Source organism: Noviherbaspirillum pedocola, from assembly GCF_016632335.1.
Lineage (GTDB): Bacteria > Pseudomonadota > Gammaproteobacteria > Burkholderiales > Burkholderiaceae_D > Noviherbaspirillum_A > Noviherbaspirillum_A pedocola.
The window spans coordinates 57,672-115,342 of sequence record NZ_JAEPBG010000013.1 but is presented as its reverse complement, the minus strand read 5'-3'; the positions used below and the strand labels follow the sequence as shown (position 1 = coordinate 115,342).

The window sequence follows — 57,671 nt, the reverse complement described above, 5'->3', positions numbered from 1 at the left end:
GATCCACCTTCAGGGGCCTGGCTCCCGGGATGGCCCTCATGTCCTCCACCTCCTGCGAAGCCTGCCAGAAGAACAGATAGGGACTGATCGTGGTGCCGAATACCGCGACCATCGTCGTCACGTAAGCGGGCTGCCACACCAGTTCGGGCAGCAAGGCCTTGCTCAGCATCCTGGCCCACGGAATATGCACGATGAACACCGTGGCCACATAGGCGAGCAGCGCCAGGGTAAGCCACTTCAACACGCTCACATAGCGGCTGTACGGCACGAATACCTGCAGGACCACCGACACCATCCCGAAGATCACCGCATACACATGCGCCGATCCGCCCAGCGACAGCCTGGCCGCATCGCCCATGGCGGCAATGTCGGCGGCTATGTTGATGGTATTGGCCAGCAGCAGCAGGCAGACAAGGAGATAGAGCAGCCAGGCGGGATAGTGCTTGCGGATATTCGTGGCCAGGCCGTGACCGGTTACCCGCCCTATTCTCGCGCTGACCATCTGTATGCCGACCATCAGCGGATAAGTGAACAACAGCGTCCACAGCATGCCGAAGCCGAACTGCGCTCCCGCCTGGGAATAAGTGGCGATGCCGCTCGGGTCATCGTCCGCGGCGCCGGTGATCAGACCGGGGCCGAGCTTCTTCAGCCAGGGCGTCGGCTCGCTTGCCGTCTGCTCCGCCTTTCCATTGGACCTTGGTTTTTGCATGGCATGGTGCCGCACGATGGCGTGGACTTTCAGAATTGGACCAGGAAGTGTATCTCTTGTTCCACTGAAACGACCTTCCCGGTTGCGCGAATCCACATACTGACCGACATGCTTCCTGCACGGCGCATGGAAAGCATGAAGGGCACAGCATCGACATCGACCTTGCCTGGGACAAAAAACCGGCGCAACCCGCGTCATTGCCGCAGGTTGCGCCGGCGCATACGAAGCGGGGGGGACAACGGAATGGTGATGCTCAGTTGCGCATTCCCTGCTCGCCATTCGCTACCGCGCCCGGTGCATCCCAGCCTCCGCCCAAAGCCCGAATCAAAGCGACCGTCGTGACGGCGCGCTCGCCGCGCAGCTGCACCGCATTGCGCTCCACGGTGGCCAGATTGCGTTGCGCATCGAGCAGTTCCAGATAGCTGCCGCGCCCGGCGTCATACAGCTTTTGCGCGAGGTCCGCGGAACGGCGCGCCGCTGTCTGCGCCTGCGCGATCTCGTCGCTCTGCTCGGCCAGAATGCGCAGCGATGCCAGGTCGTCCTCGACTTCGGCAAAGGCCTGCAGCACGCTCTGTCGATACGAGCCCACCGCTTCTTCCAGGGCGGCCTGGCTGCGCGTGATATTGCTGCGGATGCGGCCGCCGTCGAATAGCGGCGCCGCCAGCGCTGCACCCAGCAGCCAGGAACGGCTGCTCCACTTCAGCACATCGGCCGGACTGGTGCCGATGCCGCCGCCGGCCGTGCTGAGGGTCAGCGCCGGGAACATCGCCGAGCGCGCCACGCCGATGCGCGCATTGGCTGCCTCCATCGCTTGCTGCGCGCCGGCGATGTCGGGGCGGCGCTCCAGCAGGCTCGATGGCAGGCCGGCCGGGATCAGGGGCAAGGCCGCAAGCTCGTCCATCGGACGGGCCGGCGCGCTGTAGCTGGCAGCCGGTTTGCCCAGCAACACCGCCAGCGCATGTTCGGTCGTGGCGCGTTGCCGCTGCAGGCCGATGGCTTCGGCGCGCGTTGTTGCCAGCTCGGTCTTTGCGCGCAACACATCGAATTCGCCGATATCGCCTTCCTGGAAACGGCGGCTGGTGATGCGCAGGCTTTCCTCGCGCAGCGCCACCGTGCGCGCCACCGTGGCCAGATCGGCATCCAGCGCGCGCAGACGGAAATAGGCTTGCGCTACGTCGGCCTGCAGTGACAGCAGCACCGAGCGAAAGCTGGCTTCGGCTGTGCCGGCATCCGCGCGCGCCGCGGCCACGTTCGAAGAAACGCGGCCGAACAGATCGACTTCATAGCTGGCCGACAGGCGGGCGCTGTAGACATTCGCCGGCGCGACCGCCGTGCCCGGCGGCAGATTCAGTTCCAGCGGCGACAGCCGGGCGCGCTCGGCGCCGAGCGCCACGCCGACCTGCGGCGCACGATCGGCCTGCGCGATACCGGCAATGGCGCGCGCCTGTTTCACGCGGGCAGTAGCCACCGCCAGCGTCTGGTTGGCTGCCGTCGCTTCCGCGATCAGTGCATCCAGCGATGCGTCATGGAAGCTGCGCCACCATTCGCCGCGCGGCTGCGCTTCCGCCGGGCGCGCGGGTTTCCAGGTGGTGCCGTCGGCGGCGCGACGGACTTCATCGGCGCCGGGTGAAGCAGCGCTCGTCTGCTGCTCACGGAATGCCGTCGGAACGTCCACCTCCGGCTGCCTGAACTCGGGCGCGGCGCAGGCGGACAACAGCAGGGCCGCCAGCAATGGGGCCGCAGCCAAAGGGCTCATGGTCTTCATGTCAGTGATTTCCTTCCAATGCAGGAGCGTGCTCGCCGGTATGGGCCGGCGCTTGGCCATCGTGGCCGTGCGCGTGTTTTGGCCTCTCCAGCCACTGGGCCAGCGTGCGCAGCAGCACATAGAACAAGGGCGTGAGGAACAGGCCGAAGAAGGTCACGCCGAGCATGCCGGCGAAGACGGCCACGCCCATCGCATGACGCATCTCCGCGCCGGCGCCGTGCGAGAACACCAGCGGCACCACGCCCATGATGAAAGCGATCGACGTCATCAGGATGGGGCGCAACCGCAGACGGCAGGCTTCCAGCGCGGCGGCCACGGTGCTGCGGCCATGCCTCTCCAGCTCGGTGGCGAACTCGACGATCAAAATCGCGTTCTTCGAAGCCAGCCCGACCAGCACGAACAGCGCGATCTGCGTGAAGATGTTGTTGTCGCCGCCGCTGAGCTTCACGCCGAGCAGCGCGCACAGGATGGACATCGGCACGATCAGAATCACCGCCAGCGGCAGCGTCCAGCTTTCATACTGTGCGGCCAGCACCAGGAACACCAGCAGCACGCACAGCGGGAAGACATAGACCATGGTGTTGCCGGCCAGGATGTCCTGGTAGGTCAGATCGGTCCATTCATAGGCGATGCCCTTGGGCAGCGTCTCCTTCACGATCTCTTCCATGATGGCCTGCGCCTGGCCCGAAGACACGCCGGGCGCGGCGCCGCCATTGATCTCGGCGGCCACATAGTTGTTGTAGCGCTGCACCCGGTCAGGACCGTAGGTGTCGCGGATCTTCATGAGCGAGGACAGCGGGATCATCTCGCCGCGGTTGTTGCGCACCTTCAGCTGCGCGATCTGCTCGCGCTGCGAGCGGAACGGCGCGTCGGCCTGCACCCGCACCTGGTAGGTACGGCCGAACTGGTTGAAGTCGTTGACATAGAGCGAGCCCAGATTGATCTGCAGCGCCTGGTTGATTTCCGCCAGCGGCACGCCCAGCTGCTTGGCCCTGACGCGATCGATATCGGCGAACAGCTGCGGCACATTGATCTGGTAGCCCGAGAACACGCCCTGCAGGCGCTTGTCGGTGGCTGCCTTGGCCTGCACCGCCTGCACCGCCTTGTACAGGGCGTCGTAACCCAGGTTGCCGCGGTCTTCGAGCATCAACTTGAATCCGCCGGTGGTGCCCAGGCCGCTCACCGGCGGTGGCGGCAGCACCATCACGAAGGCATCCTCGATCGCTCCCATGCGCTTGTTGATCTCGGCCGCGATCGCTTCGGCGCTCTGCGACTTGCCGCGACGCTCGTCGAAAGGCTTGAGCGTGGTGAAGACGATGCCGGCGTTCGGCGCATTGGTGAAGCCATTGATCGACAGTCCGGGGAAAGCCACCGAAGACTCCACGCCATCGATGCCGGCGGCGATTTCGGACATCTTGCGGATCACCGCGTCGGTACGATCGAGCGAGGCGGCATCCGGCAGCTGCGCGAAACCGATCAGGTAAGCCTTGTCCTGCGACGGCACGAAGCCCGGCGGCACGGCCCGGAACACGAATACGCCGGCAATGGCGAGCAGCACATACACCGCCAGCGCCGCGCTCTTGCGCTTCAGCACGCGCTGCACGCCGCCTTCATAGCGCTGTGAGGAACGGCCGAAGAAGCGGTTGAACGCGGCGAAGAAACGGCCGAACACGGCGTCGATGGCGCGCGTCAGACGGTCCTTGGGCGCATGGTGTGGCCGCAGCAGCACGGCCGACAACGCCGGCGCCAGGGTCAGCGAGCTGAAGGCCGAGATCACGGTCGAGATCGCGATGGTCAGCGCGAACTGGCGGTAGAACTGGCCGGTCAGGCCGGAGACGAAGGCGATCGGCACGAAGACAGCGCACAACACCAGCGCGATCGCGATGATCGGGCCGCTCACTTCCTTCATTGCCTGCACCGTGGCGTCATGCGGATTCAGGCCATTGGCGATATTGCGCTCTACGTTTTCCACCACCACGATGGCGTCGTCGACGACGATGCCGATGGCCAGCACCAGCCCGAACAGCGACAGCGTATTGATGGAGAACCCGAACATCAGCATCACGGCGAAAGTGCCCACCACCGACACCGGCACGGCCAACAGCGGAATCACCGAAGCGCGCCAGGTCTGCAGGAACACGATGACCACCAGCGCCACCAGCGCGATGGCTTCGAACAGCGTGTGCACCACCGAATCGATCGACTCGCGCACGAACTGCGTCGGGTCGTACACGATCTGGTATTCGACGCCTTGCGGAAAGTCCTTCGACAGCTCGGCCATCTTTGCGCGCACGTCGGTGGACAACTGCAGCGCATTCGCATTCGGCGCCTCGAAGATCGGGATCGCCACCGCGGACTTGTTGTCCAGCAGCGAGCGCAGCGCATACGAATCCGAGCCGAGCTCGATGCGCGCCACGTCCTTGAGCAGCGTGGTGGCGCCATCGGCATTGGTCTTGACGATGATGTTGCCGAACTCCTCGACCGACTGCAGCCGGCCCTGGGTGTTCACGGTCAGCTGAAAGTCGGCGCCCTTGGCCGGACCCTGCCCGATTACGCCGGCGGCGACCTGCACGTTCTGCTCGCGGATGGCGGCAACGACATCGCCTGCGCTCAGATTGCGCGCGGCGACCTTTTGCGGATCGAGCCAGACGCGCATCGCATAGTCGCCCGAGCCGAACAATTGCACTTCGCCGACGCCATGGATGCGCGCCAGCTGGTCCTTGATGTTCAGCACCGCATAGTTGCGCAGATACAGGTCGTCATAGCGGCCGTCAGGCGAATTCAGGTGCACCACCATGGTCAGGTTCGGCGAGCTCTTCACCGTGGTCACGCCGATCTGGCGCACTTCCTCCGGCAGGCGCGGCAGGGCCCGCTGCACCCGGTTCTGCACCGCCGTCTCGGCCTGCTCGACATTGGTGCCGATCTTGAAGGTCACGGTCAGCATCAGCGCGCCATCCGAGGTGTTCTGCGAGCTCATGTACAGCATGTTCTCGACGCCGTTGATCTGCTCCTCGAGCGGCGTGGCAACGGTTTCCGCGATGACCTTCGGATTGGCGCCCGGATACTGCGCGCGCACCACCACCGAGGGCGGCACCACGTCCGGGTATTCCGAGATGGGCAGCACGAACATCGCGATCAGGCCGGCGACGAAAACGACGATGGACAGCACGGCCGCGAAGATCGGCTTGTCGACGAAAAAGCGTGAGATGTTCATGGTTTCATTCCTTGGCGTTGACGCTCGCCGCAGCCAGCTTCGCGTCCTTGTCCTGCAATGGCTGCGCGCTTGCCGTCATCGGCACGATCTGCGCCTGTACCGGCGCGCCGGGCCTGACCCGCTGCAGGCCGTTGATGATCACGTTCTCGCCCGGCTTCACGCCGGCGCGGACCACGCGCAGGCCATCGAAGACCGGTCCGAGCCTGACTTCGCGGTACTCGGCGCGCCCGCCCTCGCCGACCACGAACACGAACTTGCGGTTCTGGTCGGTGCCGATGGCGCGGTCGCTGACGAGCATGGCCTTCCTGCTGTCGCCATCGATGCGCACCCGGGCAAAGAGGCCGGGCGTCATGCTGCGGTCCGCATTGGCGAAGGCCGCGCGCATGCGCACGCTGCCGGTGCGGGTGTCGAGCTGGTTGTCGATGAATTCCAGCTTGCCTTCATGCGGGAAGCCTTCTTCGTTGACCAGGCCAACGCGCACCGGCACCGCCTGCCCGGCATGCGCGCGGCGGGAGACGCGCAGGAAGGTTTCCTCGTCGCCGTCGAAGCTGGCGTAAATGCGATCCAGCGAGACCACCGATGTCAGCACCGCGGACGCATCGACCAGGTTGCCCAGCGTGATCTCGGCCTTGGACACGCGCCCGTTGATCGGGGCGGTGACGCGGGTGTAGGACAGGTTCAAACGTGCCGCCTCGGCCTGCGCTTCAGCAGCAAGCGCGTTGGCATCCAGCTCCTTCTGGCTCGCCGCGCGCTCGTCATATTCACGCTGCGCGATGGCCTTGTCGCCCAGGAGCCGCTCGGCGCGACGCAGCTCGAGCCGGGCAAGCTCGGCCTTCGCGCGCGCCGACCGGGCGGCCGCTTCGGCGCGGTCGGCTTCGGCCTGGTAAGGACGCGGATCGATGATGAACAGCACCTCGCCCTTCTTCACTTCGGCGCCCGGCTTGAAATTCACTGCGGTGATGAAACCCGAAACCCGCGGCCGGATCTCGACGCGCTCGACCGCTTCCAGCCGGCCGGACAATTCCTGCGGCTCCGCCACGTTCTGTTCTAGCACGGTCGCGGCCGACACCGGCGGCGCACCGGGCGCAGCGCCGGCGGCGGCCTTGCCGGTGGCGTCCGAGCAGCCGGCGATGAGGGCGGCCATGCCGGCTGCGCCCAGCGCGAGCACGGCGGGCCGCAGTGTGCTTCGCAACTCTTTAATCGCATTCATGTGGTTTCTCCTTTTCTGGAATTCATCATTCATCGGGCAAAACGGGGCCCTCCCGGGCTTGCCCGGACGAGGGGTGAAAAGCGTCCGGAAAAAGCGGGTCCCGCGCGCCGCTTTCGCGACGCCTCTTTTCTTCGTTTATCGATGCTTCGCGCGGCTTTCCCGCGCCGGATCAACAGCTCTCGGGCAGCGTTTCCTCGTCGAGACCGTCGATGAAGTTCGCGATCTCGGCCAGCGCATGGCCCTGGCAGGCGCACTCATTGCGCGCATTCGGCTCCTGCAGGCGCACCGCCTGCAAACGCCGGACCGTGGTCGGCACGCCGAACGCGATCAGCTTGCTGCCGTAGGCTTCGGCCTCGTCGCGCAAGGGATCGTCCTCGACCGACAGGATCAGCGCCGGCGGCAGATTCTTCAGGCGGCTCGATTGCAGCGGCGACGCATACGGATGGCTGCGGTCGGCCGGATGCGGCAGATAGTCGCGATACGCCGCCGCGCATTCCTCGACCATGCGGGCTTCATTCCTGCAGGTTGGCATCTGGCGCATCGAGCAGGTCGACAGCGCCGGATCGAGCATCGGCATGATCAGGATCTGGCCTGCCAGTTGCGGCGCGCCACGATCGCGCGCCATCAATGCGCACACCGCCGCCAGGTTCGCGCCGGCTTCGATGCCGGCCACCAGCATGCGCTTGCCGGTCCAGCCCAGCTTGCCCTTGTTCTTCTTCGCCCACATCAGCACCGCATGCGCATCCTCGACCGCGGCCGGAAACGGCTTGACGCCCGCCAGCGTGTAGGTCGAAGACAGCACCACCGGATAGCCGCTCGCCTCGGCCAGATGGCGCAGGAAGGGATCCGCGTCTTCCAGGTTGCCCTCGACGAAGCCGCCGCCGTGGAAGAACACGATCAGCACATCGCGCCGACCGTCGGCGCTGGCCTTGTACAGCCGCCCTGCCATCGGTCCGTCGGCGCCCAGTACCTGCAGATCGCGTACCGCCAGGGTGTGGCCGTCATCGGGGGTGTGCATCATGGTCATCGTTGGCCCTCATGGAAAGCCGTCAAGGTAGCAGAAACCGCGCCGGCCGATGCCCCGGACGCAGCGTCATTGTCCATGGGCGCAAGCGCATGAAACAGCGAGTCGTAGCCGCGCGCCTCGGCGCCTGCCGCTTGAGCATAGTCGTCGCTGAGCACGGCGGCGGCGACAACCGCGGTGCCGAGCGCGACACCAAGAACAGCGCTGATTTCGTGACGATCGAGTTTCATGTTCGCTCCTTCCGTGACACCGCCGGCTTTTTCCTGCACCAAACGATGGTCCTTCCCGGCCTGCAGGCCTAGGGCGCCTGCCCCATCGGCGAATCGGATTCACCGAGCCGCAACTATAGTCTTCGCTTAGAATCCGATAAATCCTGCATTCGCGAATCCATTGTTCAGAATGCTGAACAATGACCGCAAGCAGTAGCCCTCTAGCCATCTGCCCGGCATTTCTGAGGGGAAAGGGCAAACCATGAATAAACTGCAAGCAATGGAAGTCTTCGTGCAAGTCGTCGATGCCGGCAGCTTCACGCGCGCCGCCGACATGCTGCAGCTACCAAAGGCAACGGTATCGACGCTGGTGCAATCGCTGGAAAAGGCAGTGTCGGCCAAGCTGCTGCACCGGACCACGCGCAATGTCACGGTCACCACCGACGGCGCCGCCTATTACGAGCGCTGCGTGCGCATCCTGTCGGACGTGCGCGATGCCGAGGAATCACTGTCGCGCACCCGCATGTCGCCGAGCGGTCGCATACGCGTGGATGCGCCGACCGGGCTGGCGAGCGAAATCCTGGTGCCGGCCCTGCCCGACTTCTTCCAGCGCTATCCCGACATCGTGCTTGAACTCGGCTGTTCGGACCGGCCAGTGGACCTGGTGGAAGAAGGCGTGGACTGCGCGGTGCGCGGCGGTGAATTGTGGAGCACCAGCCTGATCGCGCGGCGCATCGGCATGATGAACTTCGTCACTGCGGCCGCACCGTCCTACCTGGCGCGTCATGGCGTGCCGCAGCATCCGCGCGATCTCGAGCAGCACCGCTGCGTCAATTATTTCTCGCCGAAGAATGGCAAGACGTATGACTGGGACTTCCGGCGCGGCGACGAGCGCCTGGTGATGCCCATGCGCGGCGCGATCGCGCTCAATGATTCGACCGCCTATACCGCCGCCGGGCTGGCGGGGCTGGGCGTGGTGCAGATGGTCGATTACCTGTTGAACCAGCATGTGGAGGCCGGACGTATGGTGCAGATCCTTGCGGATTGGCGCAGCGATCCGCTGCCCATCCACGTGGTGTATCCGCAGAACCGGCATCTGTCGGCCAAGGTGCGCGCCTTCGTGGAATGGGTTGCGGAGCTTTTTGCGGCCAATCCCTACATGGGGATAGACGACAGGCCGCGGGCAAGGCAGATAGAAAGCGCGGGCGCAATATCAACGCCATCGACGGAGCAAACGACATGAACGCTGCATGGCTGAGAAGAATCGTCGGCACGCTGTGTGCCTGGGCGCTGCTGGCCGCCGGCCTTGCGCGGGCGGCCGACGGCAATGCCGACGACGAAGCGCTGTGGCGCGCGTTGCGTGACGGTGGTCAGTTAGTCCTGATGCGGCATGCATCGGCGCCGGGTGTCGGCGACCCGCCGGGTTTCCGCATCGATGACTGCGCAACTCAGCGCAACCTGTCGGAACAGGGGCGGCGCGAAGCCACCGAAGCGGGCGAGCGCTTTCACCGGCATGGCGTGACACGCGCCGATATCTATTCCAGCCTTTGGTGCCGCTGCCTGGAGACCGCGCGCCTGCTTGGGCTCGGGCCGGTCACACCCCTGCCCGCGCTGAACTCCTTTTTCGAGAACGATAAGCGCGAGGCCGAGCAGACTGCGCAGCTTCGTGCGCTGATCTCCGCGCACCCTGCACAGCGTAACCTTGTTCTGGTAACCCACCAGGTCAACATCACCGCGCTGACGGGTGTCTTTCCGGAATCGGGCGAGATGCTGGTGCTGCGGCCGCGTGGCGGGAAGCTGCAGTTACTCGGCCGGATACGCGCGGGACGTTGATGGCGCCGCGCAAGAACGCCACGGCCTAGCGGTCCCTGTCATGCCGCGCGCGGTAGGCAACACGTAGGTTGGGCTGACGAAGGAAGCCCAACAATGAAGTCCGCGGACGCTCGACGTTCCGTTGGGCTTGGCAGCCCAACCTACGATTTCCCACGCCACGCCAGCGCGCTTGGATCAAATCTGTCGCACACCCGGGAACGCGACGACATGGCGCTGTTGCGTGCCGACGCGCTGCCGCCAGACATAAAAAAGCCCGCTCGGATGAGCGGGCAGGCGCCTTGGGGAAGCGAGAAAGATGTCCCACTGTATTGCTGCCCGTCGAGCTTTCACAGGCTTATTGCAAGCGGTTACAACATTTCGCCATTGTGATGTGAGTGCATAGGCGCTCGACATACGGCGCTGTCCAGGTTCATCCATGCGCGAAACTGTGAACAAGGCTGTTGAACGCAAGTGGACTCGCGACGTTCATGCCATGCGAAGCGCCCGTGACCGTTCTCTTTTCCGCATGCTCGATCCACTCCACGAGCTTTGCGACATTGTCGCGATACATGCGCGGACTTCTTTCGCCTTCGATCAATAGCGTGCGGCACTTGATCTGTGCCGCCGCATCGCGCGTATAGGGCGGCAGCGGATCGCGGAACTGCTTCGGCAGCGTGGCGGCATTGGCGATTGCCATCGCGCGGAAAGCGGAAGTGCTTCGTTTCCAGATGCCAGGCATGCTGACCGAATCGACGAAGAGTTCGAGTCCCACTTCCACGGCCCCGCTTTCAATCAAGCCCGCGGCGCGCTCACGCAGCGCCAGCGTTGCCGGCGGCAGTGCCGCTTCCGGCACACCGTCGATGCGCAGCGGGCCACCCGGGTCGGCGAGCGTCAACGACTTCACCAGATGCGGATACTCGCGCGCCAGGTGGAAGGCCACGCAGCCGCCGCGCGAATGGCCGACCAGGTGCACCGGTCCCAGGTCCATCTCCGCAATGAATTCGGCGACCTCGGCGACATGCGCCTTCCAGCCGAACTCGGCCTGGATGCTGGCATCGTCAACGGGCCAGTAATGGCTCAGGCTGATCGCAATGCAGAGGAAATGCTGCGACAGATCGCGGGTCTGGCTGTTCCAGTAACGGTAGTCGCAAAGCGATCCATGCAGAAACAGCAGCGGTTCGCCCGTGCCGCAGGCCACATACGGCACGCTCATGCCGGATCGCAGCGTGGCGAAGCACAACTCGCGTGTGACGAATATCGATGGGTTGACTCTTGCGTTCATGACGGGCTCCTTTGGCGTTACTATGCACGACGCGCTTGTCTAAGAAAATCGCGTAATACTGAACGCAAGCATCAACTTATCTGATACCAATGAAAACACTGGACCTGGACGTGATGGCAATGATCGTGGCCGTGGCCGACACCGGCAACATCAGCCGCGCTGCGGAAGTGGTGCATCGTTCGCAGTCGGCGGTGAGCATGCAGATCAAGACGCTCGAGACTGCGCTGGGCAAGCCGCTGTTCGTGCGCAAGCCGAGAAGCGTGATCCCGACACAGGATGGCGAGGTCCTGCTGACCTATGCGCGGCGCATGCTGGTGCTGCGCGATGAGGCATGGGCCGCTGTGGTTCGGCCCGACGTCACTGGCCGTGTCGTCATTGGCGTGCCGGACGATTATGCGTCCTCGCTTTTGCCTTCCATCCTGAAGAAGTTTTCCGCCACCTACCCGAAGGTCGAGATTCAGGTAGTGGGCCTGCCAAGTCCGGCGCTGGCGCCGATGGTCAGGGATGGCTCGGTGGACCTGGTCTGCGCGACCCGGGTGAAGGGGCTGTCGGGCGAGTTCATCCGCTTCGAACCGATGGTGTGGGCCGCGGCGCCAAGCGCGCATGACATCTGGCTGGAGCGGCCTTTGCCGATCGCGGTTTTCCTGCCAGGCAGCGTCGCACGCGAAAACGCGATCCGCAGCCTGGAACGGGCGAGGATCCCGTATCGAACCTCCTACGAAAGCCCGAGCCTGATGGGATTGCTCAGCATGGTCCAGGCCGGGCTCGCGCTGGCGCCGCTGGCACGCTGCGCGGTTCCGGATCAATTCAACCTGCTCGGACAGGCGCAGGGATTGCCCGACATCCGCCCGCTGGAAGTCGTGCTTGCGCGCAGCGCCAAATCCAACCGCCCGCCATGCGACTTCCTTGCTGAAAAGATCATGTCGGAACTGCGGCGATAGGATGCCTTCAAGGCAGGCTGATAGCGACGAACGCAACACAACGCGCATCAGCAGGCTTGCGAACCCGAGCTTCAAGGCTCATGCACATGCATGCACGATCGCCAATGGCGCATTGACAATGCTTGTCGCCAGGATGTTGCATGCAGCCTGCAAATGCGCATCCATACGCCGGAAGTGCGCGCCAGACGGGGCTCTGCGCGACATAATGGCGCCTCCCTTCCTCGCCATCCGGCGGGATCCATCACGGAGTGCGCATGAACAAGCAGCCGCAACAGCAAGCAGAAGCGATTGAAGCGTCAACCATACTCGGCGGTCTTTATGGCGATGGCATCATCGCCTGCAAGGGCGCTTTCGATCGGTCATGGGTTGAACGCTTGCGGGAAGACATCGATGTGCTGTTCCAGGAAGCCTTGAACATTCCCGGCGGCGCGCTGAACCGCGGCCCGAACCGCTTCTATGTGGAAGTGCATCCGCAGCGCCTGCGTGGTTTTGTCGATCTGGCCACGCATCCCTGGGTGCACGCGGTATGCAGCAACGTGCTCGGCGCGGACTACCGGATCGTGGAAATCGGCTTCGACGTTCCGGGCCCTGGCGCGGAGAACCAGCCATGGCACCGCGATTTCCCGACGCCTGAAGCGACTTCGCGTGGACGTCGACTGAATTCGCTGGCGTTCAACATGACCACCGTCGATATCACCGACGAAATGGGGCCGCTTGAAATCGCGCCGGGCACGCAATGGGACGACCTGACCGGACACTGCGACAGCAGCGGCATGTTCCCGGATCGCTCGCTGTACCCGCGCTTTGAAGCGAAGGCGCAGCGCAAGAAGCCGGTGATGGGCGATATCTCGGCGCGCTCGGCATTGACGATACATCGCGGCACCGCAAACCGCTCGCCGTTCCAGCGGCCGGTGCTGGTACTGGGCGTGGACGCGCCGGATGCGCGCAATGCGGAACGACATGATCTGCAGGTAACCCATGCTTACTGGGATGCCCTGCCCGCTCAGGTGCGCGAGCATCTCAGCTGCCGCATTGTCGACAGGCTTGAGCCTATCGTGCAGAAGCACACGATCGAAGGATTGAAGATGGGCGCTTAACTCCGGGCTCATCCTCAGGGTTGCTGAATATCTTCAATGATCCGCAATGGACGACATTGCAAATCCCAAGTGATGCCGATGCCAGGACGAGGGCGAAAAAAAACCCGCTCGCCTTGACGGGGAGCGGGTTAATCCATCCTTGGGAGGGTGGAGGAGACAGGGCGAAAGATACGCTCTTGCCGCCAATAAACGAAATTCTCGTTTGAGATATTCGCCATTCGATTCGTGAATAACAGCAGCGTGTGAATCACAAGTCCGCACGCGGCGGGCTGGTCTGGAAAGGCTGGACGGCTACGAGTCCGGCGCGCACCTCCGGCGATGACGCGCTGAAGACGCGATGCAGCCTGCCCTTCCCGCCGCATTCGACGACTCATTCGACGCCGCGCCACGCCCGCATCCGGCGCAACAGCGACGCGCGCGCTTGTTCGGCCTGCTGGCCCATGTCTGCTTCCGCATCGATGGCGAGGGCAACCGGCGCTTCCTCGGCGTCGAGCGGCTGCATGCGCGCCAGCTGCGTCGCCAATACCGCCACGCCGGCGTCCGACGCATCCTGGTTCCGCGCGGCCCGTGCGGCAACGCGCTCACGCAGCACCGCGCCGCTGGCTTTCAGATCGAGGATGAAGAACGGAATGCGCAGCCGCGCGGCCAGCAGGCGGAACGGCTTGCGCTGGGCGCTGTCGAGAAAGGCAGCATCGACGATGGTGATGAAACCGGCGCATGCGGCCGCCGCTGCCAGCATTTCCAGGCGCGCATAGGTGGCCCGCGTAGCGGCCTCGTCATACAGATCGCCGCCGCCGGTTCTATCCGTTGAGGCCAGTCCATGCAGCCGCTTGCGCTCGACATCGGAACGCAGGCGCACCGCGCCGAGCCGCTCCAGCATCCATCCCGTCAGGGTGGACTTCCCGCTTCCGGATGGGCCGTGGGTAATCACGATCGCCGGCCGTGCGGGCGCGGCGCTGCGCTGGGCCGCCTCCAGGTAGGCACGTCCCTCGGCCAGCAAGCTTGCAGCGCCCTGCGCATTTTCTGCCAGTTGCGACGCGCGCAGCCAGGCAACCATGCAGCGGATCAGCGCGCGCAAGGTCCTGTAATAGCGCAGCACGCGCAAGCCATCGTAGTCGCCGCTGCATTCAAGGTAAGCGTTGAGCAGCCGGGCGGCGAAATCCGCCCGGCCGCGATGGCTCAAGTCCATGTACAGGAAGGCAAGGTCGTTCATCACATCGATCCAGCGCATGCTGTCGTTGAATTCGATGCAATCGAAGGCCGTTGCCCGGCCCCCGATCGTGACGACATTGCCGCAATGCAGATCACCATGGCATTCCCTGATCCGACTCGTGCTTCTGCGCCGGAGAAAGACCGGATGCAGCGCGATGGCCTGCAGGCCCAAAGTCTTGCGCAACCGCGCCACATTCTTCGCCGCGGCGCGGTCCGGCGCCATGGGCATCAGCGCATCAAAGACTTCCGCCGCGATCCGGTCCAGCGCCTCGGGCGTGCCCCAGGGATCGTCTTCGATCGCTGCCGCCGCATCGTGATGGAAGTCGGCCAGGCGCTGCGCCATGTCATCGATTTCCGTTGCGGCAAGCCGGCCGTGGCGCAGGCGTTCGCTCCACAGCGCGTCCTGGCTGAATGCGCGCATCTTCACCGCATACTCCAGGGCCGCTCCGTTGGCGTCGGCAAGAAGAGCGTCGCACGCGCCGCCGATGGCTTCGACACTGAGATAGATCTCCGGCGCCAGGCGCCGGTTCAGGCGCAGTTCTTCCTCGCAGCAGCGACGGCGCTTCTCGATCGTGGAGAAGTCGAGGAAGGGCGTATGCACCGCCTTCTTGAACTTCCATGCCTGCTCGCCCGCCACCAGCACCCGCGATATGTGCGTTTCAAATTCCCGCACCGAACCGTGCATGCGCCCGAGCTTCGCGGCAAACGCGTCGATGAGCCTGCGCTGGTCCGCAAGCGTGGGACTTGCGGGCATGCAGGATTGCCGGGTTGGGCTGTCGGCGGTGCACACGAGGAAATGAGGTCCGCGAAAGAAATCTCAGAAGGAATATCGATATTGCAGGCTCACGATGTTGACGTTGTTATCAAAGGCTCCAACCAGCGTGCCGCCCAGCGGCGGCTCGGCGCGATTGACAGCCGCATTGCCGATGAAGATATGTGCGTAGGCGAAGTCCCAGGCGCTCTGCGGCGTGGCCTGATAGCGCACGCCGAAGGCAGCGATGCGGCGCGACGCGTCCGGCACGCTCGGCGTGCGCAGGCTGGCATTCTTCACCGGCGACTGTTCATAGGAAACGCCCGCGCGCAGCAGCCAGGCGTCGTTGTAGCGGTAATGCGCGCCGATGCCGAAGCGCAGCGTGTCCTGCCATTCCTCGCGCAACACATTGTCCGGCGCGCCATTGTCGAAGCGCACCCGCAAGGCATTGAAGCGGCTCCAGTGCGTCCAGTTGATATCTGCCATCAACGCCCACCGACGGCTGATCTCGGTGTAGGCGCTCAGGTTCAGGGTGTCCGGCAGATCAAGATCGGCGGAAACGCCGGTGTCGGCGAAGCTGCGCGAAGCGGCCAAGGCCGCGGGAAGCGCGGCCGGCTTGTCGTAATGGGCCGTGCCGCCGGACAAACCGTGGTTGATCCCGGAACGATATGCCAGACCGATGCGGGTCGCCGGCGTCGGCGCATACAGCACGCCGAGGTTGAAGCCGAAGGCCCAGTCGGTGCCGTCCAGCGTGACCCGGCCGTCGGCGGCTTGCGGCAGCACGCCGGCGCGCGCGCATGGCGCCACGCCGATGCTGCCGACGCAGGCGCTGCCGAAATCGATGGCCCGCGACAGCTTGACGTCGGCATACTCGGCGCTGACGCCGGCGCCGAAGGACAGGGTGTCGCTGAACTTGTACGACAGCGCCGGATTGATGTTGTACGTCTTCAGATTCGATTCGAGCGCCTGATAGCGGCCGGTCCAGCCTTCTTCATAGGAAGTCCGCAGCCCGAAGGGCGAGTACAGCCCGATGCCCCAGCGCAGTGCCGGATTGATGTCGGCGGCATAAAACAACGCCGGCACGAACGCCCAGCCGCCCGCATCGCCGCCGGAGCCGCCCGTGAGCGGCGTGCGCGCGGCCGACGTCGACCCGGCATTGGAAAACTCGACCGACGGTTTGATGCCCGAGCCGACGGCAACGAATTGCCGCCCACTCATGCGCGCCAGGCCGGCGGGATTGTAGAAGAGCGTACTGGCATCCTCGGCCGTCGCGGCAACGCCGGCGAACGCGGTGCCGATGGCGCCGGCGCTCATCTCGTTCAGCGCGAAGCCGCCCGCGTGTGCCGTGCCGCCGGCAAGCATGATGGCGCCGAGCACGCAAGCCGCGCCCGGCGACAGGCGCGCGCATGGCATGGGTTTCATCGGTCTTGTCTCCTAAACACCCTGCATGGCCCTCAAAGGCGGATCGATGCGCCCGCTCCACATCCATTCTGTGCTGCCGCGAACGCTTTTCCCTGCGCTAAGCCAAACCTTGCACGACTCGCGCCCGGCCGGAGGGCCTGGCCGGCCTGCGTTACGCCACATACCGGCCTGTCACTGCGCACAACGGCAAAGAGGCTTGGCCTGCATCATTCCCGCGACATTCGGGCCTGTTTCCGGCATCGCAGCCGCGCCTATGATGGTTGCGAATGCCGGGCGACTTCCCGGCCGGGAGTTTCCATGCACGATTACGTGATCGCCGGCGCCGGGTCGGCCGGATGCGTGCTGGCGGGCAGGCTCAGCGCCGACCCCAACGCCAGCGTATGCCTGCTTGAAGCCGGGCCGGCGGATACGAACCCGCTCATTCGCATGCCAATCGGCCTGATGTGGCTGATGATGAGCCGGCGCCTGAACTGGCGCTACTTCACCGAGCCGCAGACGCATCTCGATCATCGCCGCCTGTTCTGGCCGCGCGGCAAAACCCTGGGCGGCAGCAGTTCCAGCAACGCGATGATCTATGTCCGCGGCCATCCATCCGACTATGACGCCTGGGCCGCGCTCGGCAACCATGGCTGGTCCCATGCCGAGGTGCTGCCCTATTTCCTGCGCGCCGAACATCATGAATCGCTCGGCGGCTCGCCCTGGCATGGCGCGCAGGGGCCGCTAAACGTGACCCGCCAGCGCTGCCCGAATGTGCTGTCGCGGGTCTTCATTGAAGCGGCGCACGAAGCGGGCTATCCGCTCAACGACGATTTCAACGGTGCGCGCCAGGAAGGCGTGGGGCTGTTCGATGTGACGCAGAAGAATGGCGAGCGCTGGAGCGCGGCGCGGGCTTATCTGCAACCGGCGCGCGAGCGCGCCAACCTCACCGTGCACACCGGCGCGCGTGCAGTACGGCTGCTGCTGGAAGGCGGTCGCGCGGTCGGCATCCGTTATGCGCAGGGAGGCGAGCTGAAGACGGTGCGGGCCAGGCGCGAAGTGATCGTCTGTTGCGGGGCGATCGGCACGCCGCAATTGCTGATGCTCTCGGGCATTGGCCCGGAAGATGAGTTGCGGCGGCATGGCATCGCGGTGGCGCACACGCTGCCCGGCGTGGGCGCGAATCTGCAGGACCATCTCGATGTACTGGTCGTGCACCGCTGCCTGCAGCCAGTGTCGCTGGGCGTGTCGCCGCGTACGCTGGCGGCGCAGTTCCGGAATCTCGCCGATTACCTGGGCTACCGCAGCGGCCCATGGACCACGAATGCCGCCGAAGCGGGAGGCTTCGTGCGCAGCGCGCCCGATCTGGACCTGCCCGACCTGCAATTCCATTTCACGCCGGCACGGCTGCATGACCATGCGCGCAACCTGCGCGCCGCCGCGAGGACCCTGTTCGGCCACGGCTATGCGCTGCATGCCTGCGTGCTGAGGCCGAAGAGCCGCGGCCGCATCGGCCTGAATGGCGCGGACTGGCGCCTGGCGCCGCGCATCGATCCGGATTACCTGTCCGCACCGGAAGACATGTCGGGCATGAAGGCGGCGCTGCGCGCGGCGCGCCGGGTGCTGGCTGCTCCCGCATTCGATCCCTACCGCGGCGAGGAAATCCGCCCCGGCGTTGCTGTGCGCGACGACGCCGCGATCGAGCGCTTCATTGCGCGCGGCGCGGAATCGATCTACCACCCGGTCGGCACCTGCCGCATGGGCAACGACGACATGGCCGTGGTCGACGATGCGCTGCGCGTGCGCGGCATCGATGGGCTGCGCATCGTCGATGCCTCGGTAATGCCGACCCTCGTCGGCGGCAACACCAATGCGCCGACGATCATGATCGCGGAAAAGGCGGCCGACCTGATCCATGCCGCTGCCGGCGCGCCGCTTGCGGGCAGCGGCATGGAAATCGCATGAGGAGAAGCGCGATGCATTACTTCGTCACCGGCGCCACCGGCTTCATCGGCAAACGCATGGTCCGCGCGCTGCTCAGCGAGCCGGGCAGCACGGTGTGGTTCCTGGTGCGCGAGGACAGCCGCGCGAAGCTTCCGGCGCTGTATGCGTGGTGGCATGCCACGCCGGAACGCGCAATCGCGCTGACCGGCGACCTGCTGGCGCCCGATCTCGGCATCGCCGCATCAGACATCGATGCGCTCACGCAGCACATCGACCATGTGTTCCACTTCGCCGCGATCTACGACATGGCGGCAAGCGCCGAAGCGCTGCACGCGGCCAATGTCGACGGCACCCGGCGCGCGGTGGCCTTTGCGCAGCGCATCGGCGCCGGTTGCTTTCATCATGTCAGTTCGATCGCGGCCGCCGGCCTGTATGAAGGGGTATTCCGCGAGGACATGTTCGAGGAAGCCGAAGGTCTGGCGCATCCGTATTTCGCCACCAAGCACGAAGCCGAGCGCATCGTGCGCAACGAGTGCAGCGTGCCGTGGCGCATCTACCGGCCCGGCATGGTGGGTGGCGATTCCGTCACTGGCGAGGCCGACAAGGCCGACGGCCCCTATTACTTCTTCAAGCCGATACAGCGGCTGCGCAGCCTGTTGCCGCCATGGATGCCTGCGCCCGGCATCGAGGGCGGGCGCATCAACATCGTGCCGGTGGATTACGTGGTGGCGGCAATGCGCTGGATCGCGCATCTGCCCGGCCTGGACGGCCGCTGCTTTCATCTGACCGATCCGGCGCCGCACCGCGTCGGCGAAGCGCTGAACATCTTCGCGCGCGCCGCGCATGCGCCGAGACTGAGCCTGCGCATCAATGCCGCATTGTTCGGCTTCATCCCGCAGGGCATCCTGCGCGCACTGGGGACGCTGGCGCCAGTGCGGCGCCTGCGCGAAGCGCTGATGCGCGACCTCGCGCTGCCCGAAGGCATCCTGCAGTTCATCAATTACCCGACGCGCTTCGACAACCGCGAAGCCGCCGCCGCGCTCGCCGACAGCGGCATCGCCTGTCCGCCGCTGGAACGCTACGCCGCCGCAATCTGGGATTACTGGGAGCGGCACCTGGACCCGGAGCTGTTCATCGACCGCAGCCTGCGCGGCGAAGTCGCCGGCAAGGTAGTGCTGGTGACCGGCGGCTCTTCCGGCATCGGCCTGGCCACTGCGCTGCGCGTGGCTGAAGCCGGCGCGCTGACGCTGATCTGCGGCCGCGACCGGGACAAGCTCGCGGCGGCACAGTCCACGGCGGCCGCGCGCGGCCTTGCGCTGCATGCCCACGCCGCCAACCTCGCCGACATGGCGGACTGCGACCGCCTGCTGGCCGAGGTGCTGGCCGAGCATGGCCGCATCGACATCCTGATCAACAATGCCGGCCGCTCGATACGGCGCACCGTGGAGGCGAGCTACGACCGCTTCCACGACCTCGAGCGCACGATGCAGCTCAACTATTTCGGCGCGATGCGCCTGGCGCTCGGCATCCTGCCGCAGATGGCGCAGCGCCGCGCCGGACAGATCATCAACATCTCCACCATAGGCGCGCTGACCTATGCGCCGCGCTTCTCGGCCTATGTCGCGTCCAAGGCAGCGCTAGACGCCTGGACGCTGTGCGCGGCGGCCGAGTACGCCGATGTCGGGGTGAAGTTCAGCATCGTCAACATGCCGCTGGTGCGCACCCCGATGATCGCGCCGACACGGGTCTACGAGCATGTGCCGGCGTTGACACCGGAAGAAGCGGCGGAGCTGGTGGTCGAAGCCATCATCAGAAAGCCGGTGCGCGTGGCGACCCGCATCGGGCTGACCGGCGCGGCGCTGCAGACGATGGCGCCGGGCGTGGCGCAGATCCTGCTCAATTCCGCCTTCCGCCTGTTCCCGGACACCGAGCCCGGCGCGCCGCCGATACCGGCGCATGAAGTCACGCCCGAGCTGCTGGCCATGCAGCAACTGTTTCGCGGCGTGCATCTGTGACGCGGCGATGAGCGAGCGCGCTTCCCTGTCTGCGCTGGATGCCGCCTGGCTGCGCATGGACCGGCCGAACAACCGCATGATCATCTGCGGCATGCTGCTCTTCGACGAGCGCGTAGCCTTCGGCGCGCTGCGCAATGTCGTCATGGAACGCATGCTGCGTTTTCATCGGCTGCGCCAGCGTGTGCGCGAAGACTTCACCGGCTGGCATTGGGAAGCTGACGATGCCTTCGATCTGGACTGGCATTTGCGCCATGTCGTGTTGCCGGCAGGACCGGGCGCGCTGGAAGCGGCGGCGGCCGAATTGATGGCTTCGCTCCTCGATGCCGCGCGGCCGATGTGGCAGCTGCACCTGTTCGATATCGAATCTGGCCACGGCGCGGGCAGCGCCCTGCTGCTGCGCATCCATCATTGCTATGGCGACGGCTTCGCGCTGCTGCATGTGGTGGCGGCCATGACCGATGCCAACCCGGCGCATGTACCCTCCGAGACGAGCGCCGAAGCGCAACCGTCGCGGCCGGCCTGGGCCACCATGCTCGGCGCACCCGGCGCGGCGCTGGCCGATGCGATGCGCGGCGGCATGGCCGCGTTCGACGCGGGCACCGCGCTGCTGCTGTCGCCATGGCAAGCGCTTGCCCGGGCGCAGCAATGGACCGGCTATGTCGAACAGGCCGGCGTCATTGCCGCGATGCGGCCCGATTCCGCCACGCGGCTGAAAGGGCCGCTCGGCGGCGTCAAGCGGCTGGCATGGGCGCCGCCGCTATCGCTGTTCGAAGTCAAGGCATTGGCCGAGGCGCTGGCCTGCACCGTCAACGATGTGCTGCTCGGCTGCGTCGCCGGCGCGCTGCGCGCCTGGCTGCTCGCATGCGGCGACACGGTTGCCGACGTGCAGCTGCGCGCGCTGATCCCGGTGAACCTGCGCACTGATGCCTCGGCCGCCGAGCTCGGCAACGGCTTTGGCATGGTGTTCCTGGAACTGCCGCTGGAGATCGCCGATCCGATCGAACGGGTGCGCGAAACGCATACGCGCATGCGCGCGCTGCGCGACGCCGGCCAGGCCGAGGTATCGGTCGCCATACTCAGCGCCATGGGCGTGGCGCCGGAATTCTTCCGCGAGCAGATGCTCGAGGCGCTGTCGGCAAACGCCAGCATCGTCATCAGCAATGTGCATGGCCCGGATGCGCCGCGCTGGCTGGCGGGCGCGCGCATCGCGCGCCAGCTGTTCTGGGTGCCGCAGGCGGGCGACATCGGCGCCGGCATCAGCCTGTTCAGCTATGCGGGTCAGGTGAGTTTCGGCATCGTCGCCGACGCGCACCGGGTCGATGAACCGGGCAGCCTCGCGGCTGCTTTCACCGACGAGTTCGAGATCCTGCTGCTCAACGCCCTGCTCGCGCCCTGGCCGCTCGCCGAAAAGCCCGCGGCCCCGGCCCCGGTGTGATGCAGGTCAAGGAACGCGCCGCGCGTGAGGCGCATCGTTGCCCCATTCCGATTTCGATAACCGCGGCGAGGACGGCCATGGAAAAGACCTGGCTGCAAAGCTATCCGAGCGGCGTGCCCGCCGAAGCCGATCTGCATGCCTTCGACACGCTGCCCGCCCTGCAGCGTGCCGTCTGCGCGCGCCACGGTGCAAAGCCGGCATTCAGCAATGAAGGCGCGACGCTGAGCTTTGCACGCATCGATGCGCTGTCGCGCGCCTTTGCCGCGCATCTGCAGACGGTTGCGGGCCTGTCCGACGGCGATCGGGTTGCGCTGATGCTGCCGAACCTGCTGCAGTATCCGGTGGCGCTGTTCGGCGCGCTGCGCGCCGGGTGCGTGGTGGTCAACATCAATCCGATGTACACCGCCCGCGAACTCGAGCGCCAGCTTGCCGACGCCGGCGCCAGCGCCATCGTGGTGCTGGAAAACTTCGCGCACACGCTGCAGGCAGCACTGCCGCGCACCATGGTGCGGCATGTGATCGTCACCCGCGTCGGCGACCTGCTGCCGTTTCCGAAGTCGCAGATCGCCAATCTTCTTGTCAGGCATGTGCGCCACCTGGTGCCCGACTGGGACATAGCCGGCGCGGTGCGCTTCGTCGACGCGCTGCACACGAACGCCAGCGCGCTGCGCGAGCCGCGACTGGCGCGCGACGATCTGGCATTCCTGCAGTACACCGGCGGCACCACCGGCACGCCGAAGGGCGCGATGCTTACCCATGGCAATCTGGTGTCCAACCTGCAGCAGACGCTGGCATGGATAGACGGCGTGTTGAAGGATGGCGAGGAATGCGCGGTCATCCCCTTGCCGCTGTATCACATCTTCGCGCTGACCTGCATGCTGGCCTTCTTCCGGATCGGCGCCCATAACGTATTGATCACCGATCCGCGCGACATGCCGCGCCTGGTGCGACGGTTGGCGCATACGCCATTTACCGCGATGATCGGCGTCAATACGCTGTTCAATGCGCTGCTCGGCGCGCCCGGCATCGCGCAGGTCAACCACGGTCATGTGAAGCTGGTCGTCGCCGGCGGCATGGCGGTGCAGCGACCCGTTGCCGAACGCTGGCATGCGGTCTTCGGCGTGCCGCTGGTCGAAGGCTACGGCCTGACCGAGACTTCGCCCATCGTCTGCGCGAACCGCCTCGACGCGACGCAATACACCGGTGCGATCGGTCTGCCGCTGCCTTCGACCGAAGTCACGATCCTGGACGACGATGGCCATGAGATGGCGCCGGGCGCGCAGGGCGAGATCTGCGTGCACGGACCGCAGGTGATGAAGGGCTACTGGCATCGTCCCGACGAGACGGAAAAAGTCTTCACCGCCGACGGCTGGCTGCGCACCGGCGACATCGGCTGCATGGATGAACACGGCTATTTCCGGCTGGTGGACCGCAAGAAGGATGTGATCGTCGTTTCCGGCTTCAAGGTGTTTCCGAACGAGGTCGAGGAAGTCGCGGCGATGCATCCGGGCGTGCTCGAGGCGGCGGCGATACCGGCCGGCGACGAGCGCTCGGAGCAGGCGGTGAAGCTGGTCGTGGTGCGGCGCGATCCGGAGCTGGATGCAGGCACGCTGCGCGAGCATTGCCGGCGGCACCTGGCGGCGTACAAGGTGCCGCGATTCATTGAATTCCAGCAGGAGCCGCTGCCGAAGTCGAATGTCGGCAAGGTGCTGCGCCGCCTGGTGCGCGAGCAGCACGGCGCGCCTGCGCGCAGGACGGGCGAACCGGCATGAGCCCGGCGTATGACGGGGTGAAGAAGAAAAGGAGCACGGACATGGACAGCGAAATGGAAAAGGCGGCGCAGCGCGAACATGCGCTGGCTGATGCGGTGACGAAGTCGGCGCGCCAGATCTGGCAGGCGGGACTGGGCGCCTATGCGAAGGCGCAGCAGGAAGGCGGCGACATGTACACCCGCCTGGTGCAGGAAGGCAGCGCGCTGCAGACGCGGCTGCAGCGCCTGACGGGCGGCCGCATCGCCGATGCTTCCGATGCGGTGTCGAAACTGGCCGGGGAAGCGAACCGGCAGGCATCGGGCTCGCTGGAGAAGCTGGAAAAGGTCTTCGAAGAGCGCGTGGCGCGCACGCTGCGCGGTCTCGGCATGCCGACTCGGGAAGATGTGCATGCGCTCAGCCGGCAGATCCAGGAACTGCATTTGGCCGTGATGCGGCTGGAATCGGGAAAGACCGGCGCGCGCAAGAGCGCGGCCAAACCGGCGGCCAAGCCGAAACCGGCGGCTGCGGCGCGTGCGGCGGCAAAGCCCGCGCCGGGCGACAAGACGAGCGCGCGGCGCAGCGCCAGCCGGGCTTGAAACCGGGGTCGGGCCGGGCGCGCACATCTCGCAATCGCGGCAAGGCAGCGAGGGGCGCATCCGGACTGCCGGCGCAACAAGCGCAGGCGCAGCAGGTGGAACAGGCGGAACCCGAAGATGACGCCACAGCATCGTCCGCCATTCCCGCGGCGGACGACGGGCAGCGTCATTTTCATGTCACGGACTGGCATGGCGTCACCAGCCTGCTGCTGGATGCGACCGAGGGCGCCATCGCCATCGCCGAGGAAGTCCATGGCGCCGTTGCCGAAACGCTGCCGCCGCTGGCGCCGGCCGGCATCACCGGCTTCGCCTGGCGCGGGGTGCGCGCCTGTATCGCCGTGGCGCGGCGCGGCAGCAAGGCATTGCCGCAGCGCGCGCGCGATGCCGCTACGCCAGAGGACGCCTTGCCGCTGCCCACGCCGCAGCGGCGCACGGCGCTCGCGGCGCTCAATGGGCTGCTCGGCGACAGGCTTGCCGCCACCAACAATCCCTTGGCGATCGAGATGGGCCTGTCCTTGGGCGGCATCGCGCTGCCGCTCGAGACCAACGCGCTGCAGGCGCTGCTCGCGCGCAGACCGCCGCAGGCCAAGGCGCGGCAGGCCGGCGAGCGCTTGCTGCTGCTGGCGCACGGCCTGTGCCAATGCGAGCTGCAATGGCACAGGCACCGGCATGACCACGGCGCGGCGCTGCAGCGCGATCTCGGCCTGACACCGCTTTACCTCAGCTACAACAGCGGGCTGCACGTCTCGGAAAACGGCCGCGCGCTGGCTGTCATGCTCGAGACGCTGCTGCGCGCCTGGCCCGCGCCGGTGCGCACGCTGACCCTGCTCGGCTACAGCATGGGCGGCCTGGTGCTGCGCAGCGCCTGCCGCCATGCCGAGCTTGCCGGCCATGACTGGATCAGCCGCGTCGACCGCCTCGTCTTTCTCGGCACGCCGCACCAGGGCACGCCGCTGGCGCGCGGCAACTGGCTCGGCGCGGTGCTCGGCCATAACCGCCTGACCGCACCCTTCATCCGCCTGGCAAGCCTGCGCAGCGACGGCATCAACGACCTGCGCCATGGCACGGTATTCGACGAAGCCGCGCTGAACGCAGGCACCGGGCAAAAGACCGATCTTGCCCACCCGGTGCCGCTGCCGGAGAACGCGCGCTGCCATGCGATTGCGGCGACCCTGGGCGTGCGCGTTGGTGATTTGCGCGACCGGCTGCTCGGCGATGGCCTGGTGCCGGTGGACAGCGCGCTAGGACGTCACGCCGATCCGGCGCGCCGGCTCGATATCCCCGACGCGCACTGCTACATCCTGCACCGCAGCCACCATCTCGATCTGCTCAGCAGCGCCCAGGTCTATCGCCGTCTGCGCGCATGGCTGGCGCGGCCTCGCGCGTGACGCCGTTCAACGGCGCGCAATCATGCGCAGGATGCGCTCGGCGCGCACGCCGTAGGGGGGATACAGCCAGGACACCGGATGAAAGCGGCGCTGCGAAAACACCGGCTTCATGTGGCTGAAGGCATCGAAGCCGGCCTTGCCGTGGTAGGCGCCCATGCCGGATGCTCCGACGCCGCCGAAAGGCAGCTGCGGCGGGCCGACATGCATGAAGGTGTCGTTCAGCGTGACGCCGCCGGCCACGGTGCGCGCCAGCACCCGCTCGATGCGGCGGCGATCCCGTTCGAACAGGTACAGCGCCAGCGGCCGCGGCGCGTTGTTGATGCGCGTGATGACCTCGTCCAGGTCATCGAAGGGCAGCACCGGCAGCACCGGGCCGAAGATTTCCTCGCGCAGCACCCGGCTCGCCTCGTTCATCCCGGTGAGCGCCACAGGCATGAACAGGCGCCGCGCTGCATCGTGCGCCGCGTCGGCCAGCGCATGCGCGGTCGCGCCCTGCGACACCGCCTCATCCACCAGAGCGCCGAGCCGCGCGTAATGCTGGTCGGTAATGATGCTGGTGTAATCCGGCGTGTCAGGCAACGCCGGATAGAAGCGCCGCACCGCACGCCTGGCACTGGCAATGAAGCGATCCTGCTTCGCGCGCGGCAGATAGACATGGTCGGGCGCGATGCAGGTCTGCCCGGCATTGAAAGTCTTGCCGATGATCAGGCGTGCCACGGCGCGCTCGAAGTCCGCATCGCTTGTGATACCGGGCCCGATGATGGCGGGCGACTTGCCGCCCAGCTCGAGCGTCACCGGCGTCAACGTTGCGCTTGCCGCGCGCATCACCTCGCGGCCGACCGCGGTGGAACCGGTGAACAGCAGGTGATCAAAAGCGAGACGGCAGAAGCGGCGCGCCACTTCGACATCGCCATTGACGATGCACAGCTCGTTCGCATCGAATTCGCGCGCGCAGCTTTCGGCCAGCAGCGCGCCGAAGCGCGGCGTCAGCTCGGACAGCTTGATCATGGTCCGGTTTCCCGCGACCAGTGCGGAAGTCGCGGGGCCCAGTGACAGATCGAGCGGGTAATTCCATGGCGTTACGATGCCCGCCACGCCCAGCGGCTGCGGCAGCAGCGCCGCCCGTCCGGGCCAGAATTTCCAGCCGACCGCGCGCGGCGCGGCGCGCATCCAGCGCTGGCCGTGAGCGAGCGCATGGTCAATACCGTCCAGCACATGGGCCACTTCCAGCAACTCGGTTTCATGGCGGGAACGCTGGCCGAAATCCATGCTGATGGCTTGCGCGTAAGCGGCGCGATTGGCGCCGATTACGCCACGCAGCCGACGCAGGCGATCGGCGCGCACCGCCCAGGAAGCCGGCTCGCCGCAACGCGAGGCATCGCGTTGCGCTTCGAACAGCCGTTCAAGATCGTCGAGGTGACCGGGGGCTGCATCCATCGATTTCTCCTTTGGGCGATGCGCCATGCTGTGCTGCGCGCGCCGGGCCAGGACATCAGCATTGCGCGTCGCACCGGCCGAAAATCCGTCTCCGGTGGATAGCCGTAGCAGTTTGTGTCGATACTGGAAATTGAACTTGTACGAAATGCCAACTTCGCGCGCAGCGGAATATTGAAAACGCTTGATATGCGCCAATCGTTTCAAAATTAATGCGCTCCAAATGAACTTCCTGGCATGGCCTGTCCTTTGCGCATTGCGCTCATCAGGCAATCCGGTCGATGAATGCCAGCAATTCCGGAACGGTTTTCAACGGGCATCAGGGCCGCAGACAGCGGGTGTCAGCGGCGTTCAGCGGAGACGGCAACGCCGTGAACAGCACAGGCACAGCACCGAAAGCCGCCATCTTCGACATGGACGGCGTGGTCACGCGCACTGCCCGGCTGCATGCGGCGGCATGGAAGGAAACGCTGGATGCCTTCCTGCGCGACCACACTCGGGAAGGCACGCCGCAGCCGCCCTTCGACGAGCATGCGGAATACCTGGCCTGCATCGATGGCAAGCCGCGCGAAGAGGGGATACGGAGTTTTCTCCTGGCGCGCGGCATGACTGCTGCGCCGGGTGAACAGGAAAGCCTCGCGCAGCGCAAGGACCTGGTCTTTACGCGCCTGCTGCGCAAGCACGGCATCGAAACCTATTCCTCCACGCTGGCGCTGATCAAAGCCATGCGCGAGCACGCAATGAAGACCGCCGTGGTGACCTCCAGCCGCCATGGCCGTGCCATCCTGCATGCGGCCGGCATCGCCGGGCTGTTCGATGCCTGTCTGGATGGCATGGACCTCGCCCAGCTTGGCCTGCCAGGCAAACCGGATGCCGCCATGTTTCTTGCCGCGGCAGACTTGCTTGGCATCGCGCCAGCGCTCGGCGTCATCATCGAAGACGCGGCGGCCGGGGTGACGGCCGGCCGCCGCGGCTGCTTCGGCCTGGTGATAGGCATCGATCGCGGCGGCAACGCGCAGGCATTGCGCCGCGCCGGCGCCGACCTGATATTGCCCGACCTCGACGGATTCGGCATCAACGCGCTGGAAGAAGCATTCCGTCAGCAGGCCGAGGCTCGGGCCTGGCGCATCGAACAGGAAGGCTTTGACGCTGGCCGCGAGCGACAGATGGAAAGCCTGTTCTCGATCGGCAATGGCTATCTCGGCGTGCGCGCGGCCTTTGATTGTCCCGCGCCCGGCTCGCAGGCGGACATGTTCATCGCCGGGGTCTATGACCGCAAGCAGGACGCCCTGCCCTATTCCGAGATCGAGTTCCTGAGCCCGAATCGCGATGCGCTGCTGCATGCGGAGCTGGTGCCGATTCCCTTTCCGTTCCGCGTCAGTGTGGCGTTGGCAAATACGGCTCTGGACCTGAGCAGCAGCGGCCGCGATCTGCGACGCGTGCTGGATCTGCATGCGGGCGTGCTGCACGCGGAAGTGGTTCATGAAACGCCGGAAGGCCGGTGCACCCTGATACGCACACGCCGCTGCGCATCGCTTGTCGATATCCATCTGCTGCTGCAGGACATCGTCGCCGCGCCGCAGAACCATGCCTTGGCGCCGTCGATATCGCCATCGCTGGAGGAGCCGGATCTGGCTGCGCATCATCCGCACCTGGTGCTCGTCGAGCGAGGCACCGCGCCGGATGCGGAATGGGTGCGTTACCGGACCCGGGCTTCGGAGATCGAGATCTGCATCGCGTCACAAAGCCGTCGCAGCGAACATGCGCTGCAGCGGCTGATCGCGGTGTACACGAGCCGCGACACGGAAGATCCGAAGGCCGCTGCGCTGGGCCATCTGCAATCGCTGGCGACATGCGACTTCGACATGCTGCTGGCGTCGCACACGAAGGCGTGGGCCGAGTTCTGGACACGCGCCGACATCCGCGTGCCAGGCCATCCCGATGTCGAGCAGGCGCTGCGCTTCCACAGTTATCACCTGCGCCTGCCGGCGGGCGACGATGGCCGCACCTCGGTCGGCGCACGCGGGCTGACCGGGCGCGCTTACGAGGGCCATGTGTTCTGGGACACGGAAATCTTCATGCTGCCGTTTCATCTGCATGTCGATCCGCCGCGTGCGCGCAGCTTACTGCTGTACCGCCACCACACGCTGGACGGCGCACGCCGCCACGCCGTCGAGCTCGGCTGCCGCGGCGCCTGTTATGCCTGGGAGTCGACCGACAACGGGCGCAATGTCACGCCGAAGTCGATCCTGCTCAGAAGCTCCGGCAAGGAAATACCGATCTTCACCGGCGAGCAGCAGATCCATGTCACCGCCGACGTGGCGTACGCGGTGTGGCGCTACTGGGAAGCCACCGGGGACGAGGAATTTCTCACCGGCGCCGGGGCCGAGATCCTGTACGAGACGGCGCGTTTCTGGCAGAGCCGCATCAGCCGCGGCGCGCGGCATTGCCATATCCGCGGCGTGGTCGGCCCGGATGAATATCACTACGGCGTCAATGACAACGCCTACACCAACTGGATGGCCCGCTTCAATCTGGAACGGGCCGCCTGGCTGGCGCGGGAACGCGGCGACAACCTGGCCGAAGCCGAAGACTGGAAGGGCATCGCGCAATCGCTGTACGTTCCCGCGCCGAACGAGGCCGGCGTGATCGAGCAGTTCGAAGGCTTCTTTGCGCTGGAAGATTACGCATTGCCGGGTGAAGATCGCTTCAAGGCGCCGCTGAGCCGATTGTTCGACTGGGACCGGATCAACCGCGTCAAGCTCATCAAGCAGGCCGATGTGCTGATGCTGCCGCTGCTGTTTCCCGATGCCTTCACCGATGCGGAAGTTGCGGCGAACTACCGGTATTACGAACCCCTCACCGATCACGGCAGCAGCCTGTCGCCGCCGGTGCATGCAGCGATCGCCGCGCGCATCGGCCTGGCCGAGGATGCGCAGCGCTACTGGCGGCAGAGCCTGTGGCTCGACCTGTCCAATGCCATGAACAACAGCATGCTCGGCATGCACCTCGGCGCCATGGGCGCGACCTGGCAGGCCCTGGTTTTTGGCCTGCTCGGCGTGCGCTTCCGTGACGCAGGCCCGACGTCGGCGCAGAACACCGCGTCGCATCTGATGCCCGGGTGGGACAGTGTTGCATTGCGCCTGTGCTGGCGCGGGCGCTGGCATGCGCTCCGGGTGCCAGGCGCCAATGAGCTGGAGTCCTGACGATGACAAGCTTCCCTTCCCTTCTGCTGCCGCTAGACGGATCCGTCGAAGCGGCCAGGGGCGTCGACTGCGCGCTGTGGCTGGCCGATGCCCTGGACGCGACACTGCATGTGCTGCACGTGCTGTCCGCAGGCGATAGCCCGACCGACAACGATGAAGCGCTTGCGCGGCTGCATGTTCCGTCGCGGCATCCGCGCGTCATCCTGCACCAGATCAAGGACGGCACCGCGGCCAGCTTGCTGCGCGCCATCGGCCTGCACCGGGTGAGACTGGTGGTGATGAGCGCCGGCGGGGCCTCGGCATCCGCCGGGCGCAGGTCGGCACTGTCGCTCGGATCGATCGCGCGCGCCGTGATCGAGGGCAGCCCGGTTCCGGTGCTGCTGATTCCGATGGCTTATCGGCAGGCGCTGCCCTGGTCGTCAATACTGGCCGCGGCAAGCGGCGAACTGGCGTCGGCCGAGGCGCTGGCCTTCGCGCTGCGTCTTGCCGGCGAGCTGCGTATCCGGGTGAGCGTGCTGCATGCGGAAGACGATCCCGGCATCGGCCGCGGCATGCCGCTTTGCGCCTATCCGGACGCGGCGTATCACGAATACCGGGAACGGCTGCGCGACATGGTCGAACGCTCTCTGGCAAGCTGCCCGCACGAACGGCGCCACTGCATCGCCGAAGCCATGCTGCGGCCCGGCGATCCGGCCGCGGTGCTGCTGGAACAGGTTGCGGCCCATGAAGCCAGTGTGCTGGCGCTCGGCTGGCATGGCGCGCTCGACCAAGGACGCGCGCTGGTGCTCAAGCGCCTGCTGCTGCAGGCCGAATGCGCGCTGCTCCTGGTGCGCGGCAAGGAAACCGTGGGTGCCACGCTGAAGGTCGGCGAGGAATTCAATGCGTGAGGCCATCGTTTGCGCCGCCATCCATGCCTGAACGCGAAGCTGCGCAAGCCATGCGCTCGACTGCCATTCTTCCGACTCAACGATGAGAGGTTTTCCGACTGTCGAGCCGCCAGTGATGAGCTAGCCTGTTCCTGCACGATGGCGCAAGCAACAGCGATTCATGGCACGGACCCGAAGTCTCGCAGCCATGCCATGGATCGCGGTGACGCTCCTGGGATGCAATCCAACACGTTGCGGAGGAATCATGAACTTCTTGTGGTTGATCGTTATTGGCCTGATCGCGGGCTGGCTCGCAGGGATGATTGCAGGCGGAGTGGGTTTCGGCATACTCGGCGACATCATCCTCGGCATCCTGGGCTCTTTCGTCGGCGGTTATCTGTTCAATGCGCTTGGCGTGTCGGCCGGCGGCGGCACGCTAGGCACCATCATCGTGGCCACGATAGGCGCGGTCGTGCTGGTGGTCCTGCTGCGGCTGATACGTCGGGTATAAGGCCGGTCTGAGCGGCGCTGCTGCGGGTATGCGATTGCGACCTTTACGGCAGCGCCGCGAGACAGCTGCAATGGCCCAGCGTCAGGCCTGTCCTCTCCTCATGCGGTAGCGCCGACGCTGCCAACGACTTCCGCATCCTCACTCCTTGCTTCCCCCCACCACTTCGGAAGCAAAGCGAAAGCCATTCCTGCCATCCAGCTTCATGCCGTACAGCGCCGCATCGGCCACGCTCAGCAATTCGGCGGTGGTCGAGCCATGTTCCGGATACACCGCGATGCCGACGCTGGCGCTGATTCCCGCATGCCGGCCGGCGATCAGGAAGGGCTCCGACAGCGAGCGCACGATCTTGGCCGCGGGAACCGCTGCTTCGCCGGGCAGCCGCACCTCGGTGAGCACCATCAGGAATTCGTCGCCGCCGAGACGCCCGACAGTGTCGGTCTGCCGCACGCAGTTGGCAAGGCGGCTGGCGACCTGCTGCAGCAGCAGGTCGCCGCCGGCATGACCAAGATGGTCGTTAACCTCCTTGAAGCGATCGAGGTCGATGTACAGCGCCGCCATGTGCCGGTCGTTGCGCCGCGCCATGAGGATCGCGTTGTCCATGCGCTCGAGCAGCATGCGCCGATTCGGCAGGCCGGTCAGCGCGTCGTGCATGGCCATGGCACGGTTTGCTTCCGCGCGCTCCATCATCTCCCGATAAAGCAATCTCACCCGCAAGGCATTGCGCACGCGCAGCGACAGCTCGCGCGGATCGTAGGGCTTGACGATCACATCCAGCGCGCCGGCCGCCAGCGCCTCGTTCTTCCTGCTGCCATAACCAGTGACGATCAGCGCCGGAAGCATTTCACCCGGACGCATGCGCCTGAGTTCTTCCATCACCGCCACGCCGTCGGCATCCGGCATGCGCAGATCCAGCAGTATCAGATCGAAGTCATGCGCCGCATGCAGCGCTGCCACCCGCGCTGCCTCGGTCTGGGTCTCGACGCGCTCGTAGCCTTCAAAGCGCAGCAGCTCGGCGACCGAGCCGGCATGGCGCGAGCAATCGTCGACGACAAGAATTCTGGCCTGGCGCCGCGCCAGGGACTCGTTCAATTCCATTCCCTTTCCCCGTGCAATGCATGCGCTGCGCTCAGGCGCGCGGCCGGGGGCCAAGGCTGCCGGCACGACATGAACTTTCGCTCAACAGGCCCGCATCCCAATAGTCGATGCGGCGTGCATGCCAATCCGAAGTTTTCGTGCAGATTTTGAATTCGCTTGTCGGTATTGGAAGGCACACGGTCTTAGGTTGCAGGCAATGCAAAAGTTCCTGCCTGCAGGCGTTGCCGTGAAAAAAAGAAGGGGTGCCGGGGAAGCTGCGCCCCGGCTCGCGGATGGGGAAACTCGGGGAACTTCAGGAAGCTCAGGCAGCGCCGGCCTTCCTGATCGAGCGCCGCGCCGCTGCGCGGGCCACGGTTTCGGCGGCACTGCCGGCATCCGGATCACGGTTGGCGACGAACAGCCGCGTCTCGCCGCCAACGACGTCGCCAGGCTGCAGCGCATCGATGTGGCTGTGCAGCGCATCGATGGCTTCCTGCTTGGCCACGACGATGCCGGGCGGATCGATGCCTTCTTCCCAGTCGTTGAACTGCGCCGGCTTCATGTTGACGGCCACGGTATGCAGATGCGGAAAGCGCGCCGACAGATCGCGCAGCGCCGCCAGCAGGCATTCGGCGCCAAGGCCGCGCTCGCTGCCCAGGCGACGTTCCCACAGCCATACCATCGCAATGTCCGAGCCCTGGATCACTTCGGGCATGTCGCCATGCTGGGCCAGCAGCGCATCGACCTGCTGCACATCGACATCGGACACCGCATCCGAGGCGCACACCATGTCGTCGACCGTCCCCAGCGGCAGTCCGGCGGCATCGCGTTCGAACACATAAGCCATGCCGTAGGCAACCGCGTCGGGCCACACCGCGTCCGCTTCCACGCGCAATTCCGCGCACCATTCATGGGCCGCGACCGGATCGCTCGCATCCTCGGTGCAGCGGGTCAGCGTCATCGATACCGTGCCTGATGGGGTGCGCACTGCGTGCGTCGGCAGCGCCATACCACTGCCCACCTTGGCCTGTGGCCACCAGGCCATGTAGCCCTGCGCATTCGGCTGCGCCATGAAGAAGGAACGCAGCGTGCGCGCGCCCCAGGCCTGCTGCAGATCGGTCATCAGGATCGTGCCGATTTCCTGCTGCGCCGTCGGCTCGTACAGTTGGTGGCGCAGTTCATCGATGGAATGCGCGGCCTCGGCATGCACCGGCAGCGCCGCGCCGATCAATTCCTCGGCGCTGCAGGTGATGAAAAGCTCTTCCAGCAGCATGGCCACGCGGTGCCGGCAGAACTGGGAAAACACCACCGCGCCCAGCCGCATGGTCTTGCCATCGCGCTGCACATACGGCAGCTGCATCAGCTCATGCAGCGTCATGCCGAGATTGTTCAGCGGCGGCAGGCGCAGGCCTTCGGGATTGGAGGGATTGGCGGCGAGCCGGCACAGATCGCGCAACAGGCCGCGCATCGAGCCATACATCGCCGTGTTGACTTCCTCATCGGCGCAGCTGCTTTCGAAGTCGTCGAACTTCAGGCAGCCGGCATAGATGCGGCGGATCTTGCTGAGCACATGGGACGAGATCATGGTGGACCCTTTCTTCATGAGGATGGCGCAGCGCCGCAGGTCCGGCGGCATTCCTTGGCGCACCGCCGGCAAAAGAGGCGAAACTCTTTTACCGGGCACGCTCCTACAGAGTAACGTTTCTCGCGGCGAGGGCAAAGCAATTTACGCGTCACGGCGAGCGCGGCATCGATTGCCGCAAGCGCTGGAGCGGATGCATTTCCGGCGACGAGGCCGGCACGCTCGCTTCAGGGCTGCCGCTGCAGGACTGCAGCATCGCCGAGAATTTCCCTGGCCCGCTGCGCGATCGGCGACAGGTAGCCCGATCGCATCACGATGCCGACGCGCCGGTCAAGCCGATCGGGCGCGGTCGGCCGGATCAGTACGTTCGGTGGAATGCTGCCGGCGCGCACGCTGCCCACATTAATCATGCTCAGCAAGCGCGTGCGCGACACGATCAGTGTCAATGCATCGAGGGTATCGGCTTCCACCACCACCGGCGGCGGCGTCAGGCCGCGCGCGCGGAAAGCCCGCTCCAGCTGACTGCGGGTGTATTCATGCTTGCGGGTCGCGGCCCAGGCATGGGCGGCGAGGTCTTCGATACCGATGTCGGCCTTGGCGGCAAGCGGATGGTCCGCCGCCATCATCAGGCTGCACGGGTCGTCGTAAAGCGCTTCGGCCACGAGCGCGGGATCGAGGTTGTCGGGTATCGGGCAGATTGCCAGTTCCACGTCGCGCCGGCTGAGCGCGTCCATCAGGCCGCCGGCGAAGGCGGTAGTGAAAGCCAGGCGCGCGGCCGGGCGCTCATCCGTCAGCGTCGGCAGCAGCGCGCGCAGCGTGAAATCGGTCGTGGCCGGCGTGACGCCAATGCGCAGCAGGCCGGCATGGCCGCCGCCCAGGTCGCGCGCCTGCTGCACCGCTTCATCCATGTCGCGCGACACCGCCAGCAGCCGCTGATGCAGCGCGCGCCCGGCCTCAGTCAGCTCGGCGCCACGCGGCGTGCGGATGATGAGTTTGGCGCCGACCTGGCGCTCGAGCCTCTGCACCGCCTTGCTCAGTGCCGGCTGCGAAATCCCGAGCCGTTCCGCGGTGCTGGTGAAGGTGCCGGTGGCGGCGAGCGCGAGAAAGTATTCGAGAGTATCGCCGAGCATGCCATTCCCTGAAGTTATGGGTTGCGCAATGGCGGTTATTTTACTTTATGGCGATAGTGACCGATAGTCGGCATTCAATTTGTAGCCGTGCGCGGTCCGCGCGCCCAACGATAACGAGGAGACAGCATGACCACCACCATCACCCGCCGCCGCTTTCTGCAGGCCAGCGCCGCGCTTGCCGTCGGCGCCGGCCTGCCGCTGGCCGATGACGCCTTTGCTGCCGACGGCTGGGATGCCGGCGAAGTCGCGCACCTGCTGCCGGCGGCAAGCCATGAGCGCGTGCTGCTGAAGGCCTCCTTCCGCCGTCCTCTGGCTAGCCCGCCGCAACTGCGCATCGGCCAGCGCCGCGTGGCAGGCGTGAAGACCGACACCGCCGGCCGCTTCTGGCAATTCGATGTGCCTGACCTGAAACCCGCTACCGAATACACGCTGCAGCTCGTCGACGCGCGCGGCCATGCGCTGTGCGCGAACTGGCCGCTCTCCACCTTTCCGCGACCGGACGCCACGCCCGAGCGCCTGCGCCTGCTGGTCTACACCTGCGCCGGCGGTCATCCTGAAGCGCGCGGCCCCGGCGGCATGGAAGCCTTCCGCTCGCTGGCAATCCGCCATGCGCTGCTCGATCGGGGCCTGTCGTACCGGCCCGATGTGGTGATCGCCAACGGCGACCATGTCTACCAGGACCAGCGCACCTGGCTGGAGAGCAGCAATGCCGCGATTCGCAAAGCCGCCACCGATTTCTACAAGGACATCGGCCGCTTCGATACCGCGCAGCCGGTGCTGGGCACCGACAACGAGCGCGTGCTGACCACGGTGGTCGATCCGCAGATTGCGCACCTGTATGGCACCCGGCTGCGTTCGACGCCGGTGTTCTTCATGATGGACGACCACGACTATTACGAAAACGATGAAGCCGAGCAGAACTTCATCACCTTCCCGCCGGAGAACTTCGATCTGAATCTGGCCCGTGCCACGCAGCACATGTACTACCCGGAATTCCTGCCGGATGCGACCCGGCCGCTGATGCTCTCCGGCAGCAATGCCGGCGACCGCGCGCCGGCGCTGTCCGAATGCTTCGGCACGCTGCGCTACGGCCGGCTGCTGGAAGTGCTGATGTACGACTGTGGTCGCTACCTGTCGTTGAAGGACAGGCATGCCGGCCTGGTGCCGCCGGATGCGGAAGCCTGGCTGCTCGCGCGCACCCGCGGCACCGATGCGCGCCACCTGGTGCACATGCCATCTACGCCGTTTGGCTGGACTGCGGGCAAATGGCGCGAATGGTATCCGGACGTGGTGGTGTCCGATGAAGTCATGGCGTCCAGCGACGACACCATTTCGCAGCGCTTCGGCAGCGTGCATGGCAAGAACCTGCGCCTGTCCACCGCGAAGAGCAAGTACATGTGGCAATCGGGCTGGAATCTGCAGCATCAGCGCATCGTCAAGGCGATGCTTGATGCGCAGCGGCCGTCGGTGATGATGTCCGGCGACCTGCATGCGACCGGCTGGGACCGGGTGCTCAAAAGCGGCGATCTCGACCTGCGCAACAACCCGATGCACATCATCCTCAATGGCACGCTGGGCACGGGCCTGGCCGGCTGGCCGAGCGGGCCGCGCGGCCTTGGCCCTGGCGCGCCGACGGCGCTGCAACTGGAACGCAATCGGGCGCCGATGGAAAAGAACGGCTTTTCGATCGTGGATGTCACGCCGGATAAAATCGTCTGCAGCCTGTTCGCCTGGCGCGAGCCCGATCCCTTCGATGCGATTGCGAAGCTCGAACCTTACGACGTGCTGGAAATACCGCGCGCCTGAATCTTATCCATCACAAGGAAACGCCATGCCCATCGCCAGGAACGGCTTGATCCATGCCGCCGTCGTCATGCTCGTCGGCTGCGCCGTCAATGCCAGCGCCGGTGACATCGCCGACAAGGCGGCCGTCACGCGGCCGCAGCCCGCCGCAGCCGCAACCGTCGCGTCGAACCGCGCCTGGCTGGCGCAGCTGCCGTTTTCGGACCGGCAGGATTTCGAGGATGCGCGGCGCGGCTTCATCGCCGATCTCGACGAGCCGGCGATACGGGCCGCGGACGGCCACATCGTCTGGGACCGCGGCGCCTATGCCTTCGAGGCCGCAGATACCGCGCCGGACACGGTCAATCCCAGCCTGTGGCGACAGGCGCAGCTGGACAATGCGTCCGGCCTGTTCCGCGTTGGTGAGCGCATGTACCAGGTGCGCGGACTCGATCTGTCCAACATGACGATCGTCGAAGGCGATACCGGGCTGATCATCATCGATCCGCTGCTGTCGGCCGAGACTGCCAAAGCCGCGCTTGAGCTGTACTGGCGGCATCGGCCGAAGAAGCCGGTGACGACGGTGATCTATACCCATAGCCACGTCGACCACTTCGGCGGCGTCAAGGGCGTGATCAGCCAGGCTGATGTGGATGCCGGACGGGTGCGGGTGACCGCGCCCGAAGGCTTCATGGAAGAAGCGGTCAGCGAGAATGTCCTGGCCGGAAATGCGATGAGCCGGCGCGCGCAGTACATGTATGGCGCGCTGCTGCCCAAGAGCGCGCAGGGCCAGGTCGATGCAGGTCTGGGCAAGGGGCTGTCGCGCGGCACGGTGACGCTGATCGCGCCGACCGACAGCATCGCCAAGCCGATCGAAACGCGCCGCATCGATGGTGTCGACATCGAATTCCAGCTCACGCCGGGCACCGAAGCGCCGGCCGAGATGAATATGTATTTCCCGCAGCTGCACGCGCTGTGCATCGCCGAGAACGCAGTGCATACGCAGCACAACCTGCTGACGCTGCGCGGCGCGAAGGTGCGTGATGCGAAGCAGTGGTCGTCCTATCTCGGCGCCACGCTGGCGCGCTACGGCGACAAGACCGACGTGATGATCGGCCAGCACCATTGGCCGACCTGGGGCCGCGAGCGCGTGGGCCGCATGCTGGCCGACCAGCGCGACATGTATGCGTATCTGAATGACCAGACGCTGCGCCTGCTGAACCAGGGCTACACGCCGATGGACATCGCCGAGAAGCTCGCCCGCCTGCCCGAGCCGCTGGCGCGGCAATGGTATGCACGCGATTACTACGGCTCGATCAGCCACAATGTGCGCGCGGTTTACCAGCGCTATCTCGGCTTCTATGACGGCAATCCGGCCAACCTGAATCCGCTGGCGCCGGTGGAGACGGCGAAGAAAACCATCGCCTGGATGGGCGGCGCGGACGCGGTGCTGAAGCGCGCGCGCGAAGCTTATGCCCAAGGCGATTACCGCTGGGTCGCGCAGATCGGCAATCAACTCGTGTTCGCCGATCCCGGCAACCGCGCCGCGCGCGAGCTGCAGGCCGATGCGCTTGAACAGCTCGGCTATGCAAGCGAGAACAGCACCTGGCGCAATGCCTATCTCACCGGCGCGCAGGAGCTGCGCGGCGGCGTGGCGAGCATGCCGCGCCAGGGCACGGCATCGGCCGATATCGTCGGCGCGCTCACGGTGCCGATGTTCTTTGATTACCTGGCGGTGCGCCTGAACGCGGACCGTGCGGCGGGCAAGACCATGGCAATCAACTGGGACTTCACCGATCTGCATGAGAAGTACGCGATGACGCTGGAAAACAGCGCGCTGACCTATCTGCCGAATTCCTTTCATCCGCAGCCAAGCGCCAGCGTGACGCTCGAACGCGCCACGCTCACGCGCATCGCCGCGGGTCTGTTGAAGCCTGCCGATGCGATCAAGAGCGGCGCGCTGCGGGTCACTGGCGACCCGGCGACGCTGGGCGCGCTGTTCGGCATGCTGGACAGCTTTGCACCGTCATTCAACATCGTCACCCCGGTGGCGGCGCCATAAACCGGCCGCGCCTGCAGCCGCCAAGGTCCGCGGCCTTGCCTGCAGGCAAGGCCGCGAAATGCCGTTGCCAATAATGAATCAATGCGCCGCATTCCTGTCTATCCATGTGCACATGGCCGTCGCCGCTGATGCCACGGCCTTCTTGCCAATGAGAGGAAACGGGAGGGACATCATGGAAAGCACAGGCGTTTGCGCGGAGTGCATCGCCGCGGATGGCACGACCAAGTTGCCAAAGGCCGCCGGCGAAATTGGCCATAGCGTCACCGTCATGCAGGAAGGCGAGATCCACAAGTTCTACCAGTGCGGCAAATGCGGCTCGGTGTGGATGCAGACACGCGAGTTCGGTGGCGCTGACCATGGCAGGTCGATCTGTCGGCTGACGGCTTCGCTGTTCTAGAAGCTGTTATGGGGCTCGCGCCCACCCTACGCACGGCACATGGGCCGCGCTTGCGCCCGCCCAACCCGACGTTTCCAAGCCGATCCCGCCCTTTCCGATTCCCTCTACAATCTGAGCTTTTTTCACCGAGAGACACTCATGAGACGAGACCCGATGCTGATGGAAGCCATTCTCGGACAAATGCTGCAATCCCCTGAACCCGAACTCGGCACCGGCGGCATTGCGCAAAGGCTCAATGCCGAGGGGCCGATGATCCGCCATCATCTGCATCTGCTGGAAGACCGCGGCTGGGTCATGGAGACCGAAAACGGCGCATGGCGCCTGACCCATGCCGGCCATGATTATCTCGAAGGCACCCCCGAACAGGGCATCTCGCTGCGCTCGCTCGGCTGATCGGCGCGGCAACGCTTCGTGGATACCCGCAAACCCCTGGATGCAGGCGCTGCCGCGGCAATGGCAAGCCTGTGCCTGATCTGGGCGCTGCAGCAGATCGTGCTCAAGGCCACCGCCGCCGAATTCGCGCCGCTGCTGCAGATCGCGCTGCGCTCGGGCATTGCCGCGGCGCTGGTATGGCTCTTGATGCTGGCCCGGCGCGAACGCCCGTCCCTGGCCGACGGCAACTGGCGTGCCGGCCTCGCGGTCGGACTGCTGTTCGCGCTCGAATTCCTGCTGCTCGGCGAAGCGGTACGGCGCACCAGCGCATCGCACCTGGTAGTCCTGCTCTACACCGCGCCGATCTTCGCGGCGCTCGGCCTGCACTGGCGGCTGCCGGAGGAGCGGCTCAGGCCGGCGCAATGGCTGGGCATCCTGCTGTCCTTCAGCGGCATCGCGCTGACTTTCTTCAGCCGGACCGGCGCGTCGAGCGGCGCCTTGCGTGGCGCGGCATCGAGCATGCTGTGGGGCGATGCGCTCGCGGTGCTGGCCGGCCTGGCATGGGGAGCCACGACGGTGCTGGTGCGCTGCACCCGGCTGGCAAGGGCGCCGGCCACGCAAACCCTGCTGTATCAGCTCGCCGCAGCCTTCGTGCTGCTGCTCGCGGCGGCCATCGCACTGGGCCAGACGCGGTTCAGCGCCACGCCCCTGGCCTGGAGCGTGCTGGCTTTCCAGTCGCTGATCATTTCCTTTGCCAGCTATCTCGCCTGGTTCGGCCTGCTGCGCCGTTACCTGGCCTCGCAGCTTGGCACCTTCTCATTCATGACGCCGCTGTCCGGCATAGTGCTCGGCGCCTGGCTGCTCGGCGAAGCGATTGAGCCGGCCTTTCTCGGCGGCGCGGCGCTGGTACTGGCCGGCATTGTCCTCGTCAGCGGACATGCCTGGCTTGGGCGGCGCATCCGGGCAGTGATGACACGACCGCAGATCTAGTGTTCCGTCCCAAAAAGTTATCAAACTTCGACGCGCGCGCCAGACGGCTCGCCGCACAGCGCATCGAGGCTCGCGTGCAGCCGCGCATGTTCAGCCTCGAATCGCGGCATCACCGCGGCGATGGCGCTGCCCTCGTCTTCGCCATGAGGATGGGCGATCGCATGACAGGCGGCAGCGAATGCCCTGGCGCCGACCAGCAGATTGGCGCCGGCCATCCGGTGCGCAAGGCGCTTGGCTGCGGCGCAGTCGCCTGCCGCAAACGCCGCATGCAGCGCGGCCGCATCTTCTTCGTTGGAGGCGCGCAGCTGACGCGCCAACGCACGCCGGCCGGCGTCGTCGATGTCGCCGAATGACGCGAACACTTCGGAAGCGTCAGCATCTTCCGGAGCCGGCGTCACTGGCATCGGCACTGGCATCGCCGATGCCGATGAGACAAGCGCGGATTCTCCATCGGCCTCGGGCAGCCAGAGCTTCAGGGCATCCCGCAGATGATGCAGCTCCAGCGGCTTGCTCAGATGCGCGTCCATGCCGGCGGCAAGACTCGCCTCGACCGCGTCGGCAAAGGCATTGGCGGTGCAGGCAATGATAGGCGTGCGCCGCAGTCCCATGCTCGCCTCTTCGGCCCGGATCGCGCGCGCCAGCGCGTAGCCATCCATGGTCCCGGGCATCCAGCAGTCGGTAAAGACGATGCCGAAGCGTCCGCTTTGCCATAGCGCGAAACCATCTTCGCCATTGTCGGCGCATTCCGCCTCATAGCCGAGCTGATCGAACTGATGCAGCAGCACGATGCGATTGATCGGATGGTCGTCCACCACCAGCACCCGCGCGGCCTGGCGCATCGGCTTGTCCGAGGCCGGACTTGCATCCGCTGTCGCGCCTGCCGCAGTAGCCGGCGGCTGCGTCGAGCGCGGCAGCGTCAGTGTGATGGAAATCGTCGTGCCGACGCCGACCTCACTTTCCAGATCGATGCGCGCACCCAGCAATTGCGCATAGCGACGGCAGATGGACAAGCCCAGGCCAGTGCCATCCGGTCCGCGCGGATTCGCCAGCGCCGCCTGCATGAACGGCTCGAAGATGCGCTCATGGTCCTCGGGTGGTATGCCGATGCCGGTATCTTCCACGGCGATACGCACGGTGTCGGTAACGTCATCCTGCGCCAGCAGTTCGGCGCGTATCGTCACCACGCCATCGGCGGTAAAACGGATCGCATTGCTGAGGAAGTTGTGCAGAATCTGGCGCAGCTTTTGTCGGTCCGCCATCAGCGAGGGGCTGATGCGCGCATCGATGACGCGCTTCAGCTGTACGCCCTTGCCGGCGGCATAGCCGCTGTTGAGCAGGTACAGGTCCTCGACCTTCTGCGCGATCGACACCGGTTCGGGCCGAACTTCCATCTTGCCGGCTTCGATCTTGGAATAGTCCAGGATGTCGTTGATCAATCGCAGCAGCGATTTGCTCGACTCCCGCACGATGGACAAGGCCCGGCGCTGATTGTCGTCGAGACGGCTGCGGTCCAGCAGCTCCAGCATGCCGATCACGCCGTGCATCGGGGTTCGTATTTCATGACTCATCGCCGCAAGAAAGGAGCCCTTCGCCAGGTTCGCATTGTCAGCCGCCTCCTTGGCCTGCAGCGCCGCCTCGTTGGCTCGCTTCAGCTCGTGCTCGAGCTCGATCTGCTCGGTGTTGTCATACAGGTAGCCATGCGACAGCAGCGTTCCATTTTCCTGGCGTGTCATCGTCGCCTGGTGGTGCACCCATACCGTTGAGCCGTCGGCACGGCGCAGGCGATAGTCGTGGCGAAATATGCCGTCGGCCTGGTGAGCCCTTTCGACGGCGGCGAGATAGGCCAGCCGGTCGCGCTCGTCCATCGCATCCAGTAAATGCTCACGCCTGACCGGCGTGGAGGCATCGATTCCGAGCAGCGCATGCACGCCCGAACTGACGAACAACACCTGCCATTCCTTGCCCGGCTCAAGCAGCGCCTGGTACATCACGCCCGGAAGCGCATCGGCCATCACCCGCAGGCGGCTGTCGGCACGGTCGCGCGCCCGCTTCTGGCGCGTGGAATACAGATAACAGAACAGGATGATGACGACGCTGGTGCAGCCTATGAAGGCCAGAATGCCGAGCGCGGTGCGGTAGGAAACCGCGGCGCTCTCGGTACGTAGCGCCAGCAGCCGCAGTTCCTCGCGCTTCAGGGCGCTGCACGCATCGAGTATTTCCTGCGTCTGTTCCTGTCCCAGCGCGAAATCGGATTGATACCGGTTGCCATCTGGTCCATCCATGCGACGCAAACCTTCGACTTGTCGCATCAACGCATAGCGCCGCGAGAAGCGGTCGCGCAATTCGCGGACACGCTTCTGCTGCTGGGCATTGTCTCCGGTCAGGAACTCGACGCGATTGATTTCCGAACTGAATTGCTCCGCGCGCTGATCCCGCAGCAAGATAAATTCCTCTTTCTTCGACAGCAGGAATAGCAATTGCGCCACACCAATGCGGCTCATCAATTCGCTCAGCGAATCTATCGTATTGATGACTTCATGCGTATGGGCGACCAGTCGCGCCGAAGCCACGCGCGATTGCTCGGTCTGGTACAGCAGGGCCGCCATGAAGGCCATGGTCAGCATCGCAAGGGCAACACCAATCCGGTGGAATAGCCGTAATCCGATCATTTGAACTGCAAATGGAAAGCCTGTCGGCTGGAAACGCGCAGTTTGCCTTATCCGTCCAGCACAAGCCATTGTTTTCCAGGAGCGGCGTGGCAAGCGACTCAGGCAAAGCGAGCTTGAGCCTTTGTTTCACGGACCATGCATGGTGTCATGCATGTAACGAAATGCCGATGCCGCACCGACACCAAGGATGTCGTTTTGCCATGCAACTCTGCGCGTTCTCCATGCTGCGGAGGGCATAAAAACCCAACCGCTTGTCGGCAGGAAACGTACGTTCGCGCCATTATTGCCCCCTTGAAAGGAACCTTTCCAAAAACCATCTTGTCGATGAGCAGCAATTTCTAGAACTCAATGAAAGAAAGCAACGCTGCTCATGAAGACACATCGCCTTACCCCGACACGCCGCACCCTGCTCCTTGCCGCCATGCTGACGGCTTCGACCTTCACCGCGACGGCGGCTTTCGCCGTAACGCGCTCGGTTGGCCCGGGCAAGACCTATTCCACGCCTTGCCGCGCCTTTGCTGCAGCAGCCAATGGCGACACCATTGAGATCGATGCGGCCGGTTCCTATGGCGGCGACGTTTGCGGCATCTATCCGAGCAACCTCGTCATCCGCGGCGTCAATGGCCGCCCGAAGATCACTGCCAATGGCATGAACTCCATGGGCAAGGGCATCTGGGTCGTCGAAGGCAACAACACCACCATCCAGAACGTCGAACTCTCCGGCGCCACCGTTACTGACGGCAATGGCGCGGGCATCCGCCTCGATGGCCAGCATCTCACCGTCACCGGCAGCTATATCCATGACAACCAGGACGGCATCCTGACCAATAACGACGGCGTCTCCAACATCGTCATCGAGAATACCGAGTTCGCCTTCAACGGCGTCGGCGATGGCTATACCCACAACGTCTACGTCGGCCATGTCAACAGCCTCGTCTTTCGCGGCAACTACTCGCATGACGCCAAGGTTGGCCACCTGCTGAAGTCGCGCGCCAATACCAACACGATTCTCTACAACCGCTTCTCCAGTACCATGGGCGGCGCGCCGAGCTACGAGATCGACCTGCCCAATGCCGGAACCTCGTACGTGGTGGGCAACATCATTCACCAGCCGGCCAACAATTCGAACCCGAGCCTGCTGGCCTATGGCGAGGAAGGCGCAAGCAACAGCGGCCAGGACCTGTACGTGGTCAACAACACCTTCCTGAATGACGACAGCTCGCGCGGCACCTTCATCATGGTCGGCAGCGGCGTGTCCACGCCGGTGCTGATGCAGAACAACGTGTTCGCCGGCACCGGCACCAGCAATACCCAGGGCAATGCGATCGACAAGAACAGCTATCGCAGCCTGACGCCGGCCTTTGTCGACCGCGCCAACTGGGATCTTCGTCCGGCATCAAACTCGCCGATGATCGATGCCGGCTCGGCACCCGGCAATGCGGCATCGGGCTTTGCTCTGAATCCGACGCTGCAGTATCTGGCCACCGCACAGACGCAGTCACGCCCGGTCAATGGCACGATCGACATCGGCGCCTTTGAAGCCGCAGCGACGTCGACGACCTCGACCACGTCAACGACCTCGACCACGTCGACAACCACGCAACCGAGCCCCAGCATCCTGACCACGGTCTCGACGACGCCGACGGTGACCTGGACCACCTGCGCTTCCGAGAACGGCACCTGCAATTTCAGCGGCACGCGCCAGGTGCGTTACGGCGCCAACGGCAGCTATGCGTACAAGACCCTGACCGGTCCGGTCGCCTGCAATAACGCCACCTTCGGCGACCCGGCTCCGGGCTACGTCAAGAGCTGTGCCTATGCCGATTCGACGAGCACGACCACGACGTCGAGCACCACGTCGACCACGACCTCCGGCAGCACTTCCTGGATCAATTGCGCAAGCGAAAACGGCACCTGCAATTTCAGCGGCACGCACCAGGTGCGCTATGGCGCGAACAACAGTTATGCCTACAAGACCCTGACTGGTCCGGTCGCCTGCAACAATGCCACCTTCGGCGATCCGGCCCCTGGCTACGTCAAGAGCTGCGCCTACGCGCAGTAAGCGCTTATGCGCATGAGGACGCGGGATGGCGCCGGCTGCATGTGACGCCATCCCGCGCCCTACGACACGCTTACCTGGTTTCGATGCGCGCGTCGCCGTGCAGCATGCAGGCGCGCTGCACACTGCCGAGAAAGCGCATCGCCTCCTCGGGCGACAGCGTCGCATGGAACAGCCGCGCCAGCGACGCATCCTCGGCAAGCCTATCCACGCCATAGGCGATGGTGCGCGAGACATCGCGCGCACGGCGGCCATCGCTGTTGTACAGCGCATCATAGACACCCAGCGCTTCCCATACCGGCACGAAGCCGGAGTTGATCGTATCCTCGAAGACGATGGCGGGGATGGGCGCATCATCCTCGCGCAGCAGGCGGAACATGAAACTCACGGTGCTTCCTTTCACGCAATCCATGGCCGCATGGGGGCGGCGAAGGACGACATTATCGGGAAATCCCCCTGTCCCTGCTGAAAGCCGGCGAGAAGGCGCATGAGAGCGCTGCCTGCGCGTTCCGGGAAGTCGAACTAGAATCGGCCCTTTGCGCGCGGCATGCCGCTGCGCCATGGAAACACCGCATGAATGCATATCCATTGGACTTCAGCACGAGAAAAGACCTGCCGGTGTCCTGCGGCACGATGGTGTTGAGCAGTTGGGGCGACATCCTGCTCTGCCATGTCACCGGCCACGATTTGTGGGATCTGCCCAAAGGCATGCAGGAACCCGGCGAAGCCGCCATCGTCGCCGCGCGGCGCGAACTGTTCGAAGAGACTGGGCTGGAATTCGACGAAGCCATGTTCATCGAAGTCGGACGCTTTGATTTCCGGCCCGAGAAACGGCTGCATCTGTTCAAGGTGCACGCGCCGGCAAGCCTGAACGATATCAGCCACCTGGTCTGCACCAGCCAGTTCCTGCAGCGGGAAACCGGCGTGGCGCTGCCCGAGATGGATGGCTTTCGCTGGGCCAGCCGCGAGCATGTGAGGACGCTTTGCGGGCCCAACATGCAGCGTGTGCTGCTGGGCGTGGACTGGTGAATGCGCGCACATGAAGCGGGATGCCGTCATTGCCGCTGGCGGAACCACGCCGCCGTGGCGTCATCGGATGGGAAGAAGGATTCGATGCGCAATTCATGCAGCGTTACATCATGCGGCGTGCCCAGCGTCGCGATCGAGGTGAACAGCTTCAGCGCCACGCCGTCCTTCTCGATCTGCATCGGCAGGAATGGCAAGGCGCGGGTATCGAGATCGGCGCTGCGCATCGCCTCGCGCATGCCGGGCAGCGACGCCAGCTCGGCCAGCAGACTTGCCGCTTCACCCTGCGGCCCGTCGCCGACCGCCTCGCGCCGTATCCAGTGCAGCAGATCGGCGCAGACCGCTTCCCAGTTCAGCAGATGGCGCCTTACCAGTTGCGGATCGAGCATCAGCCTCAGCACATTGACGCCTTCCTGCGGCAAGGCCGCGCCTTTCGGCACGTCCAGCAGCCAGCGCATCATCATCTGCGCCGGGCCGTTGGCCATTACCAGGTTCCACAGCCTGTCCACCACCAGCGCCGGATACGGGGCATGCTGCGCCAGCATGAAATCGAGCGCGTGCCGGACCGAGGCCAATTCCGGGTCCGACAGGCTGCGCTCGCGATAGGCGGGCGCAAAGCCGGCGGCAAGCAGCATCGCATTGCGTTCGCGCAGCGGAATGTCGAGCATGATGCCGAGCCGGATCACCATGTCGCGGCTCGGCTGTGCGCGGCCCTGCTCGAGAAAGCTGAGATGACGCTGCGAAATGCCGCTCTGTGTGGACAGGCCAAGCTGGCTGATGCCGCGCTTGCCGCGCCAGAAGCGCAGCGCCTGGGCGAAGTTGGCAAAGCCGACATGCTCGGCGGCGCCGTGGCTTTCGACTCTCTGATCCATGTTGTCTCCATGTTGTTCGCCAGGCGCCGGGTCGCTTCAGGACGGCATCAGGACGGCATCTTGTCGAGAAAACCGGTGACGCGGGCAATGCGGCCGTCCGGCGTCATCTCGGCGATATCGGTGCCGCAGGCAATCGGCTCTGCGGCCTCGACGCCGAGCGCCCAGGAAAAGCGCAACACATCATGGTGCGCATCCTGACGCCCTGTCACTGAAAAGCGCAGACCGGCAAATTGCGCCTGCGCCGCCGCGATCATCGCGTCAAGCGCATCGTAACCGGCAGACTGCATCAGCGGATCGGTGTAGCTGGCCTGCGGCGCGAATACCCGTTCAATCAGACTGCGCCGGCGCGCGCCGTCGGTTTCGTTCCAGACTTCAACATAATTTTGGGCGATGGCAGCGGGATGCTCGATGGCGCTTGCGTTTTGCATGATGGTCTCCTTGGGGTGGGTGCGGCGGCTTCAGGCCGGTCGCATCGATCGCGACAGGCCCATTCTGCAAGGCGCGAACGGCGACGGCGATTACCCCCAAGGTAATGGCACGGCGGCATTGCCCGGCGCGACATGCTTGTCGAAATGGCCGGAACATTCGCCGCGCGCGTACGTCTGAAAGCTTCAGCGGCGTACGCCATGGCGCCGCACGGGAGCGCGAGCGGCATACCGAAGGCTCCCGGCCAACCACACAGGAGCACAGATGCCAAACCGGTCCACCAAAGTCACGAACAATCCCGCGCAACACCGCTACGAGCTGTCCGGCGACGGCACGCTGCTGGGAATCGCCCGCTACCAGCCGCAAGGCGAGAACATTCTGGTGTTCACCCACACCGAGATCGATTCGAATCAGGAAGGCCAGGGATACGGGTCCCAGCTTGCCCGCGGCGCGCTCGACGATGCCAGGCGCACGGGAAAGCGCGTCGTGGCCCGCTGCGAATTCATCGCCGCCTATATCGATTCGCATCCCGAATACCGCGAGCTGTTGGCCGAGGCCTGACCGGCGGGGCCAGGCGGCGCGGGGATGTCGATGGAATTGACATCCCCGTGAGACAAGGGAGCGGCGCAGGCGCTTTACTGCTGCGCCGGCCGGCGCAGCACGATCAGGTTCCCGACCGAGATCTGCACCGGCTGGCCATGCTGATTCAGCGTCGTCGTCCTCAGCTTGACGATGCCCTGATCGGGCCGAGACTTCGACGGCCGCACCTCGAGCACTTCGCATTCCACACGCAGCGTATCGCCAGCGCGCACCGGGGTCGGCCAGCGCAGCTCATCAAAGCCGGCGCCGACAATGCCGCCGGCCGGGCGGAATTCGCCATCGACCAGCAGCCGCATGGTTGCTGCCGCCGTATGCCAGCCGCTTGCGGCCAGGCCGCCGAAGATCGTGCCGCGCGCGGCGGCATCATCCAGATGAAACGCTTGCGGATCGAATTCCGCGGCAAAGCTTTTGATGCGCGCTTCGTCCATGCGCATCGTGCCGCTGCCGAACCGCTGACCCGCATGCAGGTCTTCGAGGTAATGCCTGTCCATGCTCGATGCTCCTTTGCGTTGCGGCGGCGCGAGCCGCCCGGTTGATTGCGATGCGTGGACAGCGCCACGCCTTCACTGGAGGCGCGTCACTTCGCGGGGCGGGTATTCACCGCCAGGCATAGCACGCCGGTCAGCAGCGCCAGCGCGACATGCGCGCCATACAGCGGGATGAAATCGGCGCGCGCCAGCTGCGCATGACCGATCAGCAGTATCGTCGCCGCCACGCCAAAGACCGAGCCCACCTGCCGCACCGCCTGATTCACCGCGGTGCCGACCGCGTAATGCTCTTTCGGCAGACCGGCCGCAGCCGCGCCCGACAACGAAGGCAGTACCATGCCCACACCGATGCCGCTCAACACCAGGCCCGGCAGCCACTGTGTCAGATAGGCCGGCTCGGTGCCCGGCATCAGCGCCAGCCACAGGCCGCTGCAGGCATAGATCAGCGAACCCAGCACCAGGCCGGGCCTGTGCCCGATCTTCGCGGCGACCCGGCCGCTGAGGATGGCGGTCGGCACTACCAGGAGCGGTCCCGGCGTGACAGCGATGCCGGCCAGCGGCAGGCTGTAGTGCCAGATGCCGGTCATGAAGGAGAAGAAGGCGAAGAACATCATGGCGAAGGCAATTGCGAAGGACAGCGTGGCGAGGTTGACCGCGCTGTAGGTACGGTTGCGGAACAGGCGCAGATCCACCAACGGATGCGCGGCCTTCGCCGCCCAGCCGACAAAGGCAACAAACAGCAACAGCGATGCGCCGAGCACTTCAGCCACGCGCATCCGGCTCCAGCCCGGCGCATCGAATTGCGTGATCGCCAGCGCGATGCCGCCGACCGACAGGATCAGCAGCACCATGCCGATCGCATCCACATGCTGCACGCGCCGGTCGCCGCGTGATTCACGCAGCACGGACATGCCCTTGAACACCGATACCGCGCCGATCGGCAGATTGATATAGAAGGCCCAGGACCAGCCTAGCGTATCGACGATGAACGAGCCCAGGCTCGGTCCGATCGCCGCCGCCAGTCCGCCGACCGCGCCCCACAAACTCACCGCCACCGCGCGCTTTTCCTGCGGGAAGGCAGCCAGGATCAGCGACAGCGAAGCCGGCGTCAGCAGGGCCGCGCCCAGCGCCTGCAGCACCCGCGCGGCAATCAGGAGGGCAACCGATGTCGCCGCGCCGCAGGCAAAGGAGGCGAAGAGGAAAATCGAAGCGCCAAGCAGGAACATGCGCTTGCGTCCATGCACATCGGCCAGGCCGCCGGCCGGGATCAGCATGGCCGCATAAGTGACGGTATAGGCATTCAGCACCCAGGACAGGCTCGCGGCCGACTCATCGGCGAACGCATGCCGCAGCGCGCCAAAGGCGGCATACAGCACCGTGGTGTCGATCGACACCAGCAAAACCGCGATGCTCGCGATCCAGAAAGTGGGCCAGGGGGAATGCCGCGTTTCAGCGGGCATTGCGGTTGCAGCGATCGGTGTGCTCATGTGGACTCCTGCTGTTGAACGGATGTGTCTGGCTCGAGCAACCTGAATGCTGTCGCCTGCGCCGCCTGCTTGCACAATAAATATGACGATCATCATATTTCTGGCGCTGAAAAACGCCGCCTTGCCGGCGACGTTCTTCCTGTCTCTAAATATTTGCCGGCGCGTCGTAACGACGCAGCAGCGTCTCGCGATTCGCTTCCAGCAAGGCCCTGCCCTCTTTCGGATCCATCGCCCGCGCCATCTGCAGCGCGCCGACCATGGTGCTGGCAATGACCGCCGCTTCCGCGGCTGGCACGCCTTCGGGCAACACTGAACGTACCCGCTCGACCAGGGCCTTGACCCGCCTGCACGACGCTTCACGCACGATCTCGGGCTGGCGCGCCATTTCCGAGCCGAGCGCAGCGACGACGCAACCGCCATCCGGAGATTGCATGTGCGCCTCGGACAGATAGGCTTCGAGCAGGGAACGCAGCGGCGACGCGCCGCGCCGCGCCAGCGTCGTCATGCGCCGCCCGATCGAATCGGTGTTCTGCGCGCCGGCATGGTCGATGGCTTCGGCCACCATCGCATCGCGCGACGGGAAATGCGCATAAAAGCCGCCATGCGTGAGTCCGGCTTCCTTCATCACTTCGGCCACGCTCGCGCCGGCATAGCCGCTGCGCCGGATCGCGCGTGCCGCGGCTTCAAGTATGCGTTCGTGGCTTGCTTCCTTGCGATTCGCCTTCTGTTCAGTGGCCATGACCATGCTGCCTTGAATATGATGAACGACATATTACGAGCATCATATTTTCCGTGTCAAGCCGCGCCTTTGCAGGTCGTGATTGCGTTTGCGCAGCTTTGCGCGCCGGCCGCCATGCCCTGCGCTGCCCATGCGGCGCTACGCAAGGCCGTTGCCAAGCTTTGCCGATAAGATGCAGCGCATACAGGAGGACTTTCACTGCATGACATCCAGCAACGACATCCGCCAAACCATCATCGGCAGCGTATTCGCGCTGTGCATCATCGTTCTCACCATCCTGGTGGTGCAGCGCTTCTTTCTGCCGCTCGCCTGGGCCGGCGTTTTCTGCATCGCCACCTGGCCGCTGTATCTCCGGGTCAAGCAGACCTTGGGCGGACGCTCCCTGGCGGCTTCGCTGCTGATGACCACGCTGATTGCCTGCCTGCTGATGATTCCGCTTCTGGTCGGCGCGGACCAGGCCGGTCGCCAGGCATCGACCCTGGCCGCATGGATCGCCACCGCGAACAATGACGGCATCGCCGCGCCCCCGGCGCTGCTGAAGATACCGCTCATCGGGACCTACCTCCATACCTGGTGGCAGGCAACTCTGGCGCAGCCGCGCGGCCTGACGCATCTGTTTTCAGGCGGATCCGCCACGCGCCTGCATTCGGCCAGCGAAGTGCTGCGGCGTTTCGGCGGCGAGCTCGCGCATCGGCTCATTGATCTCGGCTTCGCCTTCCTGTGCCTGTTCTTCCTGTACAAGAATGGCGATGCGCTGCATGCGCAGATCGAGCGCGTCGGCATGCGCGGGCTGGGCGCGCAACGCTGGCAGCGGTATGCGTCGCGCATCCCGACCGCGATCCGCGCCACCGTCAATGGCCTGGTGCTGGTGGGCATAGGCGAAGGCGTGCTGATCGGCATCGGCTACTCGATCGCCGGCTTGCCGTCGGCGGCGCTCTGGGGCGCAGCGACCGCGCTGCTGGCAATCGTGCCCTTCGGCGCGCCGCTGGTGTACCTGGCCGCGGCTGGCCTGCTTGCTGCGAACGGCGCCTCCGGAGCGGCGCTCGGCGTGGCGGCATGGGGCAGCCTGGTGCTGGTGCTGGCCGATCACCTGGTGCGGCCCAACATCATAGGCAACGCCACCCGTATGCCTTTTCTCGCGGTGTTGTTCGGCATCCTCGGCGGCGTGGAATTGTTTGGCCTCGTGGGCCTGTTTCTCGGGCCGGTGGTGATGGTGATGGCGCTGACGCTGTGGCGCGAGGCGGCGGCATGAGCGGCGGCGTCGCCGCAAGCACCGCGAAGCATCGGACGGTTGCCGAGGGCTTGCCGAGCGGGTATGGTTTCCCGGTCGCAGTTCATGGTCATCATGCCCGCGCCATGTACTGCCGGCACCCTATATCCACAAGGAGACATTCATGACCCCAGCCGCCAAGCGCCGCAAATCCGCGCTCGCTCCCATTGCCCTCGCGCTGGCTTTCGGCGCCGGCCTCGTCGCTTCGCCTATGCTGCAGCGAGCGCTGCCCGAGGCCCATGCCGACGACAGCACGCTGCAGCCGCAGATGATCGATCTGACGGCACTGAAACATGCGGACCTGCCCGAAACGCCGAATCCGGAAATGCACAATCGCCCGCTCGTCAATACGCCGAACGCAACCGTTGCGCTGCAGTCCGGCAATGTGGCCAAGCACATCCATCCGAAAACCGATGAGATTCAATACATCGTCGAAGGCAGCGGCTCGATGTGGCTGGGCAATGAAAGGAAGGAATTCAAGCCGGGCACGCTGATCATCATTCCCAAGGGAACAGCGCATGCCGGCACCATTGTCGCCGACGGTCCGGTAAAGGCAATTGCGATCAAGATACCGCCGCAGCCCAAGGACGACGTAGTGTTCCTCAAGTAAAGCGGTGGCGCTTTACCGAGATGGAATAGATCGGCGCAGGCCTGCATGCCTGCGCCGCCGCGTATCACGCGGGCAATGGGGTTCATTTACTAGGGCAGTTTCCGCGCCGGCAGCTTGAAGCACCGCCTGTGCCGCCCGCATCGATGATCTTGCGACAGGCGAAAACCAGAGCCGCTCCGAACGCACATCCACGGGTCTGCATGCGAGCTTGCGTTTTATCAGGACCAATCGGAGTGCGACTTGTAGCTTCTGCTTCATCCCATTGAACGCAGATCAGGAGGGCATCATGAAAGGCCTTGCCCATCGCGCGCTTGCCTTGCTGCTCGGATCCATGCTGGCGCTCCTTTCCACCACGGCCTTTGCCGGACCGTTCACCAGTCTGGTGGTGTTCGGCGATAGCCTGTCCGACAGCGGAAACGATGCGTTCGTGTTCGACAATGTGCTCGGGCCACCGCTGCCGGCCGGCAGCCTGCGTACTCCCGTCCCCATCCCCAGCCAGGACTTTATCCCGAACTTTCCTTACGCTTCCGGACGGTACTCCAACGGACCAGTGTGGGCCGAGCGACTGGCCTCGGGACTCGGCGTGACAGCGACGCCCTCCATGGCCGGCGGCAGCGATTTTGCCTTCGCCGGTTCCCGTAGCGGTCCTTCAGGGTCTTCCTTCCCTTACAGCCTGCAGGATCAGGCCGCGATGTTCCTGGGGCAGACCGCAGGCAAGGCGCCTTCGGACACTCTGTATGCGCTTCAGGTCGGCGGAAACGATCTGCGCGATGCCTTTGCGGCGCTGGTGGCAGGAAAAGACCCCGTGCCACTGCTGTCCTCCTCCATCAGCAATATCGACGCGGTATTCGCGCGACTTGCAGCCGCCGGTGCTGAACATTTCCTGGTGTTGAATGCGCCCGATCTTGGCGCGGCCCCGGCCATCACTGCACTCGGCCCGCAAGCGTCCGCAGCGGCGAGCGGCATCGCGGCCGAATTCAATGGGGCGCTGGAGTCATCCCTGGCGCAACTTGCCGCATCGCAGGCAAGCGATCTCCGCTTGCTGGACCTGTTTGATCTGCAGACAGAGATCTTCAGCAATCCATCACGCTATGGATTCAGCGATCTTGCGTCAGCATGCGCGTTCAGCGCTTCATGCATAGCGAACCCGTCCGCCGCCTTCTTCTGGGATGGCGTGCATCCGACAGCGACTGTCCATGCCATCGTCGCCGGGGCAGCACTCGCTCTGATTCCCTTACCGGACACCACCTTGTTGCTGGCGATCGGCCTGCCTGTCCTCGTAATCGCGAGACGCCGTCGCGTGAGTCATCTCGGAAAAAGTGAAAGGCCTGCGCCGGGCAGGACTGCTGCCGTCAAACCGTACAGCGAGTAAGGATGCCGCCGGATGGCTGCGATGCTCCGAATGGCATAGAGCAAACCAGCTTTCCGGCACGGCCATGCGACGCTCATGAAAGAGGAGCCTTTGCCATGAATGACCTGAACCGCTACATACGCTGGTTCTCCGAACTGGGCGTGGCCGATGTTGCCATCGTGGGCGGAAAGAATGCCTCCCTGGGTGAGATGTATCGGGAACTGAGCGCTCAGGACGTGCTGGTGCCCAATGGCTTCGCCATTACCGCCGAGGCCTACCGCTACACCCTTGAACAGGGAAACGCCTGGCCACGACTGCACGATGCCCTCGACGGCTTGAATCCGGGCGATGTGAATGATCTTGCCCGCCGCGCACAGGCTGCCCGTGAGATTGTCTATGGCACGCCGCTTCCGGAAGATCTCGCACAGCAGATCGTTCAGGCATACCGGCAACTGATCGAGCAATACGGCTCGCAGCTGACAGTCGCAGTGCGCAGTTCGGCAACGGCCGAAGATCTGCCGACCGCAAGCTTCGCCGGCCAGCATGAAACCTTCCTCAATATCGCCGGCGAGGCCAGGCTGCTGGACGCGGTGCGACGCTGTTTTGCCAGCCTGTTCATGGACCGCGCCATCATCTATCGGCTGGAGAATGGCTTCGACCATTACAAGGTGTTCCTGTCCGTCGGCGTGATGAAAATGGTGCGCTCCGACCTGGCGTCGAGCGGCGTGATTTTCTCGCTGGACACCGAGACCGGCTTTCGTGACGTGGTGTTCATCACCGGGGCTTATGGCCTGGGAGAGAACGTGGTGCAAGGCACGGTGGACCCGGACGAGTTCTATGTGTTCAAGCCGACCCTGCTCAATGGAAAGCGCTCTGTGCTGAGCCGCACGCTGGGCGGCAAGGAAGTCCGGATGGTGTATGCGCAGGCAGCCGGCCGCGACACCACGCGCAATGTGCCCACGCCGAGGCAGGAGCGCGAACGCTTTTGTCTCGCCGACGAGGAAGTGCTGCAGCTCGCCGACGCGGCGATGCGGATCGAAGCGCATTACAGCGCCAAGGCCGGTCACCCCATGCCGATGGACGTGGAATGGGCCAAGGATGGCATCGACGGCAAGCTGTACATGGTGCAGGCGAGACCCGAGACCGTCGCTTCACGCCGGTCGGCCGCAGTCGTCGACGAATACGCGCTGGAGCGCAAGGGCGAAGTCCTGGTGACGGGACGCGCTGTCGGCGGCAAGATCGCCAATGGCCGTGCGCATGTCATCACCGACATCAGCCAGCTGCACGCGTTCCAGCCTGGCGAGATCCTGGTGGCCGACACCACGATGCCCGATTGGGGCACGGTCATGAAGATCGCCTCGGCCATCGTCACCAACCGCGGCGGCCGCACCTGCCATGCGGCGATCGTGGCACGCGAACTGGGCATTCCGGCCATAGTCGGTTGCGACAAGGCCACCGAAGTCATCCGTAGCGGAGACGAGATCACCGTTTCCTGCGCCGAAGGCGACGTCGGCCATGCCTATGCCGGCCGCATCCCGTTCGTGAAGACCAGCACTGATCTGTCCACGCTGGCCATGCCAAGAACGCACCTCATGCTCAACATTGGCAATCCCGACAGCGCTTTCCAAACCTGTTTTCTTCCCAACGACGGCGTCGGGCTGGCGCGCATGGAATTCATTGTGGCCGAGCATATCCGGGCGCATCCGATGGCACTGATCCACCCGGAACGCATCGACGACGACAGCACGCGCGAAGCCATCAGGCAGCTGACGCGCTCCCATGCGTCGCCTGCCGACTATTTCGTGCTCCGGCTGTCCGAGGGTGTCGGCATGATCGCCGCGGCATTCTTTCCCAAGCCCGTCATCGTGCGCATGTCCGACTTCAAAACCAATGAATATGCCAGCCTGCTTGGCGGGCGCTGGTTCGAGCCGGAGGAAGCCAACCCGATGATTGGATTCCGCGGTGCGTCGCGCTACACCCATGCCGCCTATGCGGAAGGCTTCGCCCTGGAATGCCGGGCGATGCATAGGGTGCGCGAGGAGATGGGGTTGACGAACGTAAAGCTGATGATCCCCTTCTGCCGACGGGTAAGCGAAGCGGAAGACGTGCTGCGCGCGATGGCCGTGCATGGTTTGGAGCGCGGCAGTAACGGCCTGGAGATCTACGTGATGTGCGAGATCCCGAATAACGTGATCCAGATCGACGCCTTCTCGAAACTGTTCGACGGCTTCTCCATAGGCTCGAACGACCTGACCCAGCTGGTGCTGGGCGTGGACCGTGACTCGGACATCGTGTCCTTCGACTTCGACGAACGCGACCCCGGCGTGCTGGAGATGATACGGATGACCATCGAAGGCGGAAAACGCAATGGCCGCCATGTCGGCATCTGCGGCCAGGCGCCGTCCGACTATCCGGAAATGGCGAGCTACCTGGTGGAGCGAGGCATCGACTCGATCAGCCTGAATCCGGATTCGATCATCAGGACCATGCGCAATCTGGTGGAAGTGGAGCGGCGGCTGGGCATGGCGCCACGCAGCGACCCGGGGGGAAACGACGCCCGGGATCATTTCACTCCGGACCAGGTCCCGCAAGCTTCGTGAGCGATAAGCCAGGATTGCTTGAGCGGCCGCATGACAGGGAAGATCGCGGTGACAAGCAAGCGCCCCTTTCTCGCGGCGATATTCGTCGGATGGCTTAACACCATACATCCCGCGCCGCTCACCCTAGCCTTCGCGCACTGTACGCGCATGCGCTTGCCAGTCGAGCGGATTACTCCTCGTCTTACCGCATACGATGAGTTTTGCCGGTCTCATCCGGGTGACTGTGATATGACCGGATCAGCGGTAATGAACCTGAACCCTGGCTCTCTGCGGTTACTGGACAACGTCAACCGCCAAGTCAATGCCGAGATCCGT

At 65.1% G+C, this 57,671-nt stretch carries 47 protein-coding genes (2 of these 47 cut by a window edge); 27 read left to right on the top strand and 20 right to left on the bottom strand.

Going from position 1 to position 57,671, the window contains the following annotated elements; genetic code table 11:
• From JJB74_RS23765 to JJB74_RS23740, 6 genes are all read right to left on the bottom strand, one after another.
• Nucleotides 1-709: the 5' portion of an NRAMP family divalent metal transporter gene (locus JJB74_RS23765; RefSeq protein ID WP_200596115.1), read on the bottom strand. 590 nt of this gene lie to the left of the window's left edge; only the first 709 of its 1,299 coding nucleotides appear in the window; it begins with the start codon at nt 707-709; the stop codon falls past the left edge of the window.
• A gap of 253 nt (nt 710-962) precedes the next feature.
• Complete coding sequence (locus JJB74_RS23760) at nt 963-2,474, bottom strand: efflux transporter outer membrane subunit (protein WP_200596113.1); 1,512 nt, start codon at nt 2,472-2,474, stop codon at nt 963-965.
• Nucleotide 2,475: 1 nt separating this feature from the next.
• The gene (locus JJB74_RS23755; RefSeq protein ID WP_200596112.1) at nt 2,476-5,688 is read right to left on the bottom strand and encodes an efflux RND transporter permease subunit; all 3,213 of its coding nucleotides are present in this window, start codon (nt 5,686-5,688) and stop codon (nt 2,476-2,478) included.
• A 4-nt stretch (nt 5,689-5,692) separates the two neighbouring features.
• On the bottom strand, nt 5,693-6,898 hold the full coding sequence (locus JJB74_RS23750) for an efflux RND transporter periplasmic adaptor subunit (RefSeq protein ID WP_200596110.1): 1,206 nt from the start codon (nt 6,896-6,898) through the stop codon (nt 5,693-5,695).
• 169 nt (nt 6,899-7,067) lie between these two features.
• Complete coding sequence (locus JJB74_RS23745; protein WP_234484798.1) at nt 7,068-7,919, bottom strand: alpha/beta hydrolase; 852 nt, start codon at nt 7,917-7,919, stop codon at nt 7,068-7,070.
• Between the two features lie 2 nt (nt 7,920-7,921).
• Nucleotides 7,922-8,194 (bottom strand): hypothetical protein, encoded by a 273-nt coding sequence (locus JJB74_RS23740; RefSeq protein WP_200596109.1) that lies wholly within the window; start codon nt 8,192-8,194, stop codon nt 7,922-7,924.
• 199 nt (nt 8,195-8,393) lie between these two features.
• Between JJB74_RS23740 and JJB74_RS23735 the strand changes: the two genes are divergently transcribed.
• The 3 genes from JJB74_RS23735 to JJB74_RS23725 all read left to right on the top strand — a co-directional run bounded on the left by JJB74_RS23735 (nt 8,394) and on the right by JJB74_RS23725 (nt 10,333).
• Nucleotides 8,394-9,374 carry a LysR family transcriptional regulator gene (locus JJB74_RS23735; RefSeq protein WP_200596107.1) on the top strand — a complete coding sequence of 327 codons (981 nt, stop codon included), beginning with the start codon at nt 8,394-8,396 and terminating at the stop codon, nt 9,372-9,374.
• Nucleotides 9,371-9,964 (top strand): histidine phosphatase family protein, encoded by a 594-nt coding sequence (locus JJB74_RS23730; RefSeq protein ID WP_234484797.1) that lies wholly within the window; start codon nt 9,371-9,373, stop codon nt 9,962-9,964. The genes JJB74_RS23735 and JJB74_RS23730 overlap by 4 nt, the downstream gene beginning before the upstream one ends.
• A gap of 93 nt (nt 9,965-10,057) precedes the next feature.
• Complete coding sequence (locus tag JJB74_RS23725; RefSeq protein ID WP_200596105.1) at nt 10,058-10,333, top strand: hypothetical protein; 276 nt, start codon at nt 10,058-10,060, stop codon at nt 10,331-10,333.
• A gap of 40 nt (nt 10,334-10,373) precedes the next feature.
• Here JJB74_RS23725 and JJB74_RS23720 read toward each other — a convergent pair whose 3' ends face one another.
• Nucleotides 10,374-11,225, bottom strand: a complete 852-nt coding sequence (locus JJB74_RS23720; RefSeq protein WP_200596103.1) for an alpha/beta fold hydrolase — start codon at nt 11,223-11,225, stop codon at nt 10,374-10,376.
• Nucleotides 11,226-11,314: 89 nt separating this feature from the next.
• Here JJB74_RS23720 and JJB74_RS23715 point away from each other — a divergent pair, with 89 nt between their 5' ends.
• Together JJB74_RS23715 and JJB74_RS23710 are read left to right on the top strand one after the other, a co-directional pair.
• Nucleotides 11,315-12,166 carry a LysR substrate-binding domain-containing protein gene (locus JJB74_RS23715; protein ID WP_200596101.1) on the top strand — a complete coding sequence of 284 codons (852 nt, stop codon included), beginning with the start codon at nt 11,315-11,317 and terminating at the stop codon, nt 12,164-12,166.
• Between the two features lie 254 nt (nt 12,167-12,420).
• On the top strand, nt 12,421-13,263 hold the full coding sequence (locus JJB74_RS23710) for a phytanoyl-CoA dioxygenase family protein (RefSeq protein WP_200596098.1): 843 nt from the start codon (nt 12,421-12,423) through the stop codon (nt 13,261-13,263).
• A gap of 370 nt (nt 13,264-13,633) precedes the next feature.
• On the opposite strand, the gene JJB74_RS23705 is transcribed toward JJB74_RS23710, so the two are convergent.
• Together JJB74_RS23705 and JJB74_RS23700 are read right to left on the bottom strand one after the other, a co-directional pair.
• A complete protein-coding gene (locus JJB74_RS23705; RefSeq protein WP_200596097.1) occupies nt 13,634-15,229 on the bottom strand; it encodes a bifunctional aminoglycoside phosphotransferase/ATP-binding protein in 1,596 nt (531 codons plus the stop codon).
• Nucleotides 15,230-15,292: 63 nt separating this feature from the next.
• The gene (locus JJB74_RS23700) at nt 15,293-16,648 is read right to left on the bottom strand and encodes an OmpP1/FadL family transporter (protein WP_234484796.1); all 1,356 of its coding nucleotides are present in this window, start codon (nt 16,646-16,648) and stop codon (nt 15,293-15,295) included.
• Between the two features lie 297 nt (nt 16,649-16,945).
• Here JJB74_RS23700 and JJB74_RS23695 point away from each other — a divergent pair, with 297 nt between their 5' ends.
• The 6 genes from JJB74_RS23695 (at nt 16,946) to JJB74_RS23670 (ending at nt 25,753) form a co-directional block, all read left to right on the top strand.
• Nucleotides 16,946-18,589 carry a GMC family oxidoreductase gene (locus tag JJB74_RS23695; protein WP_200596095.1) on the top strand — a complete coding sequence of 548 codons (1,644 nt, stop codon included), beginning with the start codon at nt 16,946-16,948 and terminating at the stop codon, nt 18,587-18,589.
• An 11-nt stretch (nt 18,590-18,600) separates the two neighbouring features.
• Nucleotides 18,601-20,583: an SDR family oxidoreductase gene (locus JJB74_RS23690; RefSeq protein WP_200596093.1), complete on the top strand. Its 1,983-nt coding sequence runs from the start codon at nt 18,601-18,603 to the stop codon at nt 20,581-20,583.
• A gap of 7 nt (nt 20,584-20,590) precedes the next feature.
• A complete protein-coding gene (locus JJB74_RS23685) occupies nt 20,591-22,018 on the top strand; it encodes a wax ester/triacylglycerol synthase family O-acyltransferase (RefSeq protein ID WP_200596091.1) in 1,428 nt (475 codons plus the stop codon).
• Between the two features lie 77 nt (nt 22,019-22,095).
• Nucleotides 22,096-23,790 carry an AMP-binding protein gene (locus JJB74_RS23680; protein ID WP_200596089.1) on the top strand — a complete coding sequence of 565 codons (1,695 nt, stop codon included), beginning with the start codon at nt 22,096-22,098 and terminating at the stop codon, nt 23,788-23,790.
• Nucleotides 23,791-23,831: 41 nt separating this feature from the next.
• Entirely contained in the window at nt 23,832-24,365 is a 534-nt protein-coding gene (locus tag JJB74_RS23675) for a phasin family protein (RefSeq protein ID WP_200596087.1), read from the top strand.
• Between the two features lie 95 nt (nt 24,366-24,460).
• Nucleotides 24,461-25,753 (top strand): esterase/lipase family protein, encoded by a 1,293-nt coding sequence (locus JJB74_RS23670; RefSeq protein ID WP_200596085.1) that lies wholly within the window; start codon nt 24,461-24,463, stop codon nt 25,751-25,753.
• A 6-nt stretch (nt 25,754-25,759) separates the two neighbouring features.
• Here JJB74_RS23670 and JJB74_RS23665 read toward each other — a convergent pair whose 3' ends face one another.
• Nucleotides 25,760-27,190 (bottom strand): coniferyl aldehyde dehydrogenase, encoded by a 1,431-nt coding sequence (locus tag JJB74_RS23665; RefSeq protein ID WP_200596083.1) that lies wholly within the window; start codon nt 27,188-27,190, stop codon nt 25,760-25,762.
• 368 nt (nt 27,191-27,558) lie between these two features.
• Between JJB74_RS23665 and JJB74_RS23660 the strand changes: the two genes are divergently transcribed.
• The 3 genes from JJB74_RS23660 (at nt 27,559) to JJB74_RS23650 (ending at nt 31,770) form a co-directional block, all read left to right on the top strand.
• Nucleotides 27,559-30,393, top strand: coding sequence for an HAD family hydrolase (locus tag JJB74_RS23660; RefSeq protein WP_200596081.1), 2,835 nt, complete (start codon nt 27,559-27,561; stop codon nt 30,391-30,393).
• Between the two features lie 2 nt (nt 30,394-30,395).
• Nucleotides 30,396-31,280 carry a universal stress protein gene (locus tag JJB74_RS23655; protein ID WP_200596079.1) on the top strand — a complete coding sequence of 295 codons (885 nt, stop codon included), beginning with the start codon at nt 30,396-30,398 and terminating at the stop codon, nt 31,278-31,280.
• Between the two features lie 244 nt (nt 31,281-31,524).
• Complete coding sequence (locus tag JJB74_RS23650) at nt 31,525-31,770, top strand: GlsB/YeaQ/YmgE family stress response membrane protein (protein ID WP_200596077.1); 246 nt, start codon at nt 31,525-31,527, stop codon at nt 31,768-31,770.
• A gap of 138 nt (nt 31,771-31,908) precedes the next feature.
• On the opposite strand, the gene JJB74_RS23645 is transcribed toward JJB74_RS23650, so the two are convergent.
• The 3 genes from JJB74_RS23645 to JJB74_RS23635 form a co-directional block, all read right to left on the bottom strand.
• Complete coding sequence (locus JJB74_RS23645; RefSeq protein WP_200596075.1) at nt 31,909-32,865, bottom strand: diguanylate cyclase domain-containing protein; 957 nt, start codon at nt 32,863-32,865, stop codon at nt 31,909-31,911.
• A gap of 301 nt (nt 32,866-33,166) precedes the next feature.
• On the bottom strand, nt 33,167-34,429 hold the full coding sequence (locus tag JJB74_RS23640) for a hypothetical protein (protein ID WP_200596073.1): 1,263 nt from the start codon (nt 34,427-34,429) through the stop codon (nt 33,167-33,169).
• 224 nt (nt 34,430-34,653) lie between these two features.
• Entirely contained in the window at nt 34,654-35,556 is a 903-nt protein-coding gene (locus JJB74_RS23635) for a LysR family transcriptional regulator (protein WP_200596071.1), read from the bottom strand.
• A gap of 126 nt (nt 35,557-35,682) precedes the next feature.
• On the opposite strand from JJB74_RS23635, the gene JJB74_RS23630 reads away from it, so the two are divergent.
• The 5 genes from JJB74_RS23630 to JJB74_RS23610 all read left to right on the top strand — a co-directional run bounded on the left by JJB74_RS23630 (nt 35,683) and on the right by JJB74_RS23610 (nt 41,159).
• Nucleotides 35,683-37,362 (top strand): alkaline phosphatase D family protein, encoded by a 1,680-nt coding sequence (locus tag JJB74_RS23630; RefSeq protein ID WP_200596069.1) that lies wholly within the window; start codon nt 35,683-35,685, stop codon nt 37,360-37,362.
• Between the two features lie 25 nt (nt 37,363-37,387).
• Nucleotides 37,388-39,400: an alkyl/aryl-sulfatase gene (locus tag JJB74_RS23625; RefSeq protein ID WP_234484795.1), complete on the top strand. Its 2,013-nt coding sequence runs from the start codon at nt 37,388-37,390 to the stop codon at nt 39,398-39,400.
• Between the two features lie 172 nt (nt 39,401-39,572).
• On the top strand, nt 39,573-39,797 hold the full coding sequence (locus tag JJB74_RS23620) for a hypothetical protein (RefSeq protein WP_200596067.1): 225 nt from the start codon (nt 39,573-39,575) through the stop codon (nt 39,795-39,797).
• Between the two features lie 138 nt (nt 39,798-39,935).
• Nucleotides 39,936-40,190 (top strand): hypothetical protein, encoded by a 255-nt coding sequence (locus JJB74_RS23615; RefSeq protein WP_200596066.1) that lies wholly within the window; start codon nt 39,936-39,938, stop codon nt 40,188-40,190.
• Nucleotides 40,191-40,208: 18 nt separating this feature from the next.
• Nucleotides 40,209-41,159 (top strand): DMT family transporter, encoded by a 951-nt coding sequence (locus JJB74_RS23610; protein WP_200596064.1) that lies wholly within the window; start codon nt 40,209-40,211, stop codon nt 41,157-41,159.
• A 20-nt stretch (nt 41,160-41,179) separates the two neighbouring features.
• On the opposite strand, the gene JJB74_RS23605 is transcribed toward JJB74_RS23610, so the two are convergent.
• The gene (locus JJB74_RS23605) at nt 41,180-43,828 is read right to left on the bottom strand and encodes a hybrid sensor histidine kinase/response regulator (protein ID WP_200596062.1); all 2,649 of its coding nucleotides are present in this window, start codon (nt 43,826-43,828) and stop codon (nt 41,180-41,182) included.
• 370 nt (nt 43,829-44,198) lie between these two features.
• On the opposite strand from JJB74_RS23605, the gene JJB74_RS23600 reads away from it, so the two are divergent.
• A complete protein-coding gene (locus JJB74_RS23600; RefSeq protein WP_234484794.1) occupies nt 44,199-45,890 on the top strand; it encodes a right-handed parallel beta-helix repeat-containing protein in 1,692 nt (563 codons plus the stop codon).
• Nucleotides 45,891-45,960: 70 nt separating this feature from the next.
• On the opposite strand, the gene JJB74_RS23595 is transcribed toward JJB74_RS23600, so the two are convergent.
• Nucleotides 45,961-46,266, bottom strand: a complete 306-nt coding sequence (locus JJB74_RS23595; RefSeq protein WP_234484800.1) for a hypothetical protein — start codon at nt 46,264-46,266, stop codon at nt 45,961-45,963.
• Between the two features lie 194 nt (nt 46,267-46,460).
• On the opposite strand from JJB74_RS23595, the gene JJB74_RS23590 reads away from it, so the two are divergent.
• Nucleotides 46,461-46,916 carry an NUDIX hydrolase gene (locus JJB74_RS23590; protein ID WP_200596059.1) on the top strand — a complete coding sequence of 152 codons (456 nt, stop codon included), beginning with the start codon at nt 46,461-46,463 and terminating at the stop codon, nt 46,914-46,916.
• A gap of 26 nt (nt 46,917-46,942) precedes the next feature.
• Here JJB74_RS23590 and JJB74_RS23585 read toward each other — a convergent pair whose 3' ends face one another.
• Together JJB74_RS23585 and JJB74_RS23580 are read right to left on the bottom strand one after the other, a co-directional pair.
• Nucleotides 46,943-47,785, bottom strand: coding sequence for a helix-turn-helix domain-containing protein (locus tag JJB74_RS23585; protein ID WP_200596057.1), 843 nt, complete (start codon nt 47,783-47,785; stop codon nt 46,943-46,945).
• A 47-nt stretch (nt 47,786-47,832) separates the two neighbouring features.
• Complete coding sequence (locus JJB74_RS23580) at nt 47,833-48,213, bottom strand: nuclear transport factor 2 family protein (RefSeq protein WP_200596055.1); 381 nt, start codon at nt 48,211-48,213, stop codon at nt 47,833-47,835.
• 262 nt (nt 48,214-48,475) lie between these two features.
• Here JJB74_RS23580 and JJB74_RS23575 point away from each other — a divergent pair, with 262 nt between their 5' ends.
• Complete coding sequence (locus tag JJB74_RS23575) at nt 48,476-48,772, top strand: GNAT family N-acetyltransferase (RefSeq protein WP_200596054.1); 297 nt, start codon at nt 48,476-48,478, stop codon at nt 48,770-48,772.
• Between the two features lie 74 nt (nt 48,773-48,846).
• On the opposite strand, the gene JJB74_RS23570 is transcribed toward JJB74_RS23575, so the two are convergent.
• From JJB74_RS23570 to JJB74_RS23560, 3 genes are all read right to left on the bottom strand, one after another.
• Nucleotides 48,847-49,302, bottom strand: a complete 456-nt coding sequence (locus tag JJB74_RS23570; RefSeq protein WP_200596052.1) for a MaoC family dehydratase — start codon at nt 49,300-49,302, stop codon at nt 48,847-48,849.
• Between the two features lie 86 nt (nt 49,303-49,388).
• On the bottom strand, nt 49,389-50,786 hold the full coding sequence (locus tag JJB74_RS23565; protein ID WP_200596050.1) for an MFS transporter: 1,398 nt from the start codon (nt 50,784-50,786) through the stop codon (nt 49,389-49,391).
• 145 nt (nt 50,787-50,931) lie between these two features.
• Nucleotides 50,932-51,525: a TetR/AcrR family transcriptional regulator gene (locus JJB74_RS23560; RefSeq protein WP_200596048.1), complete on the bottom strand. Its 594-nt coding sequence runs from the start codon at nt 51,523-51,525 to the stop codon at nt 50,932-50,934.
• 202 nt (nt 51,526-51,727) lie between these two features.
• Here JJB74_RS23560 and JJB74_RS23555 point away from each other — a divergent pair, with 202 nt between their 5' ends.
• The 5 genes from JJB74_RS23555 to JJB74_RS23535 form a co-directional block, all read left to right on the top strand.
• A complete protein-coding gene (locus tag JJB74_RS23555) occupies nt 51,728-52,777 on the top strand; it encodes an AI-2E family transporter (RefSeq protein ID WP_200596046.1) in 1,050 nt (349 codons plus the stop codon).
• A gap of 142 nt (nt 52,778-52,919) precedes the next feature.
• The gene (locus JJB74_RS23550; RefSeq protein ID WP_200596044.1) at nt 52,920-53,405 is read left to right on the top strand and encodes a cupin domain-containing protein; all 486 of its coding nucleotides are present in this window, start codon (nt 52,920-52,922) and stop codon (nt 53,403-53,405) included.
• Between the two features lie 286 nt (nt 53,406-53,691).
• Nucleotides 53,692-54,777 (top strand): SGNH/GDSL hydrolase family protein, encoded by a 1,086-nt coding sequence (locus tag JJB74_RS23545; protein WP_200596042.1) that lies wholly within the window; start codon nt 53,692-53,694, stop codon nt 54,775-54,777.
• A gap of 95 nt (nt 54,778-54,872) precedes the next feature.
• Complete coding sequence (gene ppsA / locus JJB74_RS23540) at nt 54,873-57,356, top strand: phosphoenolpyruvate synthase (RefSeq protein ID WP_200596040.1); 2,484 nt, start codon at nt 54,873-54,875, stop codon at nt 57,354-57,356.
• Nucleotides 57,357-57,386: 30 nt separating this feature from the next.
• Nucleotides 57,387-57,671, top strand: partial view of a transglutaminase-like cysteine peptidase gene (locus JJB74_RS23535; protein WP_200596038.1) — the 5' portion only. The gene runs 351 nt beyond the window's last position; the window shows 285 of its 636 coding nt (coding positions 1-285); the start codon lies at nt 57,387-57,389; its stop codon lies beyond the right edge, outside the window.

Coding starts and splice junctions, on each gene's coding strand:
- JJB74_RS23695 (WP_200596095.1), top strand. CDS start 16,946: ATGCACGATTACGTGATCGCCGGCGCCGGGTCGGCCGGATGCGTGCTG.
- JJB74_RS23645 (WP_200596075.1), bottom strand. CDS start 32,865: ATGGAATTGAACGAGTCCCTGGCGCGGCGCCAGGCCAGAATTCTTGTC.
- JJB74_RS23630 (WP_200596069.1), top strand. CDS start 35,683: ATGACCACCACCATCACCCGCCGCCGCTTTCTGCAGGCCAGCGCCGCG.
- JJB74_RS23615 (WP_200596066.1), top strand. CDS start 39,936: ATGAGACGAGACCCGATGCTGATGGAAGCCATTCTCGGACAAATGCTG.
- JJB74_RS23700 (WP_234484796.1), bottom strand. CDS start 16,648: ATGAAACCCATGCCATGCGCGCGCCTGTCGCCGGGCGCGGCTTGCGTG.
- JJB74_RS23735 (WP_200596107.1), top strand. CDS start 8,394: ATGAATAAACTGCAAGCAATGGAAGTCTTCGTGCAAGTCGTCGATGCC.
- JJB74_RS23665 (WP_200596083.1), bottom strand. CDS start 27,190: ATGGATGCAGCCCCCGGTCACCTCGACGATCTTGAACGGCTGTTCGAA.
- JJB74_RS23560 (WP_200596048.1), bottom strand. CDS start 51,525: ATGGCCACTGAACAGAAGGCGAATCGCAAGGAAGCAAGCCACGAACGC.
- JJB74_RS23680 (WP_200596089.1), top strand. CDS start 22,096: ATGGAAAAGACCTGGCTGCAAAGCTATCCGAGCGGCGTGCCCGCCGAA.
- JJB74_RS23575 (WP_200596054.1), top strand. CDS start 48,476: ATGCCAAACCGGTCCACCAAAGTCACGAACAATCCCGCGCAACACCGC.
- JJB74_RS23570 (WP_200596052.1), bottom strand. CDS start 49,302: ATGGACAGGCATTACCTCGAAGACCTGCATGCGGGTCAGCGGTTCGGC.
- JJB74_RS23760 (WP_200596113.1), bottom strand. CDS start 2,474: ATGAAGACCATGAGCCCTTTGGCTGCGGCCCCATTGCTGGCGGCCCTG.
- JJB74_RS23720 (WP_200596103.1), bottom strand. CDS start 11,225: ATGAACGCAAGAGTCAACCCATCGATATTCGTCACACGCGAGTTGTGC.
- JJB74_RS23685 (WP_200596091.1), top strand. CDS start 20,591: ATGAGCGAGCGCGCTTCCCTGTCTGCGCTGGATGCCGCCTGGCTGCGC.
- JJB74_RS23715 (WP_200596101.1), top strand. CDS start 11,315: ATGAAAACACTGGACCTGGACGTGATGGCAATGATCGTGGCCGTGGCC.
- JJB74_RS23745 (WP_234484798.1), bottom strand. CDS start 7,919: ATGATGCACACCCCCGATGACGGCCACACCCTGGCGGTACGCGATCTG.
- JJB74_RS23580 (WP_200596055.1), bottom strand. CDS start 48,213: ATGCAAAACGCAAGCGCCATCGAGCATCCCGCTGCCATCGCCCAAAAT.
- JJB74_RS23640 (WP_200596073.1), bottom strand. CDS start 34,429: ATGATCTCGTCCCATGTGCTCAGCAAGATCCGCCGCATCTATGCCGGC.
- JJB74_RS23655 (WP_200596079.1), top strand. CDS start 30,396: ATGACAAGCTTCCCTTCCCTTCTGCTGCCGCTAGACGGATCCGTCGAA.
- JJB74_RS23555 (WP_200596046.1), top strand. CDS start 51,728: ATGACATCCAGCAACGACATCCGCCAAACCATCATCGGCAGCGTATTC.
- ppsA (WP_200596040.1), top strand. CDS start 54,873: ATGAATGACCTGAACCGCTACATACGCTGGTTCTCCGAACTGGGCGTG.
- JJB74_RS23750 (WP_200596110.1), bottom strand. CDS start 6,898: ATGAATGCGATTAAAGAGTTGCGAAGCACACTGCGGCCCGCCGTGCTC.
- JJB74_RS23590 (WP_200596059.1), top strand. CDS start 46,461: ATGAATGCATATCCATTGGACTTCAGCACGAGAAAAGACCTGCCGGTG.
- JJB74_RS23675 (WP_200596087.1), top strand. CDS start 23,832: ATGGACAGCGAAATGGAAAAGGCGGCGCAGCGCGAACATGCGCTGGCT.
- JJB74_RS23710 (WP_200596098.1), top strand. CDS start 12,421: ATGAACAAGCAGCCGCAACAGCAAGCAGAAGCGATTGAAGCGTCAACC.
- JJB74_RS23565 (WP_200596050.1), bottom strand. CDS start 50,786: ATGAGCACACCGATCGCTGCAACCGCAATGCCCGCTGAAACGCGGCAT.
- JJB74_RS23605 (WP_200596062.1), bottom strand. CDS start 43,828: ATGATCGGATTACGGCTATTCCACCGGATTGGTGTTGCCCTTGCGATG.
- JJB74_RS23690 (WP_200596093.1), top strand. CDS start 18,601: ATGCATTACTTCGTCACCGGCGCCACCGGCTTCATCGGCAAACGCATG.
- JJB74_RS23635 (WP_200596071.1), bottom strand. CDS start 35,556: ATGCTCGGCGATACTCTCGAATACTTTCTCGCGCTCGCCGCCACCGGC.
- JJB74_RS23620 (WP_200596067.1), top strand. CDS start 39,573: ATGGAAAGCACAGGCGTTTGCGCGGAGTGCATCGCCGCGGATGGCACG.
- JJB74_RS23545 (WP_200596042.1), top strand. CDS start 53,692: ATGAAAGGCCTTGCCCATCGCGCGCTTGCCTTGCTGCTCGGATCCATG.
- JJB74_RS23705 (WP_200596097.1), bottom strand. CDS start 15,229: ATGCCCGCAAGTCCCACGCTTGCGGACCAGCGCAGGCTCATCGACGCG.
- JJB74_RS23725 (WP_200596105.1), top strand. CDS start 10,058: ATGAAGTCCGCGGACGCTCGACGTTCCGTTGGGCTTGGCAGCCCAACC.
- JJB74_RS23600 (WP_234484794.1), top strand. CDS start 44,199: ATGAAGACACATCGCCTTACCCCGACACGCCGCACCCTGCTCCTTGCC.
- JJB74_RS23625 (WP_234484795.1), top strand. CDS start 37,388: ATGCCCATCGCCAGGAACGGCTTGATCCATGCCGCCGTCGTCATGCTC.
- JJB74_RS23730 (WP_234484797.1), top strand. CDS start 9,371: ATGAACGCTGCATGGCTGAGAAGAATCGTCGGCACGCTGTGTGCCTGG.
- JJB74_RS23585 (WP_200596057.1), bottom strand. CDS start 47,785: ATGGATCAGAGAGTCGAAAGCCACGGCGCCGCCGAGCATGTCGGCTTT.
- JJB74_RS23595 (WP_234484800.1), bottom strand. CDS start 46,266: ATGTTCCGCCTGCTGCGCGAGGATGATGCGCCCATCCCCGCCATCGTC.
- JJB74_RS23650 (WP_200596077.1), top strand. CDS start 31,525: ATGAACTTCTTGTGGTTGATCGTTATTGGCCTGATCGCGGGCTGGCTC.
- JJB74_RS23755 (WP_200596112.1), bottom strand. CDS start 5,688: ATGAACATCTCACGCTTTTTCGTCGACAAGCCGATCTTCGCGGCCGTG.
- JJB74_RS23550 (WP_200596044.1), top strand. CDS start 52,920: ATGACCCCAGCCGCCAAGCGCCGCAAATCCGCGCTCGCTCCCATTGCC.